The 57,671-nt window shown below is 60.1% G+C and carries 45 protein-coding genes and 1 tRNA gene (1 of these 46 running past the window's edge); 26 read left to right on the top strand and 20 right to left on the bottom strand.

The window, feature by feature from the left end:
- From BGC09_RS02930 to BGC09_RS02920, 3 genes are all read right to left on the bottom strand, one after another.
- Positions 1 to 2,130: the 5' portion of a mannose-1-phosphate guanyltransferase gene (locus BGC09_RS02930; RefSeq protein WP_069801928.1), read on the bottom strand. The gene continues 375 nt to the left of window position 1, outside the view; only the first 2,130 of its 2,505 coding nucleotides appear in the window; it begins with the start codon at positions 2,128 to 2,130; its stop codon lies beyond the left edge, outside the window.
- Between the two features lie 161 nt (positions 2,131 to 2,291).
- On the bottom strand, positions 2,292 to 2,474 hold the full coding sequence (locus BGC09_RS02925; RefSeq protein ID WP_069801926.1) for a hypothetical protein: 183 nt from the start codon (positions 2,472 to 2,474) through the stop codon (positions 2,292 to 2,294).
- A 591-nt stretch (positions 2,475 to 3,065) separates the two neighbouring features.
- Positions 3,066 to 3,320, bottom strand: coding sequence for a DUF433 domain-containing protein (locus tag BGC09_RS02920; protein WP_069801924.1), 255 nt, complete (start codon positions 3,318 to 3,320; stop codon positions 3,066 to 3,068).
- A 739-nt stretch (positions 3,321 to 4,059) separates the two neighbouring features.
- On the opposite strand from BGC09_RS02920, the gene BGC09_RS02915 reads away from it, so the two are divergent.
- The 6 genes from BGC09_RS02915 to BGC09_RS02890 all read left to right on the top strand — a co-directional run bounded on the left by BGC09_RS02915 (position 4,060) and on the right by BGC09_RS02890 (position 9,576).
- Complete coding sequence (locus tag BGC09_RS02915; protein ID WP_141727607.1) at positions 4,060 to 5,037, top strand: biotin--[acetyl-CoA-carboxylase] ligase; 978 nt, start codon at positions 4,060 to 4,062, stop codon at positions 5,035 to 5,037.
- 274 nt (positions 5,038 to 5,311) lie between these two features.
- Positions 5,312 to 5,776: a transcription elongation factor GreA gene (gene greA, locus BGC09_RS02910; RefSeq protein WP_069801920.1), complete on the top strand. Its 465-nt coding sequence runs from the start codon at positions 5,312 to 5,314 to the stop codon at positions 5,774 to 5,776.
- A 244-nt stretch (positions 5,777 to 6,020) separates the two neighbouring features.
- Complete coding sequence (lysS, locus tag BGC09_RS02905; protein ID WP_069801918.1) at positions 6,021 to 7,499, top strand: lysine--tRNA ligase; 1,479 nt, start codon at positions 6,021 to 6,023, stop codon at positions 7,497 to 7,499.
- 363 nt (positions 7,500 to 7,862) lie between these two features.
- A tRNA-Val gene (locus BGC09_RS02900) sits at positions 7,863 to 7,934 on the top strand.
- A gap of 387 nt (positions 7,935 to 8,321) precedes the next feature.
- Positions 8,322 to 8,966, top strand: coding sequence for a protein-L-isoaspartate(D-aspartate) O-methyltransferase (locus BGC09_RS02895; RefSeq protein WP_069801916.1), 645 nt, complete (start codon positions 8,322 to 8,324; stop codon positions 8,964 to 8,966).
- A gap of 91 nt (positions 8,967 to 9,057) precedes the next feature.
- On the top strand, positions 9,058 to 9,576 hold the full coding sequence (locus BGC09_RS02890) for a hypothetical protein (protein ID WP_069801914.1): 519 nt from the start codon (positions 9,058 to 9,060) through the stop codon (positions 9,574 to 9,576).
- Between the two features lie 176 nt (positions 9,577 to 9,752).
- Here BGC09_RS02890 and BGC09_RS02885 read toward each other — a convergent pair whose 3' ends face one another.
- The 6 genes from BGC09_RS02885 to BGC09_RS02860 all read right to left on the bottom strand — a co-directional run bounded on the left by BGC09_RS02885 (position 9,753) and on the right by BGC09_RS02860 (position 20,743).
- Positions 9,753 to 11,516 (bottom strand): ATP-binding protein, encoded by a 1,764-nt coding sequence (locus tag BGC09_RS02885; protein WP_176728825.1) that lies wholly within the window; start codon positions 11,514 to 11,516, stop codon positions 9,753 to 9,755.
- A gap of 45 nt (positions 11,517 to 11,561) precedes the next feature.
- Positions 11,562 to 11,951 carry a hypothetical protein gene (locus tag BGC09_RS02880; protein ID WP_052888508.1) on the bottom strand — a complete coding sequence of 130 codons (390 nt, stop codon included), beginning with the start codon at positions 11,949 to 11,951 and terminating at the stop codon, positions 11,562 to 11,564.
- Positions 11,952 to 12,416: 465 nt separating this feature from the next.
- Positions 12,417 to 14,933 carry a CDC48 family AAA ATPase gene (locus tag BGC09_RS02875; protein ID WP_218103944.1) on the bottom strand — a complete coding sequence of 839 codons (2,517 nt, stop codon included), beginning with the start codon at positions 14,931 to 14,933 and terminating at the stop codon, positions 12,417 to 12,419.
- Positions 14,934 to 15,344: 411 nt separating this feature from the next.
- Positions 15,345 to 16,496, bottom strand: a complete 1,152-nt coding sequence (gene nrfD / locus BGC09_RS02870) for an NrfD/PsrC family molybdoenzyme membrane anchor subunit (protein WP_069801910.1) — start codon at positions 16,494 to 16,496, stop codon at positions 15,345 to 15,347.
- 6 nt (positions 16,497 to 16,502) lie between these two features.
- Positions 16,503 to 17,420: a 4Fe-4S dicluster domain-containing protein gene (locus BGC09_RS02865; protein ID WP_084657881.1), complete on the bottom strand. Its 918-nt coding sequence runs from the start codon at positions 17,418 to 17,420 to the stop codon at positions 16,503 to 16,505.
- 158 nt (positions 17,421 to 17,578) lie between these two features.
- A complete protein-coding gene (locus BGC09_RS02860; RefSeq protein ID WP_439959662.1) occupies positions 17,579 to 20,743 on the bottom strand; it encodes a molybdopterin-dependent oxidoreductase in 3,165 nt (1,054 codons plus the stop codon).
- Positions 20,744 to 21,201: 458 nt separating this feature from the next.
- Here BGC09_RS02860 and ftsH point away from each other — a divergent pair, with 458 nt between their 5' ends.
- On the top strand, positions 21,202 to 23,043 hold the full coding sequence (gene ftsH, locus BGC09_RS02850) for an ATP-dependent zinc metalloprotease FtsH (RefSeq protein ID WP_069801906.1): 1,842 nt from the start codon (positions 21,202 to 21,204) through the stop codon (positions 23,041 to 23,043).
- An 18-nt stretch (positions 23,044 to 23,061) separates the two neighbouring features.
- Positions 23,062 to 23,652: an RNA 2',3'-cyclic phosphodiesterase gene (gene thpR, locus BGC09_RS02845; RefSeq protein ID WP_069801904.1), complete on the top strand. Its 591-nt coding sequence runs from the start codon at positions 23,062 to 23,064 to the stop codon at positions 23,650 to 23,652.
- Positions 23,653 to 23,923: 271 nt separating this feature from the next.
- Here the strand turns inward: thpR and BGC09_RS23345 are convergent, their stop codons facing one another.
- Entirely contained in the window at positions 23,924 to 24,058 is a 135-nt protein-coding gene (locus BGC09_RS23345) for a hypothetical protein (protein WP_275935487.1), read from the bottom strand.
- A gap of 877 nt (positions 24,059 to 24,935) precedes the next feature.
- Between BGC09_RS23345 and ilvB the strand changes: the two genes are divergently transcribed.
- The 9 genes from ilvB (at position 24,936) to BGC09_RS02795 (ending at position 36,541) form a co-directional block, all read left to right on the top strand.
- The gene (ilvB, locus tag BGC09_RS02835) at positions 24,936 to 26,702 is read left to right on the top strand and encodes a biosynthetic-type acetolactate synthase large subunit (RefSeq protein WP_084657879.1); all 1,767 of its coding nucleotides are present in this window, start codon (positions 24,936 to 24,938) and stop codon (positions 26,700 to 26,702) included.
- 40 nt (positions 26,703 to 26,742) lie between these two features.
- Positions 26,743 to 27,282 (top strand): acetolactate synthase small subunit, encoded by a 540-nt coding sequence (gene ilvN / locus BGC09_RS02830; RefSeq protein WP_084657878.1) that lies wholly within the window; start codon positions 26,743 to 26,745, stop codon positions 27,280 to 27,282.
- Positions 27,283 to 27,297: 15 nt separating this feature from the next.
- Positions 27,298 to 28,329, top strand: a complete 1,032-nt coding sequence (gene ilvC, locus BGC09_RS02825) for a ketol-acid reductoisomerase (RefSeq protein WP_069801900.1) — start codon at positions 27,298 to 27,300, stop codon at positions 28,327 to 28,329.
- Positions 28,330 to 28,479: 150 nt separating this feature from the next.
- Positions 28,480 to 29,661 carry a 2-isopropylmalate synthase gene (locus tag BGC09_RS02820; protein WP_069801899.1) on the top strand — a complete coding sequence of 394 codons (1,182 nt, stop codon included), beginning with the start codon at positions 28,480 to 28,482 and terminating at the stop codon, positions 29,659 to 29,661.
- A gap of 259 nt (positions 29,662 to 29,920) precedes the next feature.
- Positions 29,921 to 30,898: a branched-chain amino acid transaminase gene (locus BGC09_RS02815; protein ID WP_218103942.1), complete on the top strand. Its 978-nt coding sequence runs from the start codon at positions 29,921 to 29,923 to the stop codon at positions 30,896 to 30,898.
- Between the two features lie 265 nt (positions 30,899 to 31,163).
- Positions 31,164 to 32,204, top strand: a complete 1,041-nt coding sequence (gene thrB, locus BGC09_RS02810) for a homoserine kinase (RefSeq protein ID WP_069801897.1) — start codon at positions 31,164 to 31,166, stop codon at positions 32,202 to 32,204.
- Positions 32,194 to 33,669, top strand: a complete 1,476-nt coding sequence (gene thrC / locus BGC09_RS02805; protein WP_218103941.1) for a threonine synthase — start codon at positions 32,194 to 32,196, stop codon at positions 33,667 to 33,669. The genes thrB and thrC overlap by 11 nt, the downstream gene beginning before the upstream one ends.
- Positions 33,641 to 35,797 carry a glycosyltransferase family 39 protein gene (locus BGC09_RS02800; RefSeq protein WP_069801895.1) on the top strand — a complete coding sequence of 719 codons (2,157 nt, stop codon included), beginning with the start codon at positions 33,641 to 33,643 and terminating at the stop codon, positions 35,795 to 35,797. Before thrC ends, BGC09_RS02800 begins: the two co-directional genes overlap by 29 nt.
- 309 nt (positions 35,798 to 36,106) lie before the next feature.
- On the top strand, positions 36,107 to 36,541 hold the full coding sequence (locus tag BGC09_RS02795) for a hypothetical protein (protein WP_141727606.1): 435 nt from the start codon (positions 36,107 to 36,109) through the stop codon (positions 36,539 to 36,541).
- A 125-nt stretch (positions 36,542 to 36,666) separates the two neighbouring features.
- Here BGC09_RS02795 and BGC09_RS02790 read toward each other — a convergent pair whose 3' ends face one another.
- On the bottom strand, positions 36,667 to 37,701 hold the full coding sequence (locus tag BGC09_RS02790) for a type I phosphomannose isomerase catalytic subunit (RefSeq protein ID WP_069801891.1): 1,035 nt from the start codon (positions 37,699 to 37,701) through the stop codon (positions 36,667 to 36,669).
- A 474-nt stretch (positions 37,702 to 38,175) separates the two neighbouring features.
- Positions 38,176 to 38,850, bottom strand: coding sequence for an alpha/beta hydrolase (locus tag BGC09_RS02785; protein ID WP_069801889.1), 675 nt, complete (start codon positions 38,848 to 38,850; stop codon positions 38,176 to 38,178).
- A gap of 1,160 nt (positions 38,851 to 40,010) precedes the next feature.
- Between BGC09_RS02785 and BGC09_RS02780 the strand changes: the two genes are divergently transcribed.
- Together BGC09_RS02780 and BGC09_RS02775 are read left to right on the top strand one after the other, a co-directional pair.
- Positions 40,011 to 41,117 (top strand): GGDEF domain-containing response regulator, encoded by a 1,107-nt coding sequence (locus tag BGC09_RS02780; RefSeq protein WP_069801887.1) that lies wholly within the window; start codon positions 40,011 to 40,013, stop codon positions 41,115 to 41,117.
- Positions 41,118 to 41,371: 254 nt separating this feature from the next.
- Complete coding sequence (locus BGC09_RS02775; protein ID WP_069801885.1) at positions 41,372 to 41,764, top strand: hypothetical protein; 393 nt, start codon at positions 41,372 to 41,374, stop codon at positions 41,762 to 41,764.
- Positions 41,765 to 41,970: 206 nt separating this feature from the next.
- On the opposite strand, the gene BGC09_RS02770 is transcribed toward BGC09_RS02775, so the two are convergent.
- The 6 genes from BGC09_RS02770 to BGC09_RS02745 all read right to left on the bottom strand — a co-directional run bounded on the left by BGC09_RS02770 (position 41,971) and on the right by BGC09_RS02745 (position 48,387).
- Positions 41,971 to 42,624, bottom strand: a complete 654-nt coding sequence (locus BGC09_RS02770; protein WP_069801883.1) for a hypothetical protein — start codon at positions 42,622 to 42,624, stop codon at positions 41,971 to 41,973.
- 435 nt (positions 42,625 to 43,059) lie between these two features.
- The gene (locus BGC09_RS02765) at positions 43,060 to 45,408 is read right to left on the bottom strand and encodes an ABC transporter substrate-binding protein (RefSeq protein ID WP_069801881.1); all 2,349 of its coding nucleotides are present in this window, start codon (positions 45,406 to 45,408) and stop codon (positions 43,060 to 43,062) included.
- A 64-nt stretch (positions 45,409 to 45,472) separates the two neighbouring features.
- The gene (gene ruvA, locus BGC09_RS02760) at positions 45,473 to 46,057 is read right to left on the bottom strand and encodes a Holliday junction branch migration protein RuvA (RefSeq protein ID WP_069801879.1); all 585 of its coding nucleotides are present in this window, start codon (positions 46,055 to 46,057) and stop codon (positions 45,473 to 45,475) included.
- A 91-nt stretch (positions 46,058 to 46,148) separates the two neighbouring features.
- On the bottom strand, positions 46,149 to 46,700 hold the full coding sequence (gene ruvC / locus BGC09_RS02755; RefSeq protein WP_069801877.1) for a crossover junction endodeoxyribonuclease RuvC: 552 nt from the start codon (positions 46,698 to 46,700) through the stop codon (positions 46,149 to 46,151).
- 93 nt (positions 46,701 to 46,793) lie between these two features.
- Positions 46,794 to 47,552: a YebC/PmpR family DNA-binding transcriptional regulator gene (locus tag BGC09_RS02750; protein ID WP_069801875.1), complete on the bottom strand. Its 759-nt coding sequence runs from the start codon at positions 47,550 to 47,552 to the stop codon at positions 46,794 to 46,796.
- Positions 47,553 to 47,619: 67 nt separating this feature from the next.
- Positions 47,620 to 48,387 (bottom strand): alpha/beta fold hydrolase, encoded by a 768-nt coding sequence (locus BGC09_RS02745; RefSeq protein WP_069801873.1) that lies wholly within the window; start codon positions 48,385 to 48,387, stop codon positions 47,620 to 47,622.
- A gap of 179 nt (positions 48,388 to 48,566) precedes the next feature.
- Here BGC09_RS02745 and BGC09_RS02740 point away from each other — a divergent pair, with 179 nt between their 5' ends.
- From BGC09_RS02740 to BGC09_RS02710, 7 genes are all read left to right on the top strand, one after another.
- The gene (locus BGC09_RS02740) at positions 48,567 to 48,995 is read left to right on the top strand and encodes a YraN family protein (RefSeq protein WP_069801871.1); all 429 of its coding nucleotides are present in this window, start codon (positions 48,567 to 48,569) and stop codon (positions 48,993 to 48,995) included.
- Between the two features lie 126 nt (positions 48,996 to 49,121).
- Positions 49,122 to 49,655, top strand: a complete 534-nt coding sequence (locus BGC09_RS02735) for a zinc ribbon domain-containing protein (protein ID WP_069801868.1) — start codon at positions 49,122 to 49,124, stop codon at positions 49,653 to 49,655.
- A gap of 99 nt (positions 49,656 to 49,754) precedes the next feature.
- Positions 49,755 to 50,312 carry a tRNA (adenosine(37)-N6)-threonylcarbamoyltransferase complex ATPase subunit type 1 TsaE gene (gene tsaE / locus BGC09_RS02730; RefSeq protein WP_218103940.1) on the top strand — a complete coding sequence of 186 codons (558 nt, stop codon included), beginning with the start codon at positions 49,755 to 49,757 and terminating at the stop codon, positions 50,310 to 50,312.
- Positions 50,293 to 51,126: a tRNA (adenosine(37)-N6)-threonylcarbamoyltransferase complex dimerization subunit type 1 TsaB gene (gene tsaB / locus BGC09_RS02725; RefSeq protein WP_069801867.1), complete on the top strand. Its 834-nt coding sequence runs from the start codon at positions 50,293 to 50,295 to the stop codon at positions 51,124 to 51,126. The genes tsaE and tsaB overlap by 20 nt, the downstream gene beginning before the upstream one ends.
- Positions 51,110 to 51,745 (top strand): ribosomal protein S18-alanine N-acetyltransferase, encoded by a 636-nt coding sequence (gene rimI, locus BGC09_RS02720; protein ID WP_218103939.1) that lies wholly within the window; start codon positions 51,110 to 51,112, stop codon positions 51,743 to 51,745. The genes tsaB and rimI overlap by 17 nt, the downstream gene beginning before the upstream one ends.
- Positions 51,746 to 51,994: 249 nt before the next feature.
- Complete coding sequence (locus tag BGC09_RS02715; protein WP_069801865.1) at positions 51,995 to 53,173, top strand: tRNA (adenosine(37)-N6)-threonylcarbamoyltransferase complex transferase subunit TsaD; 1,179 nt, start codon at positions 51,995 to 51,997, stop codon at positions 53,171 to 53,173.
- 158 nt (positions 53,174 to 53,331) lie between these two features.
- Positions 53,332 to 54,375 (top strand): ROK family protein, encoded by a 1,044-nt coding sequence (locus BGC09_RS02710; RefSeq protein ID WP_069801863.1) that lies wholly within the window; start codon positions 53,332 to 53,334, stop codon positions 54,373 to 54,375.
- A 202-nt stretch (positions 54,376 to 54,577) separates the two neighbouring features.
- Here the strand turns inward: BGC09_RS02710 and metG are convergent, their stop codons facing one another.
- Both metG and BGC09_RS02700 read right to left on the bottom strand, forming a co-directional pair.
- A complete protein-coding gene (metG, locus tag BGC09_RS02705) occupies positions 54,578 to 56,434 on the bottom strand; it encodes a methionine--tRNA ligase (RefSeq protein WP_141727604.1) in 1,857 nt (618 codons plus the stop codon).
- Positions 56,435 to 56,572: 138 nt separating this feature from the next.
- The gene (locus BGC09_RS02700; RefSeq protein ID WP_069801859.1) at positions 56,573 to 57,595 is read right to left on the bottom strand and encodes a ThiF family adenylyltransferase; all 1,023 of its coding nucleotides are present in this window, start codon (positions 57,593 to 57,595) and stop codon (positions 56,573 to 56,575) included.
- Positions 57,596 to 57,671 lie beyond the last annotated feature (76 nt).

Genomic DNA, 57,671 nt, shown 5'->3' with positions numbered 1-57,671 from the left:
GAAGCCGCCCTCGCCATCGCCGACCAGCACCACCCCCTCGCGACTGGCCGTTGCCATCAGCGCTTGAGGCAGAACGCGCGTATGCAGAATGTAGCCATCGTAGCGCTTAGCGATATGCTGAAGGGCGCTGGGGGCTGTGACCGGGGCTGCCACTGTGGCCTGGTGGAAGCGGCGCAGCATCAGGCTCGTCATCACCGCCAACATCTTCATCCCATCCAGGATGCGCCCACGGTCATCTACCACAGCGATGCGCTCGCCTGCCGGATCGATACGGACACCCAGATCCGTATGCAGGGCTGCCGTAATCGTCGCCAGGCGCTGCAGATCGCGCTCCACCTCATCCTTCGTACGGGTCACCAGCGACTCATCGGCGCTCGTATTCAAGATAATGACATCCACGCCGAGGCGGTTAAAAATGCCGGGCAGCAGCTGCGTCGTACTGCCGTGTGCGTAGTCCATGACGATCTGGAACTTGCGCTGATGGATCAGCCCCTCATCGACTACCTTGTGGAAGCCCTCCAGATAGAGATTGAGCACGCGCTCATTCTCCTGGACCTCGATCGACCCCAGGTCGTCGATATAGACGCGGCGGAAATCCTCACGGAAGTAGAGGTTCTCCACCTTGCGCTCGGTCGCCTTATTGATATCGAGACCATACTGGTCAAAGAACTTAATGTCGACAATGCGCGGATCGTGAGGAGAGAGGCGCACATGGATACCGCCGACGGCCTCCGTATTCCGCACATAGTAGCGGGCCACCGGGATTGGTACCTGATTAATGTCGTGGACGTTGATGCCTGCCGAGGGGAGGCCAGCCACAATCGCCCGTTTAATCATCCGTGACGTGCGGTGTGATGAATCGCGATTGACAGCCACAATGCTGCCCTTGGGAAGAATGGCGCCGTAAGCTGCGCCAAGGCTGGCGGCGAACTCGGGAGTCAGATCGATATTCACCAGACCCGTCACCCCGTAGCGCCCAAAGAGGCCGCGTCTACCCTGCGAACCCCAGATGATACTATTATTGATCACGGCGCCAGTCTCGATCTCCTTATCGGGCCAGATCTTCACGTTGGGCTGAATAATGGCGCCCTCCTGGACGATCGAGTTATCGCCGATCACCGAGCCTTCGAACATCACGGCCTTGCTCTTAATGCTCGTCGACGAGCCGACGAGAGCGCCGCGCAGCTCAGCTCGCTCACCGATATAGGAGTTATTCCAGATGATGCTCCGGTCGACCTGGGCCCGCTCATCGATGATCGTATAGTGGCCGATAATGCTCGGCCCGTGGATAATGGCGCCCGACTTAATCTTGCAGTCATGCCCCAGGTAAACCGGGCCGTAGAGCTGAGCATCCTCAGCGATCTCCACGCCCTCTTCGCACCAGATACTGTTGCCAATATGGCGACCAGGAATCTCGATCTGGACTCGTCCCTGCAAAGCATCGGCGTTGGCACGCATATACTCGCTCAGGTTCCCCACATCGCACCAGTAGCCGCTGGCGATATAGCCATAGATGGGGTCACCCTTTTTGAGCATCAACGGAAAGAGATCCTGGCTGAAATCGAAGGGCTTATTCTTCTCGAAGTAGGTCAGCACGCGGGGATCGAGCACATAGATACCTGTATTGATCGTATCGCTGAAGACCTCGCCCCAGCTAGGCTTCTCCAGAAATTGCGTGATATGGCCATCCTCGTTCGTGATAATGACCCCGTACTCGAGTGGATTATGGACATGAGCGAGCGTCAACGTTGCCAGCGCTTGCTTTTCCTGATGAAAGCGGATGATATCGCTCAGATTATAATCGGTGAGCGCATCGCCACTGATCACAAGGAACGGCTCGGTCAGGTGCTCCTCGGCGTTCTTCACGCTGCCGGCGGTCCCTAGCGGAACATCCTCGCGAGAGTAGGTGATGCGCATGCCGAACTGCGAGCCATTGCCGAAGTAGTCCTCAATATTGCTTGCCAGGTACTGGACCGTGACGATGACCTCGGTGATGCCATGTCGCTTCAGGAGGTTCAGGATATGCTCCATGACGGGCTTGCCCACGATCGGCACCATTGGCTTGGGGCGCTTAATGGTCAGGGGACGTAGGCGAGATCCTTCCCCTCCGGCCATAACAACCGCTTTCATGACTTCTCTCTCCTTGGCGCGGGGTTGCTCATCTGGTCATGGAAACTGCAACGGCGCAGCAGGGGGCTGCGCCGTGGTCTACTGCCTGCCTCATTGCTATTGTACCTCACAGCAGAAGGCAGCTACAAGGATTTTCTGCCCTTGCTTGCTTGGTTTGAATGCTACAGGTAATCGCTCAAGTGGCTGTGGTCGATCAGCCAGTGCATGAAGCGCTGATAGGGGGTCTCCTCGCGGGCAAGCTGCTCTTCATAGGCCTCACGCAGCTCGATCAGGCGACTGGCCTCCTCGACCGTGAAGCCCTCATCCAGGAGGGCATCGATTAGCAGATCGCTGTATTGCTGCATCTATCAGGTCCTCCTTTCTTGCTGCTCTTCCATATCTTCCTCGCAGGACGTGCTCGCAGGACGTGCGAGCGCAACTGGCCGGACGGCTCCATTGAGAAGCGAAGGCTCTGCCAACCCAACCAGGCCCCCGCGGCGCGGCTGGGATGCAGCCTATCAGCACAGTGCCCAGCGGCCCTGGCAGAGAGGAAAAGAGCTGTGCCGGCGAGCATCAGAAGGTCGACATCAGCCTTGAGCACCAGGACAGGATAGGACAGGACAAAACAGGACAGGACAGAGCAGGATAGAACAGAACAGAACAGGCGTGTGGTCGCGTGGCGAAGCGGGAGAACAGCCCTGGAGAGCGTGGCGAAGAGGAAGAAGAGCCGCCCTGCGCCACTTACCTTCAGCTCCACCGGGCTGATTTCCGCCAGTATACTATGTATACAGTATAGCGCGTCAAGCGGCTCTGTGGCTAGCCCTGATGAACAGGCTGGCTATACTCTCTCCCGCCAGTGTCTGACAAAAGGAGCAAAGAGGAGGTGCCGGAGTCGGACGGGCACCAGCACTGCTTAATGGCCAACGCGGACAGGCCACCAGGCAAGGAGCGGTCGCTTAGTCACCGTCCCAAGACTGGTTACGAATGTAGCGCTCGATTTCCTCTTCGTTATCGTAAAAATAGCTGATAGCATCATAGACTTGAGCCAGACTCAAGCGATGGATGCGCGCGATCTCTTCGGGGTCCTTGCCCGACTGGAAGAGCAGGATCACATGGCGCACGCCGGTGCGTGTGCCTTCGATGATGGGCTCGCCACCGTAGATGGCGGAGTCACGAACAATATAGGGATGAGCGGTACGCTCGATGGGCATAGCGGAACTCCTCCTTTCCTGGACCAATCTTATTGTATATTATTTCAAGCCTTGAGAACCTGCGCATGGGCATGAAAGAACCCTTAAAATCCGCACGGTTGATCGTTCCTGTTGACGTTGGCGTTCTGGTCGAAAAGCTCAAGGAAAAAGTGTTCAAGTAAATTTCAACGAAAAGCTTGACAGCACCTGAAATGCAATGTTACAATTAGCGCAATGAAAGGAGGTGGTGTGCACATGCCTGAACGTGAATGCCACGCAGGTGGCGAGTTAACCAGTCACACCAATCGGGAAGGGAGGGGCGCCTCCTGAGTGTGGCCCCAGCCGGAAGGTGGGAACGAACCTGGCCCGCTTGGAAAGTGAAAGTCGGTTAACTCCCGCCTGTATGGCTTACCGCAGGACCAGTGCCGGTCGGTAGTGCTCTCACATTCTTCGTCTCCGCTGCATGCAAACAGAGCGTGTACAGGGCGCTGAATTGTCGCTACTAGCCGGCCTGGTGCCCGCGGAGAAGTCTGGTGGGCAAGGTCTCTAGAGCGGGCAGGCCGAGATGAGCGAGCTGGTCTGGTGGAGCGGCAACGGCGGAGCGGGGTGGTGCTGATGCTGAGTGGGGAGGAAGGTGAGGCAAGGCCGGTGCGAAAGAACGTAAGAAAGCGGGGAGAGCGAAAGTGGTTAGTGAAACCCTGGCGGAAAGTCCAGGCCCTCAGCTGAGGAAGGGCGAGAGGTAGTAGCGAGGTGAGCAGCGGTGAGCAGCGGTGCACAAGGGCAGATGGCCAATAGCGAACGATTGCATCTCGACAGACTGCAGCAGATGTTAGGCACTCGCCTCCTTGGGAAGGGAGAGGCGCGGCTGCTCTATCTTCCGGTGGTCGATTCGACGAATAGGCTGGCAATGCAGCGTGCCATCGAGGCTGCACCAAGCGAGAGTCTAGAGGGCCTGGTGGCGCTCACAGAAACTCAGACAGCCGGGCGTGGCAGGCAAGGCCGCCGCTGGGTTGATGTGGCTGGGCGCAATGTCCTCTTATCGCTGGTGCTCTATCCACGCTTCCCGCTTCCCCTGGTCACGATGTTCTCCGCTCTGGCTGTGGTGGAGGCCATTGCTGATATCGCTGGCCTTGTCGCTGGTATCAAATGGCCCAATGATATCTTGATTGGCGAACGTAAAGTTGCCGGTATTTTAATCGAGACCAGCTCCGATCGGGCGGGTCGTTTAGTGGCCGTACTGGGCATCGGCGTCAATGTCAATGGACGCAGTAAGGATTTAGCGATCGAGCAGAGTACGGGCGGATCAGTGCAGTCCTGTCCCGAGGCTCCTGCGGCTGCGTCAGCTCCGCTGGTTCAAGTGCCGACGCCGACAACGCTAGAGGCCGAGTGCGGTCGCCAGGTGAGCCGTGAGGTGTTTATATCCCGGCTTTTGGAGCATCTGGAGGACTCCTATCTCGCCCTGCAGCAAGAGGGTCGAGCACTCGCTGAGCGATCCGCGCTCGCGGCGTCTCCCGTCTCGGCGGCCTTCTTCTCGCTGCCGGTGGCTCGCCATATTCGCGAGCGCTGGCGCAGCCGCCTGCAGACGTTAGGACGTCTGGTGCGTATTCAGCAGGGGGCTCGTCAGCTCGAAGGCAGGGCGGAAGAGGTCACTGAGAGCGGCGAGTTGCTACTGTGCTGCCGCTCGGGCGAGCGGGTGACAGTAACCTGGGGAGATGTGGGACATCTCTCCTCTGGATGATCAGCTCCTGTTCTCGGACCCGCCACTAGGCGCTAGGTGAGAGGAGAGGAGAAGAGAACCGCTGTCCTTGACTTTGTCTCGCCTGGTCTGCTCCGATGCGCTGACTCAGGTACAACCGGCCAGCATACTAGAGACCTGGACCGGCTCTCTGTTGAAGAAGCTGCTTACTGTCTGTTGGCGCCTTCCCCTCGTTGCGGCGCGGCAGGTTGGTAGGCAAGCGAAGACTCTGGTAGTAGATGAGAGATTTCCTGCAGACAATGGAGGGAAACATAGGATGGAGACACAGGGCGTCTATCTGACCGAGGATGGCCGGCAACGTCTTCTGAATCAACTGGAGTTCCTGCGTACTGTCAAGCGGGCTGAGGTCGCGCGCTACCTGCACGACGCCAAGGAGGGAGGCGATGTCAACGACAATGCGGCCTATGAGGAGGCCAAGACGGAGTATGCCCGGCTCGAAGGGAAGATCTATGAGCTAGAGCAGATGCTCGCCACCGCGCGCACGATTCAGAAAGTCCAGAGCGACGAGGTAACCCTGGGATCGGTGGTGCATGTGCGCTGCAGCGATGGGCGCGAGGCATGCTATACGATTGTAGGCGCCTATGAGGCGAATCCGAGTGCTGGCCGCATCTCCAACGAGTCTCCCGTTGGCAAAGCCTTGCTTGGCCATAAGGTGGGCGATCTGGTTATGGTTTCTACCCCTGGTGGCGTCAAAGAGTACACGGTCCTCGCCATCGAGTAGATGAGCTTCTCCCCCTGCGACGAGAGCATTTCTCTTTCTCCTCCCCGAGGGCTTTCGTCTTCTGATCCAGCCAGGATGGAGTATGCCGCTGTGTCTTTCGGGGCCGCCTTCTCTGGTGCGGCCCTTCTCTTTGGTTCCCATCCGGGGAGAGCTGCCGCCGGGTCTTTCTCTCTCCCTGCTATCCAGTGGCCCGGAATTTTGTTAAAATAGCGGCAAACCATTGTGAGGAGTTTCCAAGAGCGTTATGGCTGATGAAAGAAGTGTGCGGCTCCAGCGCCTGCAGGCTTTGCGTGAGCGCGGTATCAATCCCTATCCCAACCATGTAGAGCGCAGCCATACCATTGCCGAGGTGCTGCAGCACTTCGATGAGTGGCTGGGAGAGGAGCACTCTTTTTCTCTAGTCGGACGCATCCGCTTGCTCCGCGAGATGGGCAAGGTGGCCTTTGCCCATATAGAGGATGGCACTGGTCGCATCCAGGTCTACTTCCGCATTAACGACCTCGGTGAGGAAACCTATCGCACGGTCCGGCTGCTGGATATCGGCGACTTTATTCAAGCGCGAGGCTTTCTCTTCTACACGCGCACGGGTGAGCGCACGCTGCACGTTCTGCAGTTCGCGGTGATTGCCAAGGGTTTGCGTCCACTCCCCGAGAAGTACCACGGGCTAGAAGATGTCGAACTGCGCCAGCGCAAGCGTTATCTGGATCTGCTGGCCAATGGGGATGAGGTTAAGCCGATCTTTGTCAGACGTAGTCGCGTCATTCGCGCCATGCGCCGCTTCCTCGATGAGCATGGCTTCCTGGAAGTGGAGACGCCAATCCTGCAGCCCATCTACGGTGGCGCTACGGCCCGTCCCTTCGTGACTCATCATCATGCCCTCGATCGCGATATGTACTTACGCATCGCGGTAGAGCTGTATTTGAAGCGCCTGATTGTTGGCGGCTTCGAGCGAGTCTATGAGATTGGGCGCAACTTCCGCAATGAGGGGATCGATCGCACGCATAATCCCGAGTTTACGATGATGGAGTGCTATCAGGCCTATGCCGATTATGAGGACATGATGCGCCTGACAGAGGAGATGATCTATGCTATTGCCCTGGAGGCCTGCGGAACTCCCCGCATTCGCTACCAGGGCTATGAGGTGGATCTGACGCCCCCCTGGCCGCGTCTACCTTTGCTGGCGACGATCGAGGAGTTTACTGGGATTGACGTGAATCGCTATCCCGATCGGGAGAGTCTGGCCGCTGAGATGCGGGCCCGTGGCTATGAGGTTGATCCCACCTTGGGTCGAGGCCGCTTGATCGATGAGCTGAAGAGTGCGATGTTCCGCCAGGGAGCTGAGCCGCTACGCCGCGCGCTCTTCTTGACCGATTATCCGCTGGATGTCTCGCCTCTGGCCAAGCGCCATCGGGCGCAGCCCGATCTGGTGGAGCGCTTTCAGCCGTTCCTGGGCGGCCTGGAGGTCGGAAACGCTTTTACTGAGCTGAATGACCCGCTCGATCAGCGCCAGCGCTTTGAGGATCAGATGCGCCAGCGTGCTCACGGCGATGTGGAGGCGCAGGTGCTTGATGAAGACTTTTTGGAGGCCCTGGAGGTAGGCATGCCTCCCACAGGCGGGCTGGGCATCGGCGTGGATCGCCTGGTCATGTTCCTGACCGATCAGGAGTCCATCCGCGATGTGATTCTCTTCCCCACAATGCGCAAGGCCCCTAACGAGCTGTGAAGTGCTGCTAGCCAGCCAGCCAGCCAGCGCTATTCCTGCTCACTTGCGCGCCCGCTTCTACTCTCGCCCTTGATGCCTCTGCGTGCTACCTGGGTTCATACTCCGGGCGGTGCTTTGGACCGCTGGCCTTGCCTGCTCCAGTCCTACTCTCCTCTTCTGTCGGCAAATACCAGGAAAGGCTGCGCCACCGGCGTCTTTGGCTGGCTGATGAGGCCGCGCGCCAAGACGCTCTGGCGCTTGCCACCTATGCCCCGTGTCCCTACTTGACAAGCCCCGCCCGGAGTGCTATAGTAGCTATACCAGAGTGTCGGGGATGGAGCACAGGCCCGGCAAGCGGCGCTTACCCCGGCTGGTAGAGTCAATGGGCGCTTAGCTCAGTGGGAGAGCGCTTCGTTCACACCGAAGAGGTCACTGGTTCGAGCCCAGTAGCGCCCACCTTTTTATGCCTGTTTTGTTCTGCCTGCGCTGCTTTATCCCCTTTTCCTTCTAGCGAGGCTGGCCCTGACGGCCAGGTTGTTCCCCCCCTCGCGCCCTGCCCGTTGCAGGAGAGGTAACAGGCGCTACGCTGCGCTGCTCTCCTTGACGTCTGTTTCACCAGGCTTTAGACTCTAAATGAATATCCTCGTGCGTCTCATCTCGGAGTGGGCAGCTGAGCCTTCGAAGAAGGCAGAGGCCCTGTGAGCTGATCAATAGCCGAGGGAGGATGGTCTTTGCTAGCTGTACTTTTCCTCTGCGCCTCTCCCTGCCTGGAGCATGGGTCTCGTATAGTGTGCCTGGTATCTAGAATAGAGTGTTTTCCTCTCGACTCTGCCCTGGAATGCTATGGCTCGTGATCTTGAGACGCAGCGCCGTTCTCTGCTAGAGAGCTTGCGCAGCGCTGGTATCCACGATGAGCGTGTGCTGGCAGCCATTGGGGCCACGCCGCGCGAACGCTTCGTTGATCCTCAACATCAGCCGTGGGCCTATGCTGACCAGGCCCTGCCAATTGGCTGTGGTCAGACCATTTCTCAGCCCCTTATTGTGGCGACGATGACCCAGGCGCTGCAGCTGAGCGGTCAGGAGCGGGTTCTGGAGATTGGAACGGGTTCGGGCTATCAGTCAGCTATTCTGGCACGTCTGGCGGCCTTTGTCGTAACGGTAGAGCGCTACCAGCAGCTGGCATGTCAGGCGGCAAGGCGGCTGCTGCAGCTGGGCCTGAATAATGTAGCCGTCTTTGTGGGTGATGGCTCGCTAGGTTGGCCAGAGGCGGCTCCTTATGACCGGATTGTGGTCACTGCTGCGGCGCCGCAGATTCCTCAGCAGCTGGTTGCTCAGTTGGTCCAGGGCGGAATCCTGGTCATTCCTGTGGGCAGTCACGACCATCAGGAGCTGCTGGTCATACGGCGCACGCCCGGCGGGCAGGAGGTACATTCGCTTGGGGGCTGTGTCTTTGTGCCGCTGGTTGGCAAAGGAGGGTGGGAAGAATAGTGAAGTCCTGTTGTCGGCAGGCCCTCAGTGGGCGTACAATACAAACAGAGGTTTCTGGTGTCGCTGTTTACGACGTTCGAGGAGGATGAGCATGCCGGGGATACTGGCCAGTATCCAGCTTCGTTCTATACCGGGCTTAATTGCCTTTGTGCTCCTCTGGCTGCTGCTGGTTGAGGGGTCCCATCTGCTGCTGGCGCTCGTGCGGCGCGATCAGCTGATCGGTTGGGCTATTGGCCCCCTGGGAATCACCACCCTGTTTGTGCGTGAGCCGTCGCGTTTCTATATTGTGCTGGAAGCGCTTCTGCCCGCAGTGGTCTCAGGCAGCATGGTCTATATCGGCTTCTTTACGGCGTTCGGCCCGGTGGCTCTCCCCCATCACCTCCTCTGGGTGGTCGGGGTGACGCTGGTCGGTGTGCTCATCACCAGTACCGGCGATATTGTTAATGCCCTCTGCGATTTGCTCTATCCACTCTGGGGAGAGGCCCGCGTCTTGCGCCATATTCAGATTTTGCGGGCAAGCTGGGCTACTATCCATTTTACTCCCTTTGGCCGCTCTTACCTGCGGGACCGCTTCCAGGCGACGCCGACCGAGCTGTTGAAGGCTTTCTAGGCGAGATCCGTGCCGGTTGGCACGAGGTGGCAAGGGAAGGTAGCAAGGGAGCGGATGAAAAGATCATTGTGCTGACCGTTTGGCTGGTCGAGCGCTAAGGTCGTCTCTGCCCTGAGATGGGGAGGACTGAGGTCGAGCCGGATAGAGGACTGGCCGGGCCTGGTGTTCACTGGCAGTCAGGGCTGCCTTGTCTCGACTGGGTTGGGGCTCCGCGGCAGGCTAAAGTAGAAGGTGCTGCCCATCCCCTGCTTATTGCTGGCGTAGCCGATGCGGCCTCCGTGCGCTTCGACGATGGCGCGGGCAACGTAAAGGCCGAGGCCGATCCCCGAGTACTGGCGACTGGCGGCGTTGCGAACTCGATAGAAGCGCTCGAAGATGTGGTCGAGGTATTCAGGGCTGACCCCGATGCCTTCGTCGCTGATGCTGACCAGGAATGCATCGTCCGCGCTCTCCAGCCGCACTGTGACATGTCCCCCTTGGGGTGAGTATTTGATGGCGTTGTCCAGGATGTTGCCCACGACCTGGGCGATGCGCTGGCGATCGGCGATCACCTTGCTGTCCTGGACTTGCACATCGAGCTGAACAATGTGCTGCTCGGTGTTGGCCTGGGCCAGACGCACCTGCTCGGCCAACAGGTCGGCCAGATAGAAAGGGGTGTATTGCAAGTCCAGGCGTCCCCATTGCACGCGCGACAGATCGAGCAGATCGCTGACCAGGCGCTCCAGATGCTCGGCCTGGCTTTGTACGATGTAGAGGCTTCGTAGATCGTAACTTTCCGGTGACTCAGGCTGCTCGCGGCCCTCGCGCGCTTGCTGGCGTAGGCGCCGCTCCAGGCGCCGAACAAGGTGCTGGGTGTAGCCTTTGATGGCGGTCAGCGGGGTCCGCAGCTCGTGGGAGACCACCGAGACGAACTCGTCTTTGAGCTTCTCGATCTGCTTGCGATCGGTGATGTCGTTGAGCACCACAACGGCGCCGCCGGGCAGCGGGTGATGGCTCTCCTGGCTCAGTGGGGCCGCGCTGATGCTCAAGGTGAGCGGGACGGCCTCGCCGCTTTCGCCGATGATCAACTCCTGATTCTTGATCGTCTGCCCGGTCAGGGCCTGATCAACGACATGCGTCAGCTCGCGTAGCCAGGATACGTTGCTGCGAGCAGCAAGCTGGCGGAGGGGTACACCAGGTTCGAGGCGTGTGTCGATCTCAGCCTGCTGGAAGAGCTGCTCGGCAAAGCGATTCAGGGAGACAATGGCACCTTGGGCATTGGTGATCAGCAGGGCCTCAGCCATACTGCTGATAATCAGCTCCAACCGGCGCCGCTCAAATTCGGCCTCGCGCCAGAGGGCCTGCTCGCGCTCGCGCAGACGCATATTCTCCAGAGCGATGGCGGCGTAGTCGGCGATGATGCGTGTGAGCTGCAGAAGCTGCGTATCAAAGACGCCCTCGCGCTCGTGGAAGAGACTGAGCAGGCCAATGATGCGGTCCTCGACGGCCAGTGGCAGATGGAGGAAGTCACCGATTTCGCTGCTGCCAGGAGAAGATTGTGGCTCCATCAGAGCCAGGTCATCGGGAGCATCGAGATAGGCTGCGACGGCCAGCTCCTCGGGCGTCACGTTGGGGAAGTCAATGATGTTGGCGGCGCGAGCGATCCGCTGGATCATCTCCTGGAGGAAGGAAGCGCTGAGGGGATAGCGAGGGATAATGGAGAGTTCGAAAGGGTCGCCTTGCTGACCTTTGAGCAGGATAGCACAGGCGGAGAAACTGTATAACTCTTGTAACGTGGCCAGTAGGGCACGATGGACCTGGAAGCGATCGTTGGCGGCGACGAAGCGCTTCCCGATGGTGTTAAGATATTCTATCTCATGGCGGAGAACCGCCAGCCGATCTTCCCCCGATCCTCTGGAAGAGCGGTACGCGCCATCTGGAAGTGTCGACTGAGACTGCACGCTGCTCTTCTCCATTGCTCGCTGCGACGCTAGGCCATCTTCTCTTTACGACATGATCGACATATGCTGGAGCTGGCGGGTCACCTCATCGTGAAGCGGGGTAACAATCAGGTCGCCGGTGAGTTCCTTCAAGCCCGCAAAACACTCCTCCAGAAGAGCATTCAAACCTGCCGTCAGCTCCTGCGGAGATTGACCACCAAGCTGCTCCTGGGCAATCGCCGGAGTGACTTCAGTATATGGGATACGCTCAAGAAAGTGAAGAAATGGGTACTTCTCCGCTACTCGCCGGGCCGCGCCCTGCACGAGGACCCGCGTGGTCACTTTGCCCAGGAGAGGCGCGACACGGTCATCAAGCAGGCGAATGACCTCTAGATAGGCCGCGACAACTGGCTTCCGGGAGTCTGCAGAGCTGGTGTCTGATGAGTACAGCGACAATGTTGTCTCCCTTCGCTATGCTCACACTCTCCTTTATATTATATCACACGCTAACTATCCCGGTCAGCTAACTTTGATTGGAGTCGAAGTAGTTGTATTGACATGTCTTTGCCTTTGATCCAGGAGAGAAGCAGCCTGGCTTTATCAAGTGTTAATACGTATGCCTGCTCAATGTATTGAGCAAGCACTGCTTAAAAGAGGCGGTTATGCTCCTGGCAGGCGTCTCTTCGGCGGCTTGCAAACGGCCAACTTTCGCAGGAATGAAGGCGCTGCCTCAATTGTCACGCCGTGCGCCTTGGGGGCCTGGGGTGGCAAGCCGTCGGGAACCAGAAGGAGGAACGCGAAGGGAGAGCGAAGAGGGCGCCGGACGGCTCTCTCTCGTGCTCCCCTCGTGTTTTCTCTGACGCTCTGACTGATCGTTGGACTCTTGCCTGCCCGCGGATGAATTCGCCATCGCCCCTTCCTTCAGGAGGAGGAAGATGGGTCTGCCTGAGAGTGGCGCGGCAGTAGGCCGAGCAGACGGGCGAGCCAGAGGCGCCAGCCACGCAGCGCTGGTGGCTGGAGAGCGGTCTGTGAAGGTGGGTTCCCGAGGCTGCCGTAGCTGGCGGCCAGATCAAGCAGGCGCTGCCGGGCCTCGTCGCGACGGGCGCGCTCGGCTTCCAGCCTGGCCTGGGCCTGATAGCGCTCTTCTTGCTCGGCGATCGCATGCAGAAAGTGTTCACGACGGATAGAGAAGTGGCTCTCCTCTCCGCTGGTCTGAGCTGCCTGGCTGGGAGTGCCGATCGTGCCGGAAGCCTTCGCCTCCTGCTGCTCCTCGCTGATCTGTACACGGCCTACTTGTTGCAGACGCGGCTCGATCCAGTCGTGCAAGGCCAGCATCGAGGCGCGGCGACAGATGGCCTCAATATCGGCGCCGCTGCGGCCTGGCGTCAGTTGTGCCAGCTCCGCCAGGCTGACATCGGGAGCCAACGGTTTGCCGCGCGTGTGCACGGCGAAGATCGCCTGGCGATCGGCTTCATCGGGATAGGTAAGCTCGACGATCAAATCGAAGCGGCCTGGACGCAGCAGGGCTGGATCGATCAGCTCGGGCCGGTTGGTGGCGGCCAGCACGATAACGCCCGTGCGCCCCTCGATGCCGTCCAGCTCCGTTAGCAGCTGAGCGATCACCCGATCGCCGACATGGTTGTCCAGCTCGGCCCCGCGGCGCGGTGCCAGGGCGTCGATTTCGTCGAAGAAGATGATGCAGGGTGCCGCCTGTTTGGCACGCTTGAAGATCTCGCGTACCCCCTTCTCAGATTCGCCGACCCACTTTGAGAGCAGCTCGGGACCTTTGATAGAGATGAAGCTCGCGTTGCACTGGTTGGCCAGAGCGCGCGCCAAGAGGGTTTTACCGGAGCCGGGAGGGCCGGCCAGCAGTACGCCACGGGGTGGTTCAACTTTGGCCTTGCTATAGATCTCGGGGTAGCGCAGCGGCCACTCCACACCCTCGGTCAGCAGCTGCTTGGCCTGGGTCTGTCCTCCAATATCATCCCAGGTCGTTTCACTGACCTCAACGTAGACTTCGCGAGTCGTCGAAGGCTCGATCTCGCGCAGGGCGGCCTGGAAATCAGCCATCGTGATATTGAGATTCACCAGGGTCTCGAACGGAATGTAGCCGCTCTGATAGTCAATGTAGGGAAGCACGCGGCGGAGCGCGATCATGGCCGCCTCCCGACAGAGTGCCTCCAGATCGGCCCCCACGAAGCCGGGGGTCAGTTGCGCCAGACGGGCAAAATCAACGTCGTCTGCCAGGGCCGCGTCGCGTGTATGGATGCGCAGGATCTCCATGCGTCCATAGAGATCAGGGACGCGCAGGGCAATTTCGCGGTCAAAACGGCCCGGACGGCGCAGGGCCGGGTCGAGCGCGTTGGGCTGATTGGTGGCTCCGATGACAACGACCTGGCCGCGCGAGGCCATGCCGTCCATCAGGGCCAGCAGTTGACCAACAATGCGCCGCTCAACCTCGCCGCCCATTTCAGAACGGCGCGGTGCCAGCGCATCCAGCTCGTCGATAAAGATGATGCTGGGGGCGCGTCGCTGGGCCTCCTGAAAGACTTCGCGCAGGCGTGACTCACTCTCGCCGTAGAACTTGTTGATGACCTCCGGCCCATTGATCACGAAGAAGGCTGCGTTCGTCTCCGAGGCGACGGCGCGGGCGATCAAGGTCTTGCCGGTACCAGGAGGGCCATAGAGCAGCACCCCTTTAGGAGGTTCTACTCCCAGACGATCGAAGACCGCTGGATACTTGAGCGGTAGCTCGATCATTTCGCGAATACGCTGTAGCTCCTTCCCCAGGCCCCCGATATCTTCGTAGCTGACCCGTCCCAGGCCGCCCGGGCGCCCGGCCCCGCGGGCCTGAGCGCGGACGACCGTGCCCGGTTGAACGATGACCGCTTCGACCTCCGCCCGCTCGTTCTGCTCGGCCAGGGGGGCGACGGCTGTCCCCTCTAGCTGCGAGCGGCGAGAAGGGTAACTGGGTGTGGCGGGCGCCGTGCTAATAATCAAGAATTCACGGCTCGCTGTACCCGGCAGGTTGAGGCGAAGCAGGTCGCCTGTGACGACGGGCAGGCCCACCAGGTAGCGTGCGATGTACTGCAGGTCGCTCTCTTGAATGGGGGCACCGCGGGTCAGCGGCAGCAGGGTGATCTTCTCCGCTCGCTGCACCCGAGCTTTGCGAACCGTAACGCGCTCGCCCAGGCCGGCATCGCTATTCTGGCGTACCTGGCTATCCATTTGGATGATACGCTGCCCGCGCTGCTGTGGGACACCAGGCAACAACCTGGCGGCGGTGGTCCGTGCGCCGCTGATCAAGACAATATCTCCAGGCTGACAGCCCAAAGCCTCGATATCGCGCGGATCAAGACGGGCAACGCCACGTCCAACCTGCAAGCCCTCGACGACAACGAACTGCAGGCCCTCATCCTGACTGGCTGTGGCCTTCACTGCTTCCTGAACCCTTATGGTATCCGGTCCTGCGCTCCGACTCGCCTCTGGGGTCTCTACCTCTGAGTCTAGGCGGCTGGTGATTCTTCCTGTTCCCACCTTGTCGGACCCACTGCCGCTGTGATGCTGAGGCTCCTCCATTGCTCGGTTCCTACTCTTTCGCTGAAAGATTGCTCTGGTGCTTACCTCTGGGGAATGACAGGCTCGCCGTCACTTCCTTTCACTCATTACATCTACGCTGTGGCTTGGTTCAGAGTTGAAGATCGCTGGCAAGTCAGGCCAGACAGGCCGGGACCAGGGCGAGCAAGGCTCTCGTCCGCCTGGCCAGATCGCCCCTGGATGGCCTGGCTGGACGGACTGGCCACCGAGGAGGGGCAAGCTGACCAGGGGAGGCAGAGTCAGAGCTTGTGATTAGCGAGCGGCGCGGGCGTGCCAGAGCGTGGTACGGGCATCTCGGCTGGAGCTATGGCCAGCCTCAATGATCGTGCGGCGCAGAAAATAGCCGCCGATGAGGACCAAGAGTGAGAGCCACAAGCCGCTGAGGCTCACACGCTTGCGCTCTGGCCGCTTGCTTGCCATCCTGTCCGTGGCTGCCTCTCCATGAGCGCGGCGTGTCAGCAGCAGCCATGTCTGGAGTAGCCAGGGCAGGAGCAAGCCGCCGATGGCCACAAGGCGCCAGAAGCGAGGTCCGTGCTCCGCAGGTCCGCTACCCACCAGGGCACGGGCGGCACGTCCAGAACCGCGCAGGAAAGCAAAGAGAGCGAGCTGCTCGCTGAGGAGCGCGCCCCACTCCAGGCGCTCCAGTTTGTGCAGAGCGGCGGCAGGCGCGGCGCTGAGGCGTAGCACGAAGGTGATCAGTGCCGAGCTGGTAGAGATGGCCGAGGAGATGAAAACGGCGCCGAGCATCTTGCTGCGCGACCAGAGCGGAATGCTCGTGGTAGCCAGGAGAACGCCGGTATAGCCTCCCAGGAAGAGAGCGAGCGCCATACCTGGGAGTGCCAGCAGGCGCTGAGGGAGACGCGCCAGCCAGCGTGCTCCCCACCAGCGGCCCAGCCACTGGTCGCGAGCGGCCTGAATCAGAGCGCTCAGGCCGCTGAAGAAAGAGAAGCTTACCAGGCACCAGACGCCCATTGACATGGGCGAGCGCACCTTAAACATGCGTAACATATTCAGAAAGCGCTCGGGCCGTCCGAGATCCTTGATGAGCAGCAACGGACACGGGAGCAAGGCCAGCAACGAGAGATAGTAGCCAGTTCGCCGCGTCGCTCGATCCTCGGGTCCGCCAAAGAGCGCCGCCAGGCTGGCGATGAAATAGCAGCCTGCGGCCAGGCCGCCCAAGAAAAAGTACCAGACGATTTCCCAGCGCCAGACCGGCTCTTTGAGAGCAGGATAGTCGTAATATGTTGGCTCTTGCTGCTCGCGTTCAGGGTCTGGATGATAGCCTGTGCTGAGCGCTGCCAGGCGCTCCATCCAGCCAGTGGCGCGCGAGATCTGCCGAAGCCGTTGCGCTAGTGCCTGACCCGTAGCGAGCCAGGTGGAAAAGCTCTGCCTCTCTGGCTGCATCGCTCGTCATCGCCTCCTGAACGAGAAGATTCCGAACAGACCCAGTACCAACGCCACCAGCGCCGTCCAGAAGGAAGCGGGCAGAACATGTCTACTGGGGCGTGACGGGCGTTCGGGCAGGTTGTAGACGGCAGGCTCGTCCAGCAGCAGGAAGAAAGCGCGAAGGCCGCCTTCCAGGATGGTATCGTCGGCGCCATAGAGGCGGGCCTCGTGCAAGCCGCGCTCATGCAGCTGAGCCAGACGAGCCTGAGCCTGCTGGCGCAGCTGATCGACTGGGCCGAAAACGATCGAGTCTGTCGGGCAGACCTTGGCGCAGGCTGGCTCCAGACCATCCTTCAGGCGATCGTAGCATAGTGTGCACTTACGCGCTGTTCCTCCTAACGCATCGCGAGCGATCACCCCGAAGGGGCAAGCGACCACGCAGTAACCGCAGCCGTTGCAAACGTCCTGCTGCACATAGACCGTATCGAATTCAGTACGAATGATCGCCCCGGTCGGACAGGCTTCGAGGCAAGGAGCATGAGCGCAATGCTTGCAAACGTCGCTCAGCATCAGCCAGCGATCGGAATTGAAGAAAGGTAACTCTGTGGGAGCCGCGACCGTTCCCACGGTGCTACCTCCGTCGTGATGGTTCTCCTCATGGCGCCCGAGGCGCTCGATAAAGAGCACGTGGCGCCAGTTGATCGCGTTCAGCTCGCGCGTATTATCGTAGCTGGTCCCTGCCCAGACTGGTTCACGGGCAGGGAGCTGGTTCCACTGCTTACAGGCAATTTCACAGGCTTTACAACCGATACACAGGCTGGTGTCGGTAAAAAAGCCCACCGCTGTTTGTGGAGGCAGCGGCTCCTCCTTGCGCAGCGGCTCCAGCAAGGTGCGCAGCTGCTTGAGCGCCCCAGGCAGGGATCTCGCTGCTTCAACCGCCATAGTCTTCACTCCTTTGCTGCCAACGTGCCAGAGCGGCGGCGGCACCGGGCGAGGGAGACAGGTGCAGATCGCAATTGCTGCCAGTGCTCTGCTTGCTATCTGCACAGCCAGGTCGCCGAGGCTGGGGGGCCGTGCCGTGCCGCTCTGCGCGCGCTTAGTTAGCGCCTGCCTCGTGCTGGACGCACATCGCACAGGAAGGCTTTTGCTTCCTCGATACTGACATTGGGTTCCAGCACCATGTGGGTCAGATCGTTTGTGATGCTGCCCGTGGCCTTGCCCTGGAAGCCCCAATGGAAAGGCAAGCCGACCTGATGGACGATGCGCCCATTGAGCCGCAACGGGCGCAGCCGCCGCGTCACCAGGGCGCGGGCCTCGATCTCGCCCCGCGGCGTACTGATAATCACCTCATCGCCGTGGCGAATCTGGCGTTCTGCGGCCAACTCGGGACTGATCTCGACGAAAAGGGCTGGCTGGAGCGCGTTCAGCCAGGGCAGCCAGCGCGTCATCGGCCCGCTCAGATGATGCTCCGTCAAGCGGTAAGTAGTAGCCACGATCGGATAGCGCTCGTCGCCGACCGCTGCCAGCCGATTATCGGGTCGGTCGCGGAAGTAGCGAGCCACAGGATTGCTCTGGCGATGGTACAGCGGGTTGGCGATAGGTGCCTCCGCCGCCTCATAGTGCGTCGGAAGCGGACCATCCTTGAGGCCACTCGGCGCAAACAGCCAGCCCTTGCCATCGGGCTTCATGATGAAAGGATCGCTGCCAGCATGGGCGTCGATCCCGGTAGCGCCCGGCGGAGGCGTGTAGTCTGGCGGCTTGCGCAGCGGAAAGTCGGGAACATCGTAACCCGTCCACTGCTGACGCTCCTCGTCCCACCAGATGTACTTTTTGCGCTCCGACCAGGGACGACCCTGGGGATCAGCCGAGGCGCGGTTGTAGAGAATACGGCGGTTGGCCGGCCAGGCAAAGCCCCAGTTGGGGAAGGTATAGCCAGAAGGATCGCGCGACGCCGCCCGGTTTCGTCCCGGTGCTGGATAGACTCCGCTGTAGATCCAGGAGCCGCAGGCCGTGCTGCCATCGGCTTTGAGCACCGTGAAATCAGGCACATGCGGCGCCTCACGCAGACTATACTCCTTCCCATCGGCAGAGCGCGCATAGTAGCCGTTGATCTCCTTCAGCACCAGCAAGGCATCTGGTTCATCGAGAATACGTGAACCGGGTTCGGGTGTCTCGCGCTCGTAGTCCCAGGTCAGGGCCTTGATCGGCAGATCACGCTCGTAGGGACTATTAGCGTAGAGCGCCTTCAAGCGTTTGCCGAGGTGATAGACAAACCACAGATCGGAGCGCGCGTCGCCAGGGGGATCAACGGCCTTGTCGCGCCACTGCAGCAGGCGCTGGGTATTAGTGAAAGACCCCTCTTTCTCCGTGGAGGCAGCGGCAGGCAATAGGAAGACCTCGGTCTTGATCTGCCTGGGATCAATTGCCTCGCCCTCTGGACCCCGGTACCAGAAAGCCGCCGACTCGACCTCGTAGAGATCGCGTACTACCAGCCAGTCGAGCTGTGCCAGAGCCTTACGCTGCATGCGGGCATTCGTGCTACCGGCGGCGGGATTTTGGCCGAAGAGGAAGTAACCGCGCACCTTGCCATCGAGCATAGCGTAACTTGTGGCCAGATGAGAATGGTCGCCGATAATCTTAGGCAGGAAGCGATAGCTGCGCTCCCCGTTCTCCTCATCGGCGTAAGAGCCGTACCAGGCTTTCAACAGGCTACGGATATAGGCCAGCAGATTGGCCCACCAGCCTGTTTTCTGGCCCACGGCAGCGATATACTCGGCCAGCGTCTGCTGTGAGGGACCGACCGGCCTCATCTCTTCGCCGGCGACCGGTGCCTGCACTTCCTCTGCCCGGGGGCGCCTGGTTCCCTCTCCAGGAGCGAGCAGAGCCGCCGGTTGTGGCATATAGCCAGAGAGCAGATCGTAGAGCGTTGGGACATCGGTTGACCCCTGGATCGAGGCATGGCCGCGCAGAGCCATTACCCCGCCACCTGGGCGCCCGATATTGCCCAGCAATAACTGAAGCATAGCCGCCGTACGGATAATCTGCACGCCCTTCGATTGCTGTGTCCAGCCCACGGCGTAGCAGATCGCGCTTGTGCGCTCGCGGCCCGAATTGGCGACCAGGGTATCGACCACTTGCTGCCAGAGTGCGCGCGGCACTCCACAGACCTGCTCGACCAGCTCGGGCGTATAACGTGCGTAGTGGCGGCGCATGATCTGGTAAACACAGCGTGGATGCTGCAGCGTCGGATCGCTCAGCGGACGGCCCTCAGCATCGCGCTCGTAATCCCAGCTGGTCGGGTCATAGGTCCCGGTTTCGGGATCGTAGCCCGAGAAAACCCCATCGAGGTCCTCAGTATCGCGGAAATCCTCGCGGATCAGGGTGGCGATATTCGTATAGTGCAGCACATACTCCTGGAAGAAGGCCCTATTCTCCAGCAGATAGCGAATAATGGCCCCCAGGAAAACAATATCGCTTCCTGCACGAATGGGCACATACAGGTTAGCGAGCGCGGATGTACGTGAGAAGTGAGGATCGATGTGGATAACCTTGGCGCCGCGCTCTTTTGCCTTGACAACGTTGGCGAAGGCCACCGGATGGGCTTCCGCCATGTTGCTGCCCATGATCAAAATGCAATCGCTATTGACAAGGTCCTGTGGGAAGGTCGTGGCCCCGCCACGCCCAAAGGTTGTGCCCAGACCGGGCACTGTAGAGCTGTGTCATATACGGGCCTGGTTCTCGATGGAGACAATGCCCAGGGCGCCCGTGAAGAGCTTCTTCATCAAATAGTTCTCTTCTACATCGAGCGTGGCACCGCCCAGCGAGGCCATCGCCAGCGTATGATTGACCTCCCGCCCATCCGGGAGCCGCTCAACAAAGGTTGCATCGCGCGTCTCTTTAACCCGCAGCGCGATCTCCTCCATCGCCCAATCAAGCGACTTTTCTTCCCAATGATCGCTGTAGGGGGCACGATAGAGTACGCGCGTCAGGCGGCTGGGATTCACCGTATACTGAAAGGTAGCCGCCCCTTTGGGGCAGAGTGTCCCGTGGTTGATTGGGCTGTCTGGGTTCCCCTCAATATCGATCACCTGACCATCTTTCACATAGACATTGAGGCCGCAACCTACAGCGCAATAGGGACAAACGCTATGAACCACGCGCGCATCGCGAATGCGGGGCGCCTTGTAACGGCTCTCCGCGCTGAAGGGTTGGCGCTTAGAACCGATCTCCAGGGCCTCATTGGCCACCTCTTGGAGCGTCTTCACCAGCAGTGGTCGCGCTGCAGTTGCTTCTTCTGCTGCTTCGCGCTTCCTGGATGACATAGGCTCTTTCCTTTCCGTTCCATCTCCCGCGAGTCGTTTGCCGGGCTGCTCAGGCATGCTGAGTAGTATGGCATGTCGCTGCCGTCGGCAACTTCAGCGTCGTTGGTGCCTCCGACTGAGGAACAGAATCATTATGGCACGGGCCGGGAACGATTTCCAGTCCCGTTGAGAGGGGCCGCTCTCCCTGATTCTGGCTAGATAGCAAGGAGTTGGGAAAAAGGGTCTGCTTGCCGGTTTCCCCTCCTGGTACAATCAGCTACAGACTTGCTAAACCGGGCAGTAGCAGGCTATAGTAATCACATATTTGAACCGATCTAAAACACAGAGAGCTACCTTGATATACTCTGGGGATATATAACCTGCCCTGGAAGTAAATGTTGTAAGAAGGATTTAAAGGATGCATGGATAGGTCTCCTGAGCACAAGCACGAATCATCGTCGAAGAACAAGCGACGATTCTCTCTGAGGGCGTTCTGGAAGCAGAACCCCTGGCTGCGTCTGGTGCTGCCGCTAGTCTTAGTAAGTGCCGCGCTCTTCGTCCTGCTGACCATGCGTGTCGTGCGCATTCCCTTCATGGGGGGAACCACGCACGAAGTGCCGATCAGCGCATTGCTCGATATGGCCGACCATCACCGCCTCCAGAGTGTTCTGATCAGTGGCAGCGACGTCTATGCCCGCGATCGGAGCGGTCAGCAATACCATGCCTTGAAGGAGGAGGGGCAGACGCTGACTGACCTCCTGCGGCGGGACGGAGTCACCGTGACTGTCGATAACGGGCAGCATACGAGCTGGGGGCAGGGACTGGCCTATCTCTTCTTTGTCGCTCTCGTTGTCGGCGGAGCCTTCTTCATCCTGCGCCGGGCTGGTCCTGGAGCCTCGGCCCTACCTTTTGCCCGCTCGCGCGCGCGGCGCTTTCACGAGAGTCGTCCGTCGATCCTCTTCAAAGATGTGGCTGGAGTTGAAGAGGCCAAAGTTGAGCTAGAAGAGATCGTTGAATTCCTCAAGCAGCCCGAGCGCTTTCGGGTGATGGGGGCGCGTACGCCGCGCGGGGTCTTGCTCGTGGGAGCGCCGGGTACAGGCAAGACGCTACTCGCCCGGGCTGTTGCTGGTGAAGCGGGTGTCCCTTTCTACAGCGTCAGCGGCTCTGAGTTTGTCGAGATGTTCGTTGGCGTGGGGGCTGCACGTGTGCGAGATCTCTTCCGCGAAGCGCGGGCTCATGCTCCTTGCATCATCTTCATTGATGAGATTGACGCCGTTGGCCGTCAACGGCATGCCTCGGCGGCCAGCGGAAACGATGAGCGGGAGCAGACCCTCAACCAGCTGCTCGTCGAGATGGATGGCTTCGAGAAAAACAGCAGCATCGTGGTAATCGCCGCCACCAACCGGCCCGATGTTCTCGACCCAGCTTTGTTACGTCCAGGCCGCTTCGATCGGCAGATTATTCTGGATAAGCCAGATATTCGAGGACGCCTGGCGATTCTGGAGGTCCATGCCTGTGGCAAACCCCTGGCGGAGGAGGTTGATCTGCAGCACGTAGCGCGCCAGACGGCGGGTTTCTCTGGGGCTGATCTGGCCAATCTGCTCAATGAAGCGGCTCTCTTGGCGGCGCGTCGGCACCGTGACACTATCGGCAATGCCGAGCTAGAAGAGGCTATTCTGCGAGTGATGGCAGGGCCGGAGCGTAAAAGCCGCGTCATTACGGAAGCCGAAAAGGCCATCATTGCCTATCACGAGGTAGGCCACGCCATCGTCATGCGCTCGCTGCCCGGCGCAGACCCGGTACGCAAAGTGACGGCCATCGCCCGCGGCATGGCCCTGGGCATTACGCTTCAGGCGCCGCTGGAGGACCGCTATCTCTTGCGCCGCTCGGAACTCCTGGCGAAAATGGCCGGCGCGATGGGAGGACGCGCTGCTGAAGAATTGGTCTTCGGCGACATCACGACTGGAGCCAGTCAGGATATCGAGTATGTGACAGCGCTGGCACGGCGGATGGTCTGCGAGTTCGGCATGAGCGCCTTGGGAAATGTGGCCCTCAAAATGAATGAGGATGGCACTACCCTGATCAGCCCCGAGATGGCGGCCCGCATCGACGCCGAGGTCGCGCGCCTGGTAGAGGAGGCTCATCAGACGGCTCTCGACATTCTTCGCCAGAAGCGCGAGAAGCTGGTTGCTATCGCTGAGCGCTTGATCGAGGTTGAGACCATCGATGGTGAGGAGCTGGATGCCATGCTCTTTGCCGCGTGAGGGGAACGATTGCTTGCGATGACACGCACCTTTCTTGCTCTCGATCTCAGTCCAGAGCTGCAGACCTTTCTGGGACGAGCCATTGCCCGGGGCACGCATCTTTTACCCGCGGCGCGCTGGGTTGAGCCGACCTCGTTGCACGTGACGCTGGCTTTTCTGGGAGAGTTGAGTGATGAGCAGTTGGCACAGGCGATTGAAGCCGGCGAGGCCGCGGCGCGACAGGTGTCACCTTTCAGCTATCGCTTAACAGGACTTGGTACCTTTGGACCGGCCAGCGCGCCGCGCGTCATCTGGATGGGCCTCGAGGATGCATCGGGGCGGATGCGGGCCTTGCAGCAGACACTCATGCGTGAGCTGAAGGCGCGAGGCTTCCCTCCCGAAGAGCGCCCCTTTTCTCCCCATTTGACGCTGGCTCGCCTCAAGAGGCCGCTCTCACGTGAGGAGCAGCAGGCTTTGCAGCGCTTGCTCTACGAGATCCGCGTACCGGCTTCCCTGCCACAACATACCGTAGAGACCCTGGACGTCATGAAGAGTGAGCTGTCGCGAGCAGGGGCGCGCTATAGCTGCTTGCATCGTGCCCACCTTGTCAGGCCACACGATGAGAAGTAACTGGCACTGAATGATCTCAGTACCAGCTCATCTCTCGGTTTCGTTCGCTCCGTCTGCTTCATGCTGAGACCTGGCTCCCTCTTCTGCTGCGCAGGACAAGCGGAGAGGGAGCTGCCTTTCACCCTGTTGACTCCTCTCTTGGCAGAGCTTATCACGGAATAACGAGAGACCCGAGCAGCCTCCAGCCTGCCCTGATCGCTTTCACTGCTCTCGCCAAGAGGAGTAGAAAGCGATTCAGGGGTTGACAAACTCCAACGAGTGGTGTATCCTCTCAGACAGCAGGACCCGCTACGAAGAAGTGGCTCCAGTAGGGGGTAGGTGGAGAGGGGAAGAAGAGCAGGTACGGGGTTCGCACGACGACCTGGCAACGACGCCCGCAGTCAATTACCTCCGAGATGCCGCGCATGCTCTTATGATCTCTCTAGGTTGCAAGCTGGTGAGACAATCAGGTATGAGCCAGGCCAGCTGTCGACGGAGAGAAGCCAGCGCAGCAGGTTTGAGGCAACGATTAGCCTCTTACCGCTGAACGTCTCTTGCAAGCAAACTCTAATCTCTTTAGCTGTTGAGAAGGTTGTTTGGCGCAGAGGGTATCTTTCCCTGCTCTAAGCTGAGCAATCGCGCGGAGCGGAAGAAGTACGGAACAGCAAACACGAACGAAGGTCGCGAGATCTCTGTAGAGAAGGAGCCAGTGAGCATGTCAGCAGCGTGTCGTACCGGCAACCAGTGGGCCGAAGCGATGTCCTGGGCTGAGCAGCCTGCGATGGGCTGTCGCTCTGCTGCTGCTGCCACGATGCGTGGCAGTATGGGGCAAGCTACGGCTACGGTGACTGCCGTTGCTATGTCCGCTGCTATGATGGCTGGTCTCCTCCTTATTCTGAAAATCGGCGTCATGACGCCGATTTCTTTATTTGTAGCCCCTCTAGCTATTGCGATTGCCTCCACGCTCCTCCTTGTAGGGCTTGTGCTCCTTCTTATTGGCCTTAGCCTTACCCTTAGCGGGGTGGTAAGCCTTACGGGCCTTAGCCTTAGCCTCGTAACGCTTACCACGGGCCTTACGCCTGGCACGCCGAGAGGAGAGTAGCGGGAGCAACGACGCAACCCGATCCAGCGCAGGTAACCTAACGAGGGCCTCCCGGCAGGGCGGTTCCTCGTTTTTTATTGCTTGCAGGGCGTTTCGCAGCAGTCTCACTTACATTATCTGGTCTCAAGCGTCTATCAGACACAAATCGAATCGAGTCTAGCGAGCTATGCAGGGACGCCCCTAGGTTAAGGAGGAAGGTAGTATGACAACAACTGCGACGGTTACTCAGGAGTCAGGAGATGCCCGTAGGGCCAGTGCGCACGCCGCTGATGAAGCGCGCGAGCTGGCAGGTAGTCACATTCTTTGCGAGGCCCTGGTGCGCGAGGGCGTAGAGCTGCTCTATGGCTATCCGGGTGGCGCGATCATGCCTTTCTATGACGCGCTCCCCGCCTACCCGCGACTGCATCATGTGCTGGTGCGCCATGAGCAGGCCGCGGCCCATGCCGCCGATGGCTACGCGCGTGCCACTGGCAAGGTTGGCGTCTGTGTGGCCACCAGTGGTCCGGGGGCCACCAATCTGGTGACCGGCCTTGCCACCGCCTACATGGACTCAACGCCGGTGGTCGCCATCACGGGCCAGGTGGGTCGTCCCTTCATCGGACGCGATGCTTTCCAGGAGACCGATGTCCTTGGCCTGACCCTGCCTATCACCAAGCATAACTTCCTGGTCAGGCATGTCGAGGAGCTGGCGGATGTGGTGCATGAGGCGTTCCAGCTTGCCCGCAGCGGGCGCCCCGGTCCTGTGCTGGTCGATGTCCCCAAGGATGTCCAGTTCGCCAAGACCGTCTATCGCCCTGCTGCTTCCGTGCGCTCGATCGAACTGTACCGCGCGACGCGCGTGCCTCAACCAGCGCCCGAGGCCATTCAGCAGGCTGCTCGCCTCATCGCTCAGGCGCGCCGCCCAGTCATTATGTCTGGTCATGGCGTCATCCTTTCAAATGCCTATGCCGAGCTGCGTGCCCTGGCCGAGAAGGCCAACATTCCGGTGATCACCACCCTCCTCGGCCTGAGTGCCTTCCCAGTTGAGCATCCGCTTTTCCTGGGCATGCCGGGCATGCATGGGCCGGCCTTTGTGAACCGCGCGATTGGGGTCACCGACCTGATTATCGGTATCGGTTTGCGCTTTGACGATCGCGTGACCGGCAAGGTGAGCGAATTTGCTCCCCAGGCTCAGATCATCCATATCGACATCGATCCGTCGGAGCTGAACAAGGTCAAGCCGGCTGCCGTGCCCATTCTGGCCGATGCGAAGGCGGCCCTGGCGGCCCTGGTGGAGGCCGTGGAACCAGGCGATCACCAGGAATGGCTGAGCGAGCTGCGCCAGTGGGAGGCCGAGGAGCAGGAGCGAGCTCGCCGTCTGCGCCGTCCTGCGTCCTATCCCACGCCGACCGATATCCTCGATGCCATCTACGAGGTCACTGATGGCGAGGCCACGGTGGTCAGCGATGTGGGCCAGCACCAGATGTGGACAGCCCGTTTCTACAAGTGGACCCATCCCAACAGTCATATCACCTCTGGCGGCCTTGGCACGATGGGCTTCGCTCTGCCGGCGGCAATGGGCGTCAAGATGGGGCGGCCCGAGGCCACGGTCTGGGTGGTGGCCGGAGATGGTGGCATCCAGATGAATATTCAGGAGCTGGCCACCATCCGCGATGAGGGCGTTGAGGTCAAAGTGGCCATCATGAACAATGGCTACCTCGGTATGGTGCGCCAGTGGCAAGAGTTTTTCCACCAGCGTAACTACTCTGAAACTCCCATTAGCAGCCCGGATTACGTCAAGCTGGCGGAAGCCTATGGCCTGACGGGTATACGAGTAGAGCGGCGCGAAGATGTCCAGGCCGCCGTGCAGCAGGCCATGCAGACCCCTGGCACGGTCATCATCGACTTTGCCATCGAGGCCGAGGCTAACGTCTACCCAATGGTGCCGCCTGGAGCCGCCATCACCGATATGATTATCGAGCGTGAATAACGGGCAGGTTGTGAGGACAGACGGAAGGACGGGATCAGACATGACAGAGCAGGCTATCGCCTCAGCGCGTGCCGGGCAGGCGGATGCCCCCCAGGGAAGCGCGCGCCTCTACACCCTGGCGCTGCTGGTCGACGATCGCCAGGGTGCGGTTGATCGGGTGGTCAATGTGCTGCGTCGCCGACGGGCCAACATGCGCACCCTCGTCGTCGGCCCGAGCGAAGAGGCCGGAGTGGCACGGGTCACTGTGGTCGTTGACGATGCCGAAGTCGGCGTCGAGCACCTCTGCGAGCAGTTGCGCAAGATTGTCGACGTTCGTCAGGTGCTCCTCTTCCCGGCTGGGCGGGCGATTGAACGTGAGCTAGCGCTGGTCAAGGTCAACTGCACCGCTGCCAACCGCAGCGAGATCATCGAACTGGGCCAGCACTTTGGGGCGCAGGCCGTCGACCTTGCGCCCGAAACGCTCACGCTGCAGGTTACCGGCAAAGGTGAGCAGGTGGAGCAACTCCTGGAACGACTCCAGCCTTATGGCATTCGCGAACTGGCGCGCAGCGGTTGTCTGGCGATTGCGCGCGATGAATAGGAGGAGAAGCAGTCAATGGCGAATATCTACTACGATGCAGATGCCAATCTTGAGCTGATTCAGGGCAAGCGTGTGGCGGTCATTGGCTATGGCAGCCAGGGCCACGCTCATGCCCTCAACATGCGCGACAACGGCTGCAATGTCGTAATTGGCTTGCCAGCAGGCAGCAAGAGCCGCGAGAAAGCCGAGGCTGATGGACTGCCAGTCATGACGACCGCCGAGGCGGCGGCGCAGTCCGACATCATCATGCTGCTGATCCCTGATCAGTACCATCGCGAAGTATTTGAGCGCGATATTCGTCCTGGCCTGGCCCCGGGCAAGATGCTGATGGTCGCCCACGGCTTCAGCGTCCATTATTCGCAGATCGTGCCGCCTCCCGATATTGACGTCGCGATGGTAGCCCCCAAAAGCCCCGGCCATATGATGCGCCGGCTCTTCACCGAAGGCGTGGGCGTGCCAGCCCTGTGGGCTGTCCATCAGGATGCGACCGGGCAGGCGGAAGCCCTCACGCTGGCTTATGCCCGCGCCGTTGGATGCACCCGTGCCGGCGTCCTGCGCACGACCTTCGCGGAGGAGACCGAGACCGATCTCTTTGGCGAACAGGCTGTACTCTGTGGCGGCGTGACGGCCCTGATCCGCGCTGGTTTCGAGACACTGGTGGAGGCTGGCTATCAGCCCGAGGTGGCCTATTTTGAATGCCTCCACGAGATGAAGCTGATCGTTGACCTGATGTATCAGGGCGGCATGAGCTATATGCGCTACTCGATCAGCGATACTGCCGAGTATGGTGACTATGTCTCTGGCCCGCGCATCATTAATGAGCAAGTACGGAACGAGATGCGTAAGATCTTGCGCGAGATCCAGGACGGCACCTTTGCAACACGCTGGATTCTGGAGAATCAGGCTGGGCGCCCGGCTTTCCAGGCGATGCGCCGCGCCAACGCGCAGCACCAGATCGAGCAGGTCGGTAGCGAGCTGCGCGCGATGATGCCCTGGCTCAAGCCTGTAGACAAGCGGCCTGAAATTGCGGGGCCGACCAAGAAGTGAGGAAAGGAGCAGCCTGAGCTGGCTCGCCGGTGACGAGCCAGCTGGCCTGACCGCCGGCACGCTCATCGGCTTGCCTGCGCTACGGGTGGCGAGACGCCGACAAATGGCCTCTCGTCATCCGGTGAATGGTCACAAGGAGGAACAACAGCAATGGAAGATCCTGCGGTAATTCGCGTCTTTGACACAACTCTGCGTGACGGTGAACAGTCGCCTGGCGCCACCATGACAACCGAGGAGAAGCTGCAAGTTGCTGAGCAGCTCGTGCGCCTGAACGTCGATATCATCGAAGCTGGCTTTCCGGCTGCTTCACCCGGAGACCTGGCGGCGGTGAGGGCCATTGCGCAGCGTGTGCGTGGCCATGATGTGGCCGTCGCCGGCCTGGCGCGTGCCAATACCCAGGATATCGACGCGGCCTGGGAAGCCGTCCGCGAGGCGGACCAGCCAGTGATCCATGTCTTTCTGGCGACCTCTGATATCCACCTGAAGTATAAGCTGAGGATCACGCCCGAGGAGGCCCTGGAGCAGGTCAAGACCATGGTGGCCTATGCACGCAATCTCTGCCCGCGGGTCGAGTTCTCGGCGGAAGATGCCACCCGCAGCGACTGGGACTATCTCTGCCGCGTCTTCGAGCTGGCCATCAAGGCGGGCGCCACGACGATCAATGTGCCCGATACGGTCGGCTACGTGATGCCGCATGAGTATGAGATGCTCTTCCGCTACCTGCGCGAGCATGTGCCGGGCATGGAGAATGTGGTGCTCAGCGCCCACTGCCATGATGACCTCGGCCTGGCCACGGCCAACACTCTGGCGGCGATCCGCGGCGGCGCTCGACAGGTGGAGGTGACCATCAATGGCATCGGTGAGCGCGCTGGCAATACGGCGATGGAGGAGGTGGTCATGGCCCTGCGTACGCGCCCGGATGTCTTCCAGGCCGATACGCGCATCAATGCCCGCGAGTTCGTGGCGGCCAGCCAGCTGGTCAGCCGCCTGACAGGTATCCCTGTGCAGCCCAATAAGGCCATTGTGGGCCAGAATGCCTTCGCTCATGAGGCCGGCATCCATCAGGATGGCGTGCTGAAGAATCGCTTGACCTACGAGATCATGACGCCACAGTCGGTCGGCTGGGACGATACGCGCCTGGTGCTCGGCAAACATTCCGGACGCCACGGCCTCGATGCCCGCCTGCGCCAGCTCGGCTATCGCTTGAATGCTGAGCAGCTCAAGAAGGCCTATGCACGCTTCATCGCTCTCGCCGATGAGAAGAAGTATGTGACCGACGACGATCTGATCTATATCGTCGAAAGCAGCCTGGAGACACCTTCGGCGATCTAGGGTCGCTGCTACCCTGCCCTGCCCTGGCTTGTCGGGAAGAGCACCTCTCTCCACTCCCGCCCCGACTGGCCAACTGGCAGACCAGACAGGACCAGCAACGGTCAAGAGAGAGCTTCTGGCCCGCAAGGGTGTGTCCGCCAGAGGTTTCAGCGGCACGCCCTTGCGCCTTCTTCCTTTTTTCTCTACCATGCTCTTATTTACGCGTGGGACGGTTCTATGGCCCCTGCGCTTTGCCTGTATCGATCGAAGGAGTGAGGTCGTGACGCAGACACAGAGTTCTCAGGAAGCCACACCACAGAAGGTCTCGATTCAGGACCCGCTTGAGGGCTACGCCTTCTTCGAGGGCCGCATTGTGCCCATCGCTGAGGCCAAGATTAGCATTGCTACCCATGCCCTGCAGTACGGTACTGCCTGCTTCGAGGGAATCCGCGCCTACTGGAATGCCGCTCAAGAGCAGCTCTATGTGCTGAAAATGCGCGAACACTACGAGCGGATGATGCATTCATGGAATGTAATGCGCTTCAATCTCCCCTATTCGATGGAGGACTTGGAGCGTATCACAGTTGAGCTACTGCGGAAGCATAACTATCAGCAAGATGTCTATATTCGACCGATTGCCTATAAGGCTTCGTTGACGGTCAAGCCGCGCCTGACTGGTCTCAAGGATGAGTTTGCGATTTATACCTTTGGCATGGGCAACTATGTCGACATCGAGTCGGGCTTGCGGGTCTGCACGTCAAGCTGGCGGCGGGCCAACAGCAATGCCATGCCGGTGCGGGCCAAGGTGACAGGGGGCTACGTCAACAGTGCTCTGGCGACCGAAGACGCTCTGGCCAGTGGCTTTGATGAGGCGATCATGCTGACGCACGATGGCTATGTCTCCGAGGGCAGTTCCTGTAATCTCTTCATCCTGCGCAACGGCAAGCTGATCACTCCGGCCCCCTCTGAAGACATTCTTGAAGGCATCACACGCAATGCGCTGATCCAGCTGGTGCGTGATGAATTTGGCATGACTGTCGAGGAGCGGCGTATTGATCGCACGGAGCTGTATGCCAGTGAAGAAATGTTCCTCTGCGGGACTGGCGTCCAGGTTTCTCCGGTGATCAGTGTCGACCACCGCCCGATCGGTAGCGGGCGCCCTGGTCCTTTTACGATGAAGTTACAAGCCCTCTATCTGGCGGCCTGTCGTGGCGAGAACGACAAGTATCGTCATTGGCTGACACCCGTCTACGAATAGGGAGAGAGAGGCGCTGTGGAGCTGGGCGGGGGAGCCTTGCCCTTCTTGTTGCCTGTCTCGCTGGCCTGGGCTAGAGCGAGCGGTGAACACGGGGGGAGCCATCCCCCTCGCTCCCAGGCGCACCTTATTGGCGCCGTGGCTACTGACGAGTAGCCCAAGTGCGTGGTACAATAAAAGCCACTCTTCTCCGCTGACAAAGCGGACAGAAAGGAGATGCTGAGAGCAATGGAAGGTCTTGCAGCTGAAAGACAGGAGGCCCGTGGCGATGGCACCGGTATTTCCTGTCGCTTTCACTGTGCTCGTACCGGCCACCTCGGCTAACCTGGGGCCGGGTTTCGATAGCCTAGGTCTGGCTTTAAAGCTTTACAACCGCTTTGAGGTTGTAGCGAGTGGTAATGATCCGCAGCGTCCTGTCATCCAGATCGAAGGGAGTCTGGGGGCAGGTCTTCCCACAGGTCCTGAAAATCTCTTCTTCCGCGCTTTTTCCTCGGTCTTTGCTGCTAAAGGAATAGAGCCGCCGGCGGTACGCATTCGTATGCTGATTCACATTCCGCCAGGGGCTGGACTGGGTAGCAGTGCCACTGCTGCCGTGGGTGGTGTGGTGGCGGCCAGCGAATTTCTGCGTCTGCGGGGTCTGACGCTCTCTGAGCAGGAGGTGTTGGAGTTGGCGGTGGCCAGCGAACAGGGAAGGCATCCTGACAATGTGGCCCCGGCCCTCCTGGGCGGGCTGGTGGCGGCCACGGTCAAGGACGGCAAGATTCATGCGGTCAGGACTCCCTTCCCGGATGCCCTGAAGGCGGTCATCTTTACTCCCTCGTTCTCAATGGATACGCTGGCTGGGCGCAGGCTGCTTCCCCCCAGCTATCCCAAGGATGATGTGACCTTCAATACTGGGCGTGTGGCGCTGCTCCTCTCGGCTCTGCAGGCGGGGCGCTATGAGTTGATCGGCGAGGCAATGCAGGATCGCCTGCACCAGCCCTATCGGCAAGCGCTCTTTCCTGCCATGCCCGATATTATTCAGGCTGCGGTGGCTGCCGGGGCCCACGGTGCCTGTCTTTCTGGCGGCGGTTCTTCTTTAATTGCTCTTGCAAGTTCGCGCTTCCAGGAGATTCTGCGCGCGATGCAGGAGGCTGCGCGTGCCCGCGGCGTGGAAGGAACCGGTATGATCCTGCGGGCCGATAAGCATGGGGCGCGGGTGATCAACCCTCGCCATCAGCGAGTGCGCCGTCCGCGCGCTCGTTACTATGAAGATCAATTCTGCTGGTCGCCTGCCCGACCGGTAAAGGAGGGGCCGCTTGGACGCTAGCGTTGATCGTCAGGAGGAGATCCAGCTCACCTTCTCTGTCCGCCAGGCGCTGGAGGAGGTGCGCCTGCGCTGTGTGGCCTGCCAGGCGCTCTATCCCGTGCTGGAGCCGGGGCGGGCGGCGCGCTATCGCTGCGATTGTGGAGAGGTGCTCGACGTCGAGATCCCTCTCCACTTGCCAACGTCGCTCGTCTTTCAGGCCGGGACCTCTCCGCAGGAGCATGATGAGGCTGCCGCCTGGCGGCGGCTCTTCGCGGAGCGGGCTGCACTCGTGCCAGGTGCGCCAGGCGCTGCTGTTTCGCGGCGCAGTGGTGTCTGGCGCTATCGCGAGCTGATTCTGCCAGTCCCTGAAGAGGCCGTTCTCTCGCGAGCGGAGGGCAATACCAGGTTGTACGCAGTGGGCAGTGATCAGCAGCAGGAGACCCAGGCCTGCCCTGGCCTGCGGCGCATCGGAGACTATGCTGGCCTGGCCCAGCTCTACCTCAAGCATGAGGGAGAGAATCCTACAGGGAGTTTCAAAGACCGCGGAATGGTGGTGGGTGTGACGATGGCGCGCCTGATGGGGGCGCGAGCCGTTGCCTGCGCTTCAACTGGCAATACCTCGGCTTCGCTGGCCTCCTATGCCGCGCTGGCGGGCCTGCAGGCGCTGGTCTTTCTGCCCGCTGGTCAGGTTGCAGGCGGCAAGCTATCGCAGACGCTGGCCTATGGGGCGCACATGGTGCAGATTAATGGCGACTTCGATGCCGCCATGCAGCTCGTTGAGCAGGTCTGCGATGAGCTGGGCATCTATCTACTCAATTCGCTCAACCCTTTCCGCATCGAAGGCCAGAAGGCGATTGCCTTTGAATTGCTGCAGCAACTCGACTGGCAGGCCCCCGACTGGCTGGTTCTGCCCGCCGGCAATCTGGGGAATACCTCGGCTCTGGGCAAGGCCTTCCGTCAGGCGCGCGATCTGGGTCTGATCAGCCGCCTGCCGCGTCTGGCCGCTATCCAGGCTGCCGGTGCGAACCCCTTCTACCTGAGCTACCGCGAGAGCTTCGCCCGTCGACATGCGGTCCGGGCTCAGACGGTGGCGAGCGCAATTAAGATCGGAAATCCAGTCAGTTACGCCCGTGCTCGCCTGGTGATCGAGGAGTGTGCGGGCCTCGTTGAGGAGGTCAGTGACCCAGAAATCCTAGAAGCGAAGGCCGTTATTGACCGCGCGGGTATTGGCTGTGAGCCTGCCTCTGCGGCAACTCTGGCCGGCATTCGCAAGCTTGTCAGGGCTGGTATAATCAAGCCAAATGAGCGCGTGGTTGCTATCCTCACCGGCAATTTGCTCAAAGATCATCAGACCGGTGTCCCGCGCGCCGAGACGGTCATTATTGACCCTGATCTCGCCAGTGTCAGGAGGACACTTGATGCGCTTGGCCCCCTTACCAGCCCATCATCAGGGAAGGATGGTTTCACAGCACCAGGGAGGCTCTGAGCGGCGGCGCCTCTGGGAGTCGTGGTCGTGGCTGTTGAAGCCGGAAGTCCCGGGCCTGCTGCTCCTCGCATCGGCCTTGCGGCTCTACGGTCTCAATCGGACCGAGTTTGATGACGATCAGGCCACGCTCTTTCGGATGGCCTACGATGCTGTCCATCAGGGCCTGCTCCCGGTCACTAGCAATACTGGCTCGATCGGGGCCCAGCATCCGCCCGGCGTGGTCTATTTGTTCATGCTGCCTGCGGCCTTGAGCGCTAACCCGCTCTGGGCCGCTGTGCTTGTGGCCCTGCTTAATGTCCTGGCTGTCCTGTTAACCTATTTCTTCTTGTACCGCTACTATGGCCGCCTGGCAGCTGTAACTGGCTCCTTTCTCTACGCTTCTGCCGTATTGCCAGTGAAGTATGCTCGTTTTATCTGGCAGCCCAATATAGCCGCTCCTTTTGTTGTGCTCTTTCTGCTGGCGCTCTTCCGCGGCGTGGTAGCACGGCGGCAGGGGTGGTTCGCGTGGGCTGTGCTCTGGTTGGCCCTCCTCTACCAGGCCCATGAGGTCAATCTTTTGCTGGCGGCTCCGCTGCTGCTCTGCCTGGTGCTCGCTCCCCAGACTGTGCGTTGGCGCGATGCCCTTTTCGCTCTCCTGGCCCTGCTGCTTGTTTTTACTCCATCGTTGCTCTGGCTGCTCGTCTCTGGCCTGCATGATCTACGCTCTACTCTTAGTTTCTCTAATCATCAGGCCGGCGGCCTCTCTCTTCAAGCTCTGCGTATCTATCGCCTTTTCATCATTCCATATGATCAGCTTCCTCATCGTAGCGATGCAATCCTCTTGCCACTCCACCGCCTTTTCTCTTGGCTCAAGCTGGCGATGCCTGCCCTGCTGATCCTGGCCGCCCTGTGGCTGCTGGTCGTGCTTGTGCGCCGACAGGCTGGCCCGGCTGCCGAGCAGGCGGAGTCGCAGGGAGCGGCGGAGCCTGGCCGCTGGTGGCCACGGCTGCGTCAAGCTTGGGAGAGCTTGCGCTCGGATGGCCAGCGTTGTGGAGCGCTGATTTTGCTTCTCTGGCAACTTTTCCCTCTTCTGGTCTTCTTGCGCTATGGAGGAGAACTACACACTCAGTATTTGCTGCTCTTGATGCCGGGGCCATTTCTCTTGATTGGCATCGTGGTGGCACGGGGCTGCCAGTGGCTGTATCAGCGCGAGGGCTGGCTGCAGCGTCTGCGTCTGGCCGGCTATCTTCTGGTGGGGCTGCTAGTGGTTGCTCAAAGTCTGGCCTCGGCTGTCAGTGTCCTCGATGCTCTGGAAGGGCACTTTGATGATCGCGCGTTCCAGCCCTATCCGTACCATAATGATCTGGCCTCGCTCCAGCAGGCTCTGGCTGCTACTGATCAGCTCGCCCAGCGCGAGCATCTCTCGCGGGCCTATATCACGGTAGATGACGCCACCCGCACGGCTCTCTTCTTCCTCAGCCGCCAGATGCAGACGCCGGTCTCTCTCTTTGATGCCCACTGTCTGCTCCTGCCCACGGAGCGTACGGTCATGCTCGTGGGGCCTTACGATTCCTGGGTTACGGCTCTATTGGAGCGTTTTACGCATGCCACGCTGGTAAGCAGATTACCGCGCCCAGGGGGCCTACCCTTCTCTCTCTATGTGATCGAACCTGAGACGCAAGGAGCCACTTCTGTCCAGGCTGCTCCTTGGAGGCTTGGCGCACTAGAGGCACTCTCATCGCAGGCTGTGCCCCTCACTCTGACCGAGCGCTCTCAGACTACCACCTGGCTTGTCTCACCCTGGCGAGTCATGCAAGAGGCACAGCCTGTCCTCAATACGACCTATGCCTATCGCTTCGTGGCCACTGCTGGGGCCTCGTCGTCTCAAAGCCTCGCAACGACCTGTACTTTTAACCGCTTACAGGCGGGGGAGAGGCTCCTCGTGACCTTCAGCCTGGCTGATATGGAACCGATTCCCAGCAGCCTACTGCTACGTATCTGGTCCTACCGCACTGTCTTTTATATGCCAAATTATGGTCCGCTGCATCTAGAGACCTCTATATCGAAAGAGATAAATTTGCATCTGCTGCAGACAGTGGAAGGACTAACCCAATTTCCACTGTCGGTGAGTAGCGGAATTGGAGGGTGATCAGCGAGGGCCTGCTGAGGTCCTGGGCAGGAAGCCTGCACACTTGTGGCGGGGCCAGAGGGGCCGGGAGGCGGCAAACGTACTGGGTCTACTGAGGGGCTGGCTCAGTAGCAAAGCCCTGGCGCTGCTGCCTTCTGGCTGTTACAATGGTGTCAGCAAAAGAGTAGCGACACTTATCCTTGACGGAGGCACTGCTGAACTGCCCGCCCGCGCTGTTCGCTAAGCGGAGACCGGAGCAGCGCCGAGTTAGGCGAAAGGGGGGAAGAAACAAAGACGGGACGGAACAGCAGCGTGCCTGGCACCGCAAACATGGAAAGAAAGAATCGCCGTTTCCAATGGATACCGCCCTGGGAGATGCCAGCGGACCCCATCAAGGCGGTCTTCTGGTTCCTCTACTGGCTGCTCCGGGTAGTGGTTCGCTTCTACTGGTTCCCCCTACTCGCTGGTGTCATCTATGAAAGCCTCCTCAACGGCCTGATTGGAGGAGGCATCACTCTACTGCTTGGGCTAGTGCTCTGGGTGGCCCTCTTCGCTGTTCTCAAAGTTGTTGAGCTGCTCCGCGGGGTGGCGCAGGTGCTGGCCACTGTCGAGCAACTCCAGCGCGAGTTAGGCTTTGTCGAGGATGATTCCCCCTCTCGACCTGGTGAAGGCGAGACAGGCGGCGAACCGCGTGTCGTTGAGGGCACCATTGTTTACCTGGATGAGAAGCGGCGTGAGCGAGAAAGCCGGCCCGGAGCTAACTAGGGGCCTGGTCTATGGGGGGCCAGAGTCGAACCTGGTCAGCTTGGCTAGACCCGACCAGGTTCTCTTTACTGAGGAGGGGCCCGGTGAGGTGATCAGCGAGCGGTTTCGCTGTCTCTGCCTCTCGCTCAGGCCAGCTCAGGATTAGCCTCTTTCCAGGCCAGCCAGGCCGCGTCATCGGGAGCGGGCACGTAGGAGCGCAAGAGCAGCCCATGACCCTCAAGAGAGTAAGGACCAAGAGCAGCGGGTAGCACGAGGCTTTGACCGCGCCCAAAGCTCAGGCGCTGCTGCAGCGAGGGGCCATAGTGGATTGTTGCTTCGGCTCCCAGCGATGACAGGATCTGGCAGCTTCCCATCGTCTGATCGCGAGCCTCTCCCTTAAGCGCCAGCTCGCGCATCACAAAGTAGCGACAGGCAACCAGACAACGCTCCTCGTACCCCGGTCCGCCAGCCAGGGTTACCGGGCGAACCTTAATCCGTGCCGAAGGCCCGTAATGGGCCACGTCCAGCGCGCGCTCAACGTGTAGCTCGCGGGGCTTTCCTTCGGCGGTCAGGCGCCCATAGTCATACATGCGGTAGGTGATATCAGAATATTCCTGGAGTTCGTAGAGCAGGATACCTGCACCGATGGCGTGCACCGTTCCTGCTGGAACAAAAATGACATCGCCGGCCTGAACAGGCTCTTCATGAAGAAGTTGCTCTAGCGTTACCTGCTCGATAGCCGCAGCCACCTCGGCACGGCTGGTGAGGGTGGCAAAGCCGTGGACAATGGTCGCGCCAGGCTCCGCGGCCAGAATATACCAGCATTCCGTTTTGCCGAGCTTTCCGCCCTCATACTGAGCGGCGTAAAGATCATCGGGATGCACCTGCACAGACAGCTTCTGATGAGCGTCAATGAACTTGGCCAGAAGGGGGAAGCGTGGACCAAAGATTGCCCCCGCCTGGGGGCCGAGGAGAGAAGGCCCAAGCTCTGTCACCAGCTGACCCAGCGTGTTCCCAGTGTAGGGCGGATTCTGGGCCAGCGTCTTCACCTCAGTCTCCCAGGCTTCACCGATTAGCTTCGCCGGAGGCAGCTTTTTCCAACCATCCTCTTCCAGGCGCCGCCCTCCCCAAATTGTCTCATGGAGCGAAGCTTCCAGGAGGATCGGGTGAACGCTCTCCACAGCGTAAACTCCTCCTCTAACATCGTCATAGCTGACAGCTAACGGCTGCTCTCGCGACGTCCTGGCAGCCGGAGCCGGACCACGGTCAAAACCGCAGCTGGTCCGCGGGCAAGCGCAGTTGAGATCAGCAACGAAGGGGCCTGGCAGCAGAGGCTCTCACAGCTGTGAGCAAACGAGACAGGGTCTGACCACCAGTGCCTGGCATCTTTGGTGACCGATCGATAGCGCATCTGCTGTCAAGGGTAGCACCCTCGTCAGGAGCTGTCAAGGTCGAAATAGGGCCTGACGAGCCTGCCGGGCCTGCCTGCGAGTTGGGGCTAGCGCTGGGATTGGAGTGCATCAGGCCCAAGAGCGAGCACAGTCAGGCATTGCCAGCCACTCCTTTCTGGCTCTCCTGTCAGAGACCGCCGGAGCGATGAAGAAGAGAGGTAGAGAAGGAGAGGAGCGCCTGCTTACTTAGCTCTCTGGCTCAAATCAAATATCGGGCATCTCGGCCCAGCGCAGCAAGTAGCGCGTAATCGCCTCAATTGCTGGCTCCTCGTAGCCGCGCATCAGGTGGCGAGCCCCGGTGATCACCTTGATGCCCTTGGGGCCTTTCTGCTGCTCAACGAAGGGCTCCAGCTTATAGAGCGGACAGACCTCGTCGAACTCGCCGGTCACAAAGAGCTTGGGGCGTTCAAACTGGCGAGGTAAGCCGCCGATGGCTCGGAAGAGTGGCAGGCTAATTGCCACCACTGTGCGGATGCGCGGATCGTAGGGGGCATACTGCAACGCGATATAGGCGCCGAAGGCGTGACCAATCACACAGAGCTTAGCGGGATTGACCCCAGGCTGAGCCAAAACAAAGTCGATAGCGCCAGCCAGATCCAGCGGCTCTAAGCGACCATCGGTCTGTTGTCCCTGGCTACGGCCAACGCCACGGAAATTGAAACGCAGGGCGATCAGACCTTGTTCGGCCAGGCGGCGTGCCAGGAGCAACGTCAGTACATCCTGCATATCGCTACTGGCTGGCTGAGGATGGCAAAGCACAGCGGCGGGGGCCTGACGAGCCTGGCCGGGATAATGGAGAATGCCCTCTAGCATGAAAGAAGGCTGTCCCTTGCTGGGGAAAACCACGCTGCGCTCGGTCGGTGCGGAGGATATGGCCATAGGCTCCCCTTCAAGACTGGCTAGATGTTTCTCGCGCCTGAATGGGCGCTTTTATCTTAGCGCAGGCCGGGCGGCACGTCAACTGCAAAACCTGGAAATCCTCTCTCAACGAGGGGTCTCGTGGCTCGTTCGTTTGCCCTCAGCCCAGCTCCTCGCTTCTTCTCTCAAGCGACCTCATTGAGCAGGCCGAGTCGTGTTCTGCTGAGCCAGGCGCAGAGTGCGATCTGTAAGAACCCGCCTGATCAGGAAGCAGAAGCGGCTGAGTTGGCGGCGTCGGCACTCCAGAGCCTGTGACTGACAATCAGACAGGCCAGGCTACGAGGACATCGTGACACTTGTTGGTAGAAGGAATAGCCTTCCATCGTCTTCTGTATAACGTGACAAGAACATTTGGTAGAACTTTCTTTGCAGATCCATCTAGGGATATTACACTGGATCGTGCAGACAAATGTTGAACTTTCTCGTGCTCAGGTGGATGATGAAAAATTCATCTCTGATGTGTTGACACTGCTTGCTTTATGTGCTAGCGTTTAATATGATGGGGCAAGCAGGTATGGTGCTGTTGCCAGGACTCGTGAGGAGCAACGCGGGTCCAGCTCCACAGGGCTCCAGGATCTGATGGCCAGGCCGAGGAAAACGAGAAGCCGCCGCGCACCGGTGGTGGGGAGGCTTCCGTCCGTGCTCAAAGTCGCTACGTTGGCTGGCTTTATGGGCGGTGGAGTAGAGGGGAAAACATTTGCAACTCTACGTTATTTGCTCTGTTTGCTCTGTGCTCTTGCTCATGCGCGCTGCCTTATCGAAGAGGGGAGCAGAGATAGCGGTGGCGGTGCATGAGTTCTAGCTCTAGTTCTAATCCTAGTCCTCGCCCTGTGCCCAGGGAGCTGCTCGTTTGCCCTATCGTCAGGGGTCGTCAGTGGCCAGGGTCTATGATTTGTGACAACCGATCCTGCCTGGAGAAAAAAGGCGGTGAGCAGGTTGGTGTGCGCAGAGGAAGCACTCATGCTCACCCCGGGCAGCGAACCTGGAGGTTTCTTACACAGATACCTCTGCACCTCTGTCACACCTTATCACATAGGGCTGTTTTTGTTCCTGTGAGGATCAGGTGTGAAAGGTAAAATGTGCTTTCGTTGTGCTAGTGAAGCGTAGAGGCAGGAGCACTTATGGGCAATGTATTGGTCGTCGAGGACAACAGTCTGATCTCTCGCATCCTTCAGAAACATCTGGAAAGTGATGGAGATCATACGCTCACTGTCCTTCACGGCGAGGATGCTGTCCAGTTTGCGCTGCGCAAAATGCCTCAGCTTGTCATTCTCAATATGACAGGCTCAGACAGTGATGGCGAGCGGTTCATTCAGCGCCTGCGCACGCATGCGCGGACCATGTATATTCCTATCATTGTCGTTAGTGCCGCAAGCGACCCCGGTGCTAAGGTGCGTGCGTTCCGCATGGGAGTAGATGATTATATCGCCACTCCCTTTGACGCCGAAGAGTTTCTGGAGCGTGTGCGCACGCAGTTGCGACATGTGCAGCAGGTGATGTTATCGAGGCTCATCGACCTTCCTGGGGCGCTCCAGGTTGAAATGACTATCAAGTGCAGGCTTGCTAGCCAGGAGCCGTGGAGCCTCCTCTACCTCGACCTCGATAATTTTAAAGCCTTCAATGATACCTATGGTTTCCTTGCTGGCAATGAGATGATCCGTCTGGTAGGACGCATCTGCCGTCGCGTGGTCTGTGAATATGGCAATCTAGAAGATTTCGTGGGCCATGTTGGGGGCGATGACTTTGTCGTGGTCACCACGCCTGACCGGGCTCGCCTGCTCAGTTGCCGCATCATTGCGGCCTACAAAGAGCTGAGCCAACCGTTCTATCGGCCTGAAGACCTCAAGCGTGGGACGATCAGCGGCGTGGACCGCAAAGGGCGTCCTTATCAGTTCCCGCTCGTCTCGCTCTCGATTGGCATCGTCAACAACCAGCCTTATCTGACTCACAGCCTGCAGGAAATCAGCTATCTGGTCGCCGAAGCCAAGCGCAACGCGAAGCGCTCCAGTGATAATATTTATTACATCTCGTCATCTCGCGACGTCGCTGACTGTTTCGTTGATCAGCCCCTTGCCTCTGCTCTCCCTCTCCCGGCCAGTGCTGTCAGTGCCGCCGTTCTTCCTTTCTCGACTCTCAGCTGGGAGTGGGAGCTGAGCAGGCGTGAGCTGGTTCATGCTTTCAGCGGCGAGGAGGCGCGCAGCGACTATGAGCTGCGTCTGCGGCCCTAGGAAGGAGCGGAAAGAACACTATAGCTGACTGGCTGATGCTCTCTTCCGCTTCTGGCCGCTGCCTCCTCTTGGGGCTCTGTTTTCTTCGAAGGATCATGAGCCCTGGCTCGCTGAGGGGCGATAGAGGAGCAGATCTTTGATGGTTCGGAGTCGGAGCTGCCCATGCTGAGTGAGCCACAGAAGGGCAGAGAGGCGTCTCGTGCTCATCATCCGCTGCTCTTCAGGAGAAGAAAGGACGGCTGAGTGCTTCTACTATGAGTCTGTCGGAAGAGTTCTTTGACGCAGATGCTCAGCGTCAAGCGCGCCGTGAAAACGCGCGGCGCATTATGCGGGAGAGCGATCTTCCCTCGCTCTTGCGCCGCCTCGATCGCGAGTTGCTCAAGGGGAGAGGGCGCTTTGAAGAATACGATACGCTCGTGCTCCTCAAATGGGGTTCGGGGTATACGGGACGTCATATTTGGGTGGAAGTGGTTGAGGATACCATCCGCTTCCGCTTGACGCCTCACCGTATCTGTCCCAGCCAGGTTCCCCTCTGTGATGGGGAGTATCACATCTTTACGCCTGCCATGTGGCGGGATCGTGCCCTGCTCTGGTCTGAGCTTCAGAAGTACTATGCCAGGCCGGTGGCCGAAAGCTCCAGTGACTGAGGAGTTCTCTCCTCGTGGGCCGCGGTCGGGAGGAAGCCATTAGTCACTGTCGGGCCGGGCCAGGTCGCGGACGCGAGCCAGCGCCGACGGCCTCGCCTCTGATTAGCGGCAGGGCCTGGTGCTTCAGGTGTGGCCCTGGTCCTGTCCTGGCTCTCTCCTCCCCTTGCTAAACGGAGTGACTGCAAGAAAAGGACCAGAGAGAGGCATCAGGGCTGCTCCAGGGCCAGCATCTGGATGAGAGCCGCCTGGTGCAGCTGCAAGCTGAAGTTCTGGTAGCCTGGCTGAGTATAGAACTCCTCCTGCTCGATCTCGCTCGCCCAGGTGAGAAAATTGAGGAAGACTGTTCCCCAGCGATAGGCTGGCTCTCGACTGGCGTCCTCCCTATCTCCTCCGGCTCGCGTCCTGCTCTCTTCCTCCCCGCGTGCCAGAAAAGCCGAGGCCATCAGCAGTTCTGCCGCCTGACGGTGGAGGCTTTCTAGCCAGCGCTGCTCGATTGCCTCAGCCTGCTCTGGTTGGACCCGTGCCAGCAGTGCCACGGCCAGAGTAGGAGTCACTGCCGGGCGTACATAGCCCCAGATAGAGCGCATGGCCCACTGCTCTGGGGTGTCCATGAGCTGAGCGCCTGCCATCTCCTGTAGCAGGCGGGCGGGGCTGCAGCGATCGCGCACCTTTTGCCAGACCTCCTCATTCTCCCAGGTGGTGAGCAGCAGGTGATAGCGCCTGTCGCGGCTGGTGTAACTGCGTACGCCCAGCAAGCCGGGGGTTGGACGCAGAGCGTCGGTTACTTGCCGCACTTGCGTCTGAGCGTCAATTTCGTAGGCTGGCCTGATATGCGCCAGCGTTACAATGAGTAGCTCCATTACTCAGCTCCCCACTTCTCCTAAGCTCTTGTTTGGCTCTTTGGCTTTCCTCCTCTTGCTCTTCCTCTTCCTCGCTATCTTCTCTTCAGTGCTTCCAGGCTGATGGCGCTCTGCTCACCCATCTTATCGGAGCGACCGCGTGGCGAAGGGGCAAGTGCAAGCAGCGCCATAGCTGGTCGAGGTCTGCTCTACGCTGCTGTGCTGTGCTGGCTAGCTAGCTAGCTGGCTGGCGTGCCAGGCTCTCTTAGTCTCCTCCAGGTAGAAGGTCCATAGTCAGGCCGGAAGAGGAGAACGCAGAGAGAGGGGGCGGCGACCCCAGCGTAGTCAGCTGAGGTTTGCTTGCCGCCCCTGTACTCTCTTACCTGGCAGCGCTGGCTGTGGGGAGAGGGCCAACCAACCAAGACCCTCTGCCTGGCCTGCCTGCTTTACTCGTCGCTACTGAGCGATCTGGATGCTGCCATCCTGTTGCAGTTCCAGAATCGCCGGCGCGGCGCGTGTGCTGGTTATCAGGACATTATTCCACAAGCGCAGGGCGATAGGGCCGCTCACCCCATTGAAGCTCTGGTTACTGATACGCTGCACGAGCTGAGCTGGCGTCGGGAAGCTGGGAGTTGCCTGAGCCTGTCCCTGGCTGCTCTGAGCCTGTTGCCCGGACTGCTGGTTCTGGCCAAGGCTCAAAGTCACCAGCTCCACCGCATCGCCGAAGAGCAGAGCGCCCTGATCCAGAGCCGCTGCTCCACTGCAGAAGCTCCCTGGTGAAGCAAAGAGCGTGCAGAAAGCGGCGTAGAACTGCTTGGGCCAGGGACTATCTCCACTAGGGGGACGAGCAGCGCTACTGACTGTCACATAAATACGAGGCAGTGTGAACTGGTTTTGACGCACCCAGGGTACCAGCTTCTGGATAGCCGTTGGCTGGACAAACTCGCCACCGATCAGCAGAATCGGCTGCTGATCGCGCGGGAGCTGGGCAATGGCCTCAGCCAGGGTCATGACATCGTTAGAGAGCAGCGGAGCAAAAATTAAATCGGGCCGGGGCTGAGCCTGCAGAGCATCCTTGAGGCCAGCCAGCAAGTCATCGCGCGAGGCCTGGGGGCGTCCATTAGCATCGAGCAGACCACTGGCCACCGCGGTCTCCTGAGCCACGATGCGTGTATGCCGATGAGCGGTGAAGGACTGGCTAAAATAGCGGGCCGAGCTGCTGGAAGAAGGATTGCTCGGGTCATAGAAGATTGCCACATTGCGAGCGCCCAGCTCGTTGTAGGCGTAGTCGGCTCCGGCGCGACTCTGAGCCGAATCGTCCGCCGAGAAGCGAATAAAGGCGAAACCGGGAGTGCAGTGGCGATAGAGCGAGGTCTGGGAGAGCAAGTCAATGATAAAGAGGCCCGAAGCGGTCGGAGCGAGCAAAGGGACACCGGCGCGACAGAGCACTGGCAGCACCACCTCGGTCAAGCGGCTTGGCGCCAGCCCCAGTACCGCCAGGATAGGTGGACGTCCGGTTACCTGCAGGCCGAAGTCTGCGAAGTTCCCTTTGGCGTTCAGGGTCGCCACGGCATTGGCGATTTGCAGCGCGCCCTCCTCCTCGCCGGTTGTGTTCGCCAGTACCAGGTACAGCAAAGGTGCGCCAGGAACCTTCATCTGCGCGCTATTGTACTGCTCCTGGCTGATATAGGCTCCCACCAACTCCTGGGTATAGGCGGCATAGAGAATATGGCGATCGGTGCCGCCCTGGGGATCGGCTACACCGGGGCCGCTATCGAAGCTCACCACAATAATGCCATAGGGGTGGCCCGAGAGGCGCACCCGCAGGTCCTCTCGATAAATGGCAGCCTCGGCGCTGTTGCAGCCCGTCGTATCGCTGATCTCCACGGCTGCCGAGAGCAGAGCCTCGGCCTTCTTGCTATTGCCCGCCTGCATCGCCTGGGCGGCCTGGCGCTTGTCCTGGTAGCCTGCGGCGTTACAGGCATCGAAGATCTTCAGCCCATCGCTTAGCCCGATACCGTCCGGTGTTGGCAACAGATGCGTATTGGGGGGATGGTAGTAGCGGGCGTCATCCCAGCGAATCGCCAGGAACGCGGTCAGGGAGGTCAGCAACAAAATCAGGATCAAGGTCCCGAAGGCCAAAGCGCGCGGGGAGACCGGTACTAATCCACCGCGGAAAAAGCCGCTCATCTGCCACCACATCACGCGGAACGGGTCACGCACCGGGCGGCGTCGATACTTGCGATTGGCCTTGGCCTCCTGGCGGAAGAGGTCGAGCAAAACCAGACAGCCGGTGTCGCAGACGAGCAAGTGGGCCTGAACCTCGGGATAGAGCAAGGCCACATTCTGCCCGCTGTCCATCGCCTCGGCGTACTCGGGTAGTAGTTGACGGCACTGCTGGCAGTCGATCAGGCCATCGCCAGCCGAGGGAGGCGCAATACGGATTGTCTGCTCCTGTGTCTCGGAGCCGGATGGGGGAGAAGAGAAGCCTGGCGCGGTGGGTGGCTGCGAGACGGGGGGAGCCACCTGGAACGGTTCGGCGCCAGCCAGGGCTGGGGCAGCAACTGCCGCCTCATCGCCCGCCGAGGCGGCCAGAGACTCCGCCGGGGAGATGCGCCGTACCTTCTTTTTCTTGCGCTTGGGGCTACTCGCTGCCGAGGCTTCCTTGCAACGTGGGCAAGAGGCCATATGCTGTCGGGCAGCCTCGACAGCCTCCTCGGGCACGGCCTCGGGGTCCTGCTCGTACTCGGCCAGGACAGAGACAGCGAAAGCACATGCTGGCGGCAGCAATTCGTCCGTTGCCATCAGCATCCTCCAGAAAATAGGCGTTTTCTGCGAATCCTACCTGCTACAACGACCGTCAGTCAGATCAGAGTTCGCGGGCGAGGGAGCGCAGGGCCAGGGTGATTTGCTCTTCCAGCGACAGATTCTGATCCTGGGGCAGGCGAGCGATGGCCGCCTGGGCGGCAGCAGGACTGTAGCCCAAACCGACCAGGGCTTCCAATACCTCGGAGCGCCGGATACCACCGGCGGAGGTTGTGCCTGGGGCCACTGCCGGGACCTTGCCCTTCAGCTCCAGCACCAGACGACCGGCAAGCTTCTTGCCCACGCCGGGGGCGCGGGCCAACTGCTGAACATCCTCTTGGGCGATCGCGCGGTAGAAGGTGGGCGCATCGAGCACCGAGAGCAGTGCCAAAGCCACCTTGGGACCGACGCCACTGACACCGATCAACAGCTCGAACATATCGCGCTCAGCCTCCTCAGCGAAGCCGTAGAGCGCCAGGCCGTCCTCACGGACGTGCAGGTGAGTATAGAGCGAGATTTCGCTGCCGGGCGTACTGAAGCGAGTGCGTGTTGAGGCTGGCACAAAGACACGTAGCCCGAAGCCTCCCACGCGGATGATCAAATGGTCCTCGCGCTGTGCTTCAAGAATGCCATGAATGCTCGCAATCATCCCTGCCTGCCTATCTCTCCCTCTGCTGTCGTATAGGAAGTAACGCCACTGGCGTGATCTGAGTAACGGTTGCTGACTTTTTGGGGAATGATTACCATCCTCCTGATTCTGAGGGGTGGAAGTCCTCGGAAAGGAGGCTGGCTCTGATCAGGTGGGAACTATGGAGGTGACAGATGGCAATAGCTGCTGCATCTGCGGCATCATCGGGGCGAGGAACGGAGCGCAGGTTGAGCAAAATGCGCACCATCTCCCCGACCTGGGCCTTGTCTGCGCTACCGTAGCCGGTGACCGCTTGTTTCACCTGGCGTGGCGTATACTCTGCAATGGGCAGCCCGTGGTTTGCCAGGGCCAGCATGGCCACACCGCGGGCCTGGCCGACCATCATCGCCGTGCGAGCGTTTTTGGCAAAAAAAAGCTCCTCCATTGCAGCCTCCGCCGGCTGGTGAGTGCTAATGATCTCCCCCAAGCGCTCATAGATTTGCTGGAGACGTTGAGGTAAGGGCATACCGGCGGGCGTGGTGATGACATCGCAGGCGAGTAAGCTGAGCCTGTCGCCCTGGGCCGCTACGACAGCATATCCGACAATTGCCGTTCCTGGATCGATGCCCAGGGCGACCCGCCGCGGCGGAGCCTTCTGAGTCATAAGGATATGCCGCCTTCCTCGCTGTGCTTCCGGTGGGAGGACAGAGCGGCCACAAGGGTCGCTCTGATCCCTGGTTTGCCGCCATCCCCCGCCCTACTCATAGGAGGCCACCAGTTCGTCAGGAATATCGGCATTGGAATAGACGTTCTGGACGTCGTCCAGATCCTCCAGCTTCTCGACAAGCCGCATCAGCTGATGAGCAGTTCTGGCATCACGCAGCTCAACCCGAGTCTTGGGAACCATTGTGCTCTCAGCTTTCAGAATCTTGTAATCCTTCTCCTGGAGGGCCTGGCGCACCTTCTCCAGGTTGGCCGGGGTCGTGTAGACCGTCAAGACCTCGTCCTCTGCTGATGGTTCCGCGTCTTCGGCTCCCAGATCGATGGCCTCCAATGAGACCTCATCGGGGTCGTGCCCGTCGAGGGCCACCTCAATGACCCCACGCGGCTCAAAGAGCCAGGAGACGCTTCCTGTCTCGCCCAGGCTCCCGCCGTTGCGGCTGAAAGCGTTGCGAATCTCCGCGACCGTGCGGTTGCGGTTTTCGGTCATCGCCTCAATGAGGATCGCTGTCCCGCCGGGACCGTAGCCTTCGTAGGTCACTTCTTCAAGGTTGCTGCCCTCTGCGCCGCCAAGTGCCCGCTTGATGGTGCGCTCAATGTTCTCCATCGGCATGTTGGCGTCGCGTGCGCGCTGAATGGCCATGCGCAGACGCGGATTGGCAGCGGGATCTCCGCTTCCTCCTTCGCGCACAGCAACTGCGATCTCGCGCCCGAGGCGCGTGAACAGTTGTCCTCTGCGCGCATCGTTCACGCTTTTAGCTCGGCGAATCTGTGCCCATTTCGAATGGCCTGACATACCGTTGCCCCCTATTTATCGCAAATGCTCTGTATGAAGAAGGGCCGTTGCTGCCCTGCTTGCTCTATTATTCGTGAGGGAAACCACTGGCTGTATTGTAGCATGAACCAGGGGAAGGCGTCGAGGGGGCTGCTGCCAGCCAGGCAGCAATGACGCGAGCCAGTTCCTTCGGTCGCTCTTGCATCAAGGCGTGACCAGCGGCAGGAATGATCTGCAGCGTGGACCCCGCGATATGGTCGTGAAGATACTGGCTGTACTTCACAGGAGTCATCTGGTCTTCTGCGCCTACGACGATCAGGGTCGGGAGCTGGATCTCTCCCAGGCGGGCCATGCAATCGAATGTATGGCAGGCCAATAGATCGCGGTAAAGCTGAGCTGCGCCACTGGCTAGCTCTTGTTGGAAGTGGGTGCGCTGGCTCTCGCTGCTGGTTGGGACCAGACTCCAGGTGGACAGCGCCTGCAGCGCCTCAGGGGAGCCTGTTCGCGTGGCTTCCAGCAGATCGGCTCGTACGCGCAGGCGGGCGCCCGTTCCGATCAAGATCAATCCTGACAGCTCCTGACCATGCTCCAGGGCCAGGGTCAGAGCAATGGCTCCTCCCATCGAGTGCCCGGCAACGATCGGCCTCTGAAGCTGTAGTTCCTTGCTGATGATCTGCCAGGCGGCCTGGGCGTAGTCGCTCACGCTCACTTCTGCCGCTAGCGTATCCGCGCGCTGGCCGTGCCCTGGCAGGTCAATGGCAATGGCGGGATACGAGCCGAGATACTCCAGCAGAGCGCTCCAGCTGCGGGCGCTCCCTCCTGCGCCGTGGAGAAAGACAATCGGTTGATGATCCATCTCTTGGCTTGCTCCTCTTCTGTATGTTCTTCAGTGTCGTCTTCAGGGACGCTCCTTGTCTGCTTGCATCTGGCCACTGTCTTAGGCTATCCTTGCAGAGACGGCAAGAGCGCTGCTAGCTCAGCGATGCCCTCATAGGAAGCATACAACATTGAGTGTGGGGATGGCGTATTACTCTCATGAATGGTACAGATCACGAGGAGTCTGAAGGGCAGGGACAAGAGGGCCTGACCAGGGCCAGCAGACAACGTGCGCTCGGTCGGGCTGGCGAGCGTCTTGCTGCTCTTACCCTGCATCAGCGGGGCTATCATATTCACGAGCGTAACTTTCGCTGCCGGGCCGGAGAGGTCGACCTTGTCGCCAGCGATGGCGAGGAGCTGGTCTTTGTTGAGGTGAAGACCCGCCGCGGCAGCAACTGGGGCCGTCCTGAAGAGGCGCTGACGCCGCGCAAGCGACGCAAGTTAATTGAGGTAGCCTCTTACTATCTTGAGCAGCACGAGGCCTACGGGCGCCCCTGGCGCATTGATGTGGTGGCCATCCAGCTCAACCGCGTGGGCCGACTGGAAGCCGTGCGTGTCTATCGCGGCGCTGTGGAGGAAGAGACCTAGCGGCACCCTGTGCTGGATCTCCTGATAGCAGCCTGGCGCATCTGACGCGCTAACGATCAGGAGAGTAGAGAAGAAGGCCCAGCGTTCCCAGCTCACCAGACCAACTCAAGGGAAGGAGCACCAACGATGGCGGACTTTGTTGAGTCAGCAAAACATCTTGTCTCGGCAGCTGTCAGCCGTACTACCTGGGAAGCCCAGAAACAGCTGCGTATTCGGAATAAGCAGGGGGAGATTGATCAGCTGCTCAAGCAGCGTCAGCTTCTGCTGGAAGAGCTTGCCACAGCGGCTATGACCCTGTATCAGCAGGGGGCGCTGTCTCAACCACAATTAGCGCGCATCTGTGCCAGTATTCAGGAGCTGGATGCCGACTTGAGCAATCGAGAGCAACAGCTTCAGGAGATCAAAAATGAGACCTATCAGCCGGAGCAGTTTGCTCCGCAGCCCCCGCGCGACTATACGCCGCCACCGGTGACTCCCACGGCCCCGACGACGCAGCAGGCGCCGACCGTGGGAGGCGCCCCAGGAATGACTAGGGCCAGTGCTGGCGCTGGTGGCAGTGGGACCTCGCGGGCAGCGGATAAGGTCCCTTGCCCTCACTGTGGCCAACCCGTCCGGGTGCGGGCGCTCTATTGCTCTAACTGTGGGAAGAAAATCGGCTGAGGCGAAGCAGGGAGGACTGTGTTATAATAATTTGAGGCTCTCTGGAAAGGCTCAAGAGATACTTGAGCCGCGGCTATAGCAGGGGAGAAGGAAGACGGCGTGACTGGTGCTTCTCAAGACGAGGTGAGCTGTACTCTTGATGTGATCAGCCATAGTGCGGCCCAAACCCAGCGGCTGGGTATCCGCTTAGGCGAGCTGCTGCGCGGTGGCGAGCTTATCCTGCTGGCTGGCCAACTGGGAACGGGGAAGACCACCTTTACGCAAGGTCTGGCTCAGGGCCTGGGTATTACTGAGGTGGTCAGCAGCCCCACATTTACACTCCTGAAGGAGTACCGTGGCCAACCACGTGGGCGCGGAGAAGGGCAGGCAGCACACTCCAGAGGTTTGGCGCTCTATCATTTTGATCTCTATCGCCTGGAGCATCCTGAAGAGATACTCGATCTGGGCTTCGAAGATTACTTTTCTCACCCGGCAGGCGTCTGTGTAGTGGAGTGGGCTGATAAGGCCCCAACGCTCTGGTCTGGCGAGTATCTCCGCATCCGTCTGAAGTTGCTCAGCGAGACGAAGCGGGCGCTCCTCTTCGAGGCCGTCGGATCGTATTATTGTGAGCTGCTACAACAATTCCAGAAAAATACCTATGCTGCTCTTGGCAATTGATTCCTCCACGCGCCAGGCCAGTCTGGCCCTTTGCTCAGAGGAGACCCTCTACGCAGAGGAGACCTGGCTTGTCGAGAACAATCACAGCGTTGAGCTGTTGCCGGCGATCCGCCGATTACTGAGCAGCCGAAACTGGCGTCCGGCGGATCTCTCTGCCCTGGCGGTAGCTTTGGGCCCAGGCTCCTTCAATGGCGTGCGGGTAGCGGTGGCCACGGCTCGTAGCCTGGCCTTCGCTCTGGAGAAGCCGCTGGTTGGGGTGGGCACTCTGGATATCATCGCTGCTCAGCAGCGCCGCTGGTCAGGGCCGATCTGCGCTGTACTGGAGGCAGGGCGCTCCGAACTGTATGCCGCCTGCTATCTCAGTACGGAGGGCCAGGATGAGCAGGGGCGACTTACGCAGGATCTGCAGCGACTTGGTGACTATGTCCTGCTGCCTCCCCAGCAGCTCGTGGCCTATCTCAAAGAGCTGGCTGCTACGTCCCTGGCGGTGCCAGGCCGGCGCGAGCTTCCTCCTTTTCTCTTCTGTGGGGAACTGAAAGCGGCCACCTGTGCGACTCTGCGCTCCTCTCTGCCGGAGTGTGCCTTCGCTGAGCCGTTGCTGGCCACCAGAAGGGCTACTACTCTGGCTGCGCTTGCCTGGCCTCGCCTCTTGCGTGGCGAGGGCGATGATCCTTTGCGCCTGGAGCCGCTCTACTTGCGCCCTCCTGCCATTACGGCCAGCGCGCGTAAGCAACCGCTGCTGAACGCGGTGGATCAGCCGCGCTCACTACCTCAAAGCGAGACAGAGAGGGAAGAACGTGCGTTACATCATTGAACGCATGACGTTGTCAGACGTGCCTCGGGTGATTGAGATCGAGCGTCTGGCCTATCCATCGACCTGGCCTCCTAGTGCCTATCGCAAGGAACTGCAAGATAACCGCTGGGCTCACTATATTGTCCTGCGCGACAAAAAGCTTATAGAGGAGCACGTGGAGCCTTCTACCTCTGAGGCTGAGAAGCCCAGGCGCTTCTTCCCTCTGTCGCTGTTGCCGGGCCGCTCGTCGACGGCGACATCCTCGCCGCAGCTTGCCTCTATCATTGGCTTTGCCGGGCTATGGCTCATGGTCGACGAGGCGCATATCACTACGATTGCCTTGCATCCTGACTATCGTCGTCAGGGACTCGGAGAGTTCTTGCTCGTCAGCCTGATCGATATTGCTTATACTATCGGCGCCAGATGGGTCACGCTTGAGGTCCGTGTCTCCAACTACGTTGCGCAAAATCTCTATCGTAAGTACGGCTTCCGCGAGGCTGGCCTGCGCCACCGCTACTATAGCGATAATCAAGAGGATGCCCTGATCATGTGGACCGACGAGATCCACAGCCCAGCCTATCGCCAGAAGTTTCAGGAGCAGAAGGCTGCATTGCTGCGGAAGCTGGAAGCTCAGGGCTAAGAGAAGAGTGCTCTGCCCCCATCCAACCGGTCTAGCCTCCGACAATGGCTGCTGCTCCTATCCTGGTGGGTGTGGGCTGGTGATGATAGGGAGAGAGCAGGAGCCGGTGGCCTCGGGCGTCTAGTGTCCCTCAACCGCTTTTGGCCAGCTTGCTCCCGCCGTGCTGCTGGACAGGGGAACGGGGCGCCCGATGTTAGTCAGTGAGAGGTCCCTTCCAGCTATGCAGCTTTGAGAGAGAGGGGGTGAACTATGCTCGTTCTGGGAATCGAAAGCTCTTGTGATGAGACTGGGGCGGCCATTATCAAAGATGGCCGCTACGTACTGGCTAATGTGGTTGCCTCGCAGACAGAGATTCATGAGCGCTACGGGGGAGTGGTGCCCGAGGTCGCCTCGCGACAGCAGCTGGCTGCTGTCTTGCCGGTCATCGAGACCGCTCTCCAGGAGGCTCACTGTTGCTGGGAAGATATCGATGCTGTAGCTGCTACCTATGGTCCCGGCCTGGCCGGCTCGCTGCTCGTTGGCCTAACGGTAGGTAAGACCCTGGCCCTGGCCCGTGAATTGCCCTTTCTGGGGGTCAACCATCTGGAGGCCCATATCTACGCCAACTGGCTGCGCCAGGCGTCAGACACTGACCTCCAGACTGACGCGAGCGAGACGGAAGGCGCCTATCTGCCTGGTGATCCGCTCTTCCCCCTGATCTGTCTGGTTGTTTCCGGCGCTCATAGCGAGCTGGTTCTCATGCGCGACCATACCGACTATCTCCTGCTGGGGCGGACGCGCGATGATGCAGCGGGAGAAGCCTTTGATAAGGTGGCGCGCATCCTGGGACTTGGCTACCCCGGTGGTCCAGCCATTCAGCAGGCCGCGCGCCTGGCGGAAGAGGAGCTCCGTCAGCAGCGCCTGCCGGTGCGCAATCCTTATCGGCTGCCGCGGGCCTGGCTGCGAGGAACCTATGACTTCAGCTTCAGCGGGCTGAAAACCGCCATGCTTCACCTGGCTGAAGGACTGGTGGCGGATCAACAGCCTGATCGTCCGCTGCCCAGTGGAGGGCGCCAGGTGAGTCGCTACACTACGATGGGTAGCGAAGCCGCCAGACGGGGGCAAGTCCATATTGGCCTGCTGGCGGCAGGCTTCCAGGAAGCCATCGTCGACGTCTTGGCAGTCAAGACGCGCATGGCGGCCCAGGAGTATCACGTACGGCAGGTTCTGCTGGCCGGTGGCGTGGCGGCCAATGTTGCCTTGCGCGCACGTCTGGAGGAAGAGCTAACGCCGCTGGGGGTCCGGCTGCAGTATCCGCCGATCGAATTTTGTACGGACAATGCGGCAATGGTAGCTGCTGCGGCCTTCTTCCATCTCCTGCGCGGCGAGCGGCATGATCTTGATCTGGACGTAGAGCCGAACTTAAGCCTGCCCTTTCGACAGGCGTAGGGGAGAGCAGAGGGACGGGAGCAGACGAGCGTGGAGCGGGAGCGGTCAACAGGCTCTGTTCAAAGGGTCGTCCCACGCTCACATGTCCGATGAGCGAGCGGTATGAAACAGGCTGTGTCGCCTGTGGCTGCCGTTCTGTTTGTATTGAGGAGAGAACTATGGCCAAGAATCACGCGGGGCATCCGGCAACCTATGCTCTTGGCATCGACCTGGGGGGCACCAAGACGCTGGCGGCAGTCATCGATGTCTCTACTGGCGCAGTGATCGCCTCAGCGCGCAAGCGTACAAAAGCGGAACGAGGGCAAGACTTCGTCGCCCGCCGGGTGGTGGAGGTAGCCCACGCCGCTCTCGAGGCCGCTGATCTGCGCAACGGGCGCGAGCTGCTCGCGGTAGGCATCGGCGCCGCTGGCCAGATTGATCGTCAGGCCGGCGTGATTCTGGAGGCGCCCAATCTCGGCGTGCGCGATATGCCAGTGGCGGCCCTGCTCAGCGCCGAATTTGAGCGTCCGGTGGCTGTTGGCAATGATGTGGAGGTCGCTGCTCTTGGCGAGTATCTCCACGGGGCTGGACGCACCTACAAGAACTTTGTCTGCGTCTTTATCGGCACCGGCATTGGGGCGGGGATTCTTCAAAACGGGCGGCTCTATACGGGTCTCTCCGGCACCGCTGGCGAGATTGGCCATATCACGGTGGAGGCCAGCGGACGCATCTGTAGCTGTGGCGCGCGTGGCTGCCTGGAGGCCTACGCCTCACGCACAGCCATCACGCGGGCTATTCTGGCTGAGATCCATCATGGCCGCAAATCCGTACTGGCCGACGAGGCCCTGCTCCAGCTCAAAGGAGGCGAAACTATCATCCGCTCGGGATTGCTGGCCAGCGCGATCCAGCAAAACGATGAGCTGGTGATCGAAGTTGTCAGCGAGGCCGCGGACTACCTGGGGTATGGCCTGGCTTCGATCATCAATTTTTACAATCCCGAGGCCATTATCCTGGGAGGAGGCGTCATCGAGGCCGTTGACCTGCTCTTTGAGCGTGCCGTGCGGCGTGCGCGCACCGTGGCGCTGTCCCTTCCTGCCCGCCAGACGCCCATCGTACGTACCCGCTTGGGCGACTTCTCGGGTGTCGTGGGGGCCGCCTGCCTGGCGGCGGAAGTGGCGGGCTACCGTCTCCGTGAGAGCGGAGAGCCGGCGGTGGAGGAATAAGGATCAGCCAGGCGGAGCGTCTCCTCCTCCGCCTGGCTGGTCTGGTACTGGAGAGAAGAGGAAACTCTCCCCATCCATGTTGTTGGATCGTAGAACGAACGCTTTTCCCCTGCTGACTGGCTTGCTCTCTTTCCTGCTCCCTGGCTGGGCCTCCTGCTGTCCAGGCAGAGCGGCGGGCTATTCTCTCTCCTGCGGCGATGGCTTACTGCTGGACGGGGGAGAGGTCCGCAGGCTCCTCCAGCTTAGCAAAGAGTGGCTGAGGTGGCGGAAGCCGCCTACCGGCGGGTACCGTCTCAAGCTGCCAGCGGGAGCTGCTGACATCGCCCTCGAAGCCGAGGTAGCCATGCAGCTTCTGCGAAGAGAAGGGCAGGTAAGGATAGAGTAACAAGCGCAGACCGCTCAGCACCTGCAGCATCACGTAGAGCGTTGTTCCGGCGGCCTCGCGGTCCTCCTTGATGCGCTTCCAGGGCGCCTGCTCATCGAGGTAGCGGTTAGCCACATGGGCCACGGCCATCGCTGCCTGTAGCCCATCCTTAAAGCGGCAGCGGCTGATCAGCTCGCCGACCCGCTGAAAGCCCTTCTCGACCTCCCTCAGCATTGCCTCATCAGCGGCGCTCAGTACCCCGGGGGTAGGAACTGTCCCGCCAAAGCGGCTCTGGACAAAGGTCAGAGTGCGATGGACAGCGTTGCCATAGGTGGCGACCAGTTCATCGTTGTTGCGTCGTACCAGTTCCTCGAAGGTAAAATCGGTGTCACGTCCTTCGGGGGCGGTGGCCGACAGGTAGTAGCGTAGAGGATCAGCCCCATAGAGGTCGAGCACATCCTTGGTCCAGACCACATTGCCCCGGCTGCTCGATGCTTTGCTGCCGCGCATCGTCATGAACTCGTTGGCCGGAACATCGTAGGGTAGATTGCGGTTGCCATAGCCCATCAGCATGGCTGGCCAGATAATCGTGTGGAAGGGAATATTGTCCTTACCAATAAAGTAGTAGGCTTTCACTGGAGGATCGGCCAGGCCGGGAATCCACCACTGCTTCCAGGCATCGGGGTCGCCGCTGCGCTGTGCCCACTCCACAGTAGCTGAGAAGTAGCCAATCACCGCGTCGAACCAGACATAGATGCGCTTTTCATCGTAGCCCTCCAGAGGAATGGGCACCCCCCAATCAAGATCGCGCGTGATCGCGCGCGGGCGCAGCCCCTCCTTCAGCCAGTTCATCGTGAAGGCGTAGACGTTGGGGCGCCAATGCTCCTTGTCCTCAGAGAGCCACTGCAGAATCGGCTCCTGAAGCTTGGGTAGATCAAGAAAGAAATGCTCGGTATCGCGGATCTCCAGCGGCTGCTCTCTGCTGCCACAGAGACGGCAATGGGGCTGGATCAGGTCAACGGGATCAAGTACTCGCCCGCAATTGTCGCACTGGTCGCCGCGCGCCTGGGGATAGCCACAATGGGGACAGGTCCCCTCAACATAGCGATCGGGCAGAAAGCGGCGATCTGTTGGGCAGTAGGGCGACTGCATGGTATCTTTATAGACATAGCCCTTCTGATAGAGCGTCAGAAAGAAATCCTGCGTAATGCGATAATGATTCTCCGTGCCCGTTTCCGTATAGAGATCCCAGGAGATACCCAAACGCTCCCAGACCTCACAGATCTGGCGATGGTAGTAGGAGACAAATTCGCGCGGCGGGATGCCCTGACGCTCGGCTTCGACCAGAATCGGCGTGCCATGCTCATCGCTGCCTGAAATCATTAACACATGGTTGCCGGCCAGGCGATGGTAGCGCGCAAAGGTATCGGCGGGCAGATAAGCGCCGGCGATCTGCCCCACGTGGGTCGACGTTTTGGCGTAGGGCCAGGCCACGCAGACCAGAATATACTCAGCCATAGAAGACGACTCCCTTGCTTGCTGATGGAGGTCAGCTGTTGTGTCCCCTTTTTGAATTGCTTGCTTGTTGCTTGTATACTTGGTAGCTTGGTTGCTGGTGCTGTTGATAGCCGTGTCTCTCAAAGAGACGCTAACAGATGATGAAGTGAAGAGACCACCAGGCGGATTGAGCCTCATTATAGCATAGAGTGAGAGAGGAACAAGACCCTGTGCGGCGGGGGCCGGACCTGCTTGCCTGCCTATCTGCCTGCCACCCCGCTGGGCCACCTGGCGCTCTCCCGCGGGCTGGGTTGCGCCAGGCTGGCGCGGGATCGGTCACATGCCGATATAGCGAGCGTAGAGTGAGCGGGCAACTTGTTCGTTGTCGGTGCCTTTGATGATCGCGCGCCCGTCGGAAAACACCGTCATCTCGTAGCCATCGATCGTGAAGCGCAGCAAGTAGGCATTGTGCTGGACAGGAGCGAGTGCCTCTAGACGCTGGGCCAGAGCTGTCAGATCGACAGAAGCTTCACGGCGACTGCTGCGTACCTGGACGGCATTGCGCCCACAGAGGGCGGTTGTCCTGCTCTGGATGGAGGCGTTTAAGAAATCGAAGCGCCCGAGGGCACAGGCTGGGCAATCGTTCTGACGAGGCAGCTCCAGACGCTCAAAAGTATTTTCCCAGAGATCGGCCACCAGCAAGGCCCGGCTGATCAGAGGACTCTGAAGGAGGATCTTGAGGGCCTCGGTCGCAGCAATGCCACTAATCATACTCACGATCCCATTGAGCACTCCGGCGGTGTCGCAGGTTGGTGTACTGCCAGGAGGGGGCATCTCGGGAAAGACGCAGCGCAAACAGGCGGTCTCGCCTGGGAGAATGTTCATCGTCACCCCGTGGGCAGCAATCACTCCGCTGTAGATCCAGGGCCGTTGATGCTTCACACAGGCATCGTTGAGCAGATAGCGCGTCTCGAAGTTATCGGTAGCATCCAGCACCAGATCGACGCGCTGGACCAGCGACTCGACCTCCTCGATATCGAGGTCGGCAACCAGAGCTTCGACCCTGACTTCGCTGTTGATGCGTTCCAGCTTCCTGGCTGCGGCCACCGCCTTGGGTAGATGAGCCTGGACGTCGTCTTCGTCAAAGAGAATCTGGCGTTGTAGATTGCTCAGCTCAACGTAATCGCGGTCGACGATGATCACCTGGCCGATACCAGCGCGGCAGAGGTGGTTGGCGAGCATCGTGCCGAGCGCTCCGCAGCCGACAATGGCCACGGAGGAAGCAAGCAGGCGTTCCTGACCCTGGCGGCCAATAGGACCGAAGAGAGTCTGTCGCGAGTAGCGCTCGAAAGCTACCATCAGAAGAGGCCTCCCCAGAACGGGGCATCCTATAGCTGCCCGACAGCGCCAGGCCGAGCAGGCCGGGCCGCCGGCA

The organism is Thermogemmatispora onikobensis (genome assembly GCF_001748285.1).
Lineage (GTDB): Bacteria > Chloroflexota > Ktedonobacteria > Ktedonobacterales > Ktedonobacteraceae > Thermogemmatispora > Thermogemmatispora onikobensis.
This window is presented reverse-complemented; position numbering and strand designations above follow the sequence as displayed.

Bases quoted from the DNA above. Each gene is read 5' to 3' on its own strand.
- BGC09_RS02775 (WP_069801885.1), top strand. From the start codon at position 41,372: ATGAGTCTGTCGGAAGAGTTCTTTGACGCAGATGCTCAGCGTCAAGCG.
- metG (WP_141727604.1), bottom strand. From the start codon at position 56,434: ATGAGGCTCAATCCGCCTGGTGGTCTCTTCACTTCATCATCTGTTAGC.
- BGC09_RS02710 (WP_069801863.1), top strand. From the start codon at position 53,332: ATGGCCAAGAATCACGCGGGGCATCCGGCAACCTATGCTCTTGGCATC.
- BGC09_RS02715 (WP_069801865.1), top strand. From the start codon at position 51,995: ATGCTCGTTCTGGGAATCGAAAGCTCTTGTGATGAGACTGGGGCGGCC.
- ilvC (WP_069801900.1), top strand. From the start codon at position 27,298: ATGGCGAATATCTACTACGATGCAGATGCCAATCTTGAGCTGATTCAG.
- greA (WP_069801920.1), top strand. From the start codon at position 5,312: ATGGAGACACAGGGCGTCTATCTGACCGAGGATGGCCGGCAACGTCTT.
- ilvN (WP_084657878.1), top strand. From the start codon at position 26,743: ATGACAGAGCAGGCTATCGCCTCAGCGCGTGCCGGGCAGGCGGATGCC.
- BGC09_RS02745 (WP_069801873.1), bottom strand. From the start codon at position 48,387: ATGGATCATCAACCGATTGTCTTTCTCCACGGCGCAGGAGGGAGCGCC.
- BGC09_RS02770 (WP_069801883.1), bottom strand. From the start codon at position 42,624: ATGGAGCTACTCATTGTAACGCTGGCGCATATCAGGCCAGCCTACGAA.
- ftsH (WP_069801906.1), top strand. From the start codon at position 21,202: ATGGATAGGTCTCCTGAGCACAAGCACGAATCATCGTCGAAGAACAAG.
- BGC09_RS02735 (WP_069801868.1), top strand. From the start codon at position 49,122: ATGGCGGACTTTGTTGAGTCAGCAAAACATCTTGTCTCGGCAGCTGTC.
- BGC09_RS02765 (WP_069801881.1), bottom strand. From the start codon at position 45,408: ATGGCAACGGACGAATTGCTGCCGCCAGCATGTGCTTTCGCTGTCTCT.
- BGC09_RS02750 (WP_069801875.1), bottom strand. From the start codon at position 47,552: ATGTCAGGCCATTCGAAATGGGCACAGATTCGCCGAGCTAAAAGCGTG.
- BGC09_RS02700 (WP_069801859.1), bottom strand. From the start codon at position 57,595: ATGGTAGCTTTCGAGCGCTACTCGCGACAGACTCTCTTCGGTCCTATT.
- BGC09_RS02890 (WP_069801914.1), top strand. From the start codon at position 9,058: ATGCCGGGGATACTGGCCAGTATCCAGCTTCGTTCTATACCGGGCTTA.
- tsaB (WP_069801867.1), top strand. From the start codon at position 50,293: ATGCTGCTCTTGGCAATTGATTCCTCCACGCGCCAGGCCAGTCTGGCC.
- lysS (WP_069801918.1), top strand. From the start codon at position 6,021: ATGGCTGATGAAAGAAGTGTGCGGCTCCAGCGCCTGCAGGCTTTGCGT.
- BGC09_RS02740 (WP_069801871.1), top strand. From the start codon at position 48,567: ATGAATGGTACAGATCACGAGGAGTCTGAAGGGCAGGGACAAGAGGGC.
- BGC09_RS02780 (WP_069801887.1), top strand. From the start codon at position 40,011: ATGGGCAATGTATTGGTCGTCGAGGACAACAGTCTGATCTCTCGCATC.
- BGC09_RS02895 (WP_069801916.1), top strand. From the start codon at position 8,322: ATGGCTCGTGATCTTGAGACGCAGCGCCGTTCTCTGCTAGAGAGCTTG.
- ruvA (WP_069801879.1), bottom strand. From the start codon at position 46,057: ATGATTGCGAGCATTCATGGCATTCTTGAAGCACAGCGCGAGGACCAT.
- BGC09_RS02925 (WP_069801926.1), bottom strand. From the start codon at position 2,474: ATGCAGCAATACAGCGATCTGCTAATCGATGCCCTCCTGGATGAGGGC.
- BGC09_RS02920 (WP_069801924.1), bottom strand. From the start codon at position 3,320: ATGCCCATCGAGCGTACCGCTCATCCCTATATTGTTCGTGACTCCGCC.
- nrfD (WP_069801910.1), bottom strand. From the start codon at position 16,496: ATGCAGCCAGAGAGGCAGAGCTTTTCCACCTGGCTCGCTACGGGTCAG.
- thrB (WP_069801897.1), top strand. From the start codon at position 31,164: ATGGCACCGGTATTTCCTGTCGCTTTCACTGTGCTCGTACCGGCCACC.
- thpR (WP_069801904.1), top strand. From the start codon at position 23,062: ATGACACGCACCTTTCTTGCTCTCGATCTCAGTCCAGAGCTGCAGACC.
- BGC09_RS23345 (WP_275935487.1), bottom strand. From the start codon at position 24,058: ATGCGCGGCATCTCGGAGGTAATTGACTGCGGGCGTCGTTGCCAGGTC.
- BGC09_RS02820 (WP_069801899.1), top strand. From the start codon at position 28,480: ATGGAAGATCCTGCGGTAATTCGCGTCTTTGACACAACTCTGCGTGAC.
- BGC09_RS02785 (WP_069801889.1), bottom strand. From the start codon at position 38,850: ATGGCCATATCCTCCGCACCGACCGAGCGCAGCGTGGTTTTCCCCAGC.
- ruvC (WP_069801877.1), bottom strand. From the start codon at position 46,700: ATGACTCAGAAGGCTCCGCCGCGGCGGGTCGCCCTGGGCATCGATCCA.
- BGC09_RS02865 (WP_084657881.1), bottom strand. From the start codon at position 17,420: ATGGCGGTTGAAGCAGCGAGATCCCTGCCTGGGGCGCTCAAGCAGCTG.
- BGC09_RS02795 (WP_141727606.1), top strand. From the start codon at position 36,107: ATGGAAAGAAAGAATCGCCGTTTCCAATGGATACCGCCCTGGGAGATG.
- BGC09_RS02800 (WP_069801895.1), top strand. From the start codon at position 33,641: ATGGTTTCACAGCACCAGGGAGGCTCTGAGCGGCGGCGCCTCTGGGAG.
- ilvB (WP_084657879.1), top strand. From the start codon at position 24,936: ATGACAACAACTGCGACGGTTACTCAGGAGTCAGGAGATGCCCGTAGG.